Consider the following 57,671-nt stretch of genomic DNA (forward strand, 5'->3'; position numbering starts at 1 on the left):
AGTAAGGCAAACTTCAAATACGAGAGAAATGATTTTTTCAGTAGAAGAAATTATTTCAACTATAAGTAAAGGCATGACATTAGAGCCAGGAGATATCATTGCAACAGGGACACCAGCTGGTGTTGGTAAAGGTTTTACACCACCGAAGTTTTTACATGCTGGTGATGAAGTTGTTATTACAGTAGAGGGAATTGGTACGTTAAGAAATATTGTGAAATGAAAAAAGAGCTATCTTGTGAAAAGATAGCTCTTTTCTAGGGGCGTGGATTAACGGAGTAATCTATAATGGCGAAAATATACAATCCGATTAATGCTAAAGTACAAATTCCAATTAGCATAACTGCAAGTGCGCTTCTCTCACGGCCAAAACCGATAATTGTAAGGAAAACAGCAGCCCAAAATGATGTTTTAAGTAGTGTGAATGTATTAGGAGTTGAATAATGACTGAGTAAAGTTGTAGATAATATGAAGCCGATGAATGTCATAGAAATAAAAATTGTAGCTAAATTGTTAATATGTTTACCGTATTTCAATAGCATACAGTTACCCCCCTTTTTAACAAAAACAGAATATTCAATTTTATTTTACGATAAACTACTAAAAAAAGAAAGAGGTTGTCCTATATTTAGGACAACCTCACTATGATTAAGATAGTACAGCTTTAATTTTTTGGAACGCCCACTCTAAATCTTCTTCAGAGATTACTAGAGGTGGTGCAATACGAATTACGTTTTCGTGTGTTTCTTTACATAATAGACCAGCTGCTTTTAGTTGTTCACAGTAAGGACGAGCTGGCTCGTTTAATTCGATACCGATGAATAAACCTTTACCGCGAATGTCAGTAATCATTGGGTTATCAATTTCTTTTAATTGCCCAACTAGTTTTTCTCCTAATTGAAGAGAACGCTCTGTTAATTTTTCTTCTTCTAATACTTCAAGAGCTGCAATAGAAACAGCACATGCAAGTGGGTTACCACCGAATGTAGAACCGTGAGAACCTGGCTCGAATACACCTAAAATGTCGCTGTTTGCTGCAACACAAGAGATTGGGAATACGCCGCCGCCAAGTGCTTTACCAAGTATGTACATGTCAGGAGTTACATTGTCCCAGTCGCAAGCAAATACTTTACCAGTACGGCCTAAGCCTGTTTGGATTTCATCTGCTACGAATAAAACGTTTTCTTTTTTACATACTTCAAAAGCTTCTGTTAAGAAACCAGCTGGTGGAATGTTAATTCCTGCTTCACCTTGGATTGGCTCTAAAATGAATGCAGCTGTATTTGGTGTAATCGCAGCTTTTAACGCTTCTAAATCGCCGTAAGGAATTACAATAATGCCAGGAAGCATTGGACCGAAGCCGCGCTTGTACTCTTCGTTTGATGACATAGAAACAGCACCCATTGTACGTCCGTGGAAGTTATCTTCACAAACGATGATTTCTGCACGGTTTGCCTCTACTTTTTTCACATCGTAAGCCCAGCGACGAGCTGTTTTAATTGCAGTTTCAACAGCCTCTGCGCCTGTATTCATAGGAAGTACCATATTTTTATTTGTTAGTTTCGCAACTTTTTCGTACCAAGGACCTAATTGATCGCTATGGAAAGCACGAGAAGTTAACGTCACTCGATTAGCTTGGTCAATTAAAGCGTTAATGATTTTTGGATGACGATGACCTTGGTTTACTGCAGAATATGCACTTAATAAGTCCATATAGCGGTTTCCTTCAGGATCTTCTACCCAAACGCCTTCTGCTTTAGAAATAACGATTGGAAGTGGATGGTAGTTATTTGCCCCGTATGTGTCTGTAAGTTCGATAATATCCTTAGTTTGAATCATGATTGTTCCCCCTTTTGTTATTACAAGAAGTTTGTAAATACTCTAAATATTATAGCATTTAAATATAAAAAAGCGAAACATTTCCTGAAAATAAATGAACATGTTATCATATAGAGTGAAAAAGTGTGAAAAAGAGGAGGCAGGGATACGATGGTACATATGCATATTACAGCATGGGCGTTAGGATTAATTTTATTCTTCGTTGCGTATTCACTTTATTCAGCAGGAAGAAAAGGTAAAGGTGTACATATGGGGCTTCGCCTTATGTATATCATCATTATTGTGACAGGTTTCATGTTGTACATGAGTATTGTGAAGACGGCAACAGGTAGCATGCACATGTGGTACGGCATGAAAATGCTAGCTGGTATATTAGTAATCGCTGGAATGGAAATGGTTCTTGTGAAAATGAGCAAGAACAAAGCAACAGGGGCATTTTGGGGATTATTTATTGTTGCACTAGTAGCGGTATTTTACTTAGGACTAAAATTACCGCTTGGCTGGTACGTATTCAAATAAAAATAAAACCACCTTATAATCTCACATGTTTGGGAGATTATAAGGTGGTTTTTTACTTTATGTCGCATCGATATGTAACTCTTCTCCGTTTACTTTCGTAAATCGCAAAATATTTTTATTAGAGGAAGAGTGGCGTACAAAATGATGCTGCAATGTACAAATCATTTCGTCGTTATCGAATAAAAGAATATTTACTCCTTCACCTGCTTCATCTTTCGGCAAGAATGATAAATAATTATGACAATACATGCAATCATATAAAGAGTAATGAAGTGATTGCAATGATTCGGTTAATAATGTAAAGACAGAGTCAGGTAATTCCTCAAGCCATTCATTATAGCTAAGAAGTAATTTTTTTCGGATTCGTATCATTTCCCCGTTTTGGAGAGAATGTTGTTCATTTGCAATTTGTAATATGTCTTGTTCATAAAAACGAGCTGGTAGCCAATTGTTGTTATATAAAATTTCAAAACCATCTTCAGCAATATCTTCTAATAGAAAAGCCTCATCATTTTCATCATCAAAGAATACCCATTCTTTGTTTATATATTCTACATTACCGACTGTATGAGCGCGCGGTTGGTTATACAAAATATGTTTGCGTTGTATCATAGTTCATTTCTCCTTTTATAGAAATAGTTATTCTTGTTATGGACAGTTCGTACGTTCTTTATAACTAGACACACCTAAAGATAGATGGGCATACAATAAAACACGCTTTACACTGTGAAACTGCTATTCCATATATGGATAGTTAGTTATCGTCAAGTTTGTTGTTTTTATGTATCCGCACTCATAGGGTGGGGATTACTGCACGTTCAGAAACAGATATTAGATTAGGAAGGATGATTCTTATGTGCGGGATTACAGGATGGGTGGATTATAAACGCTCATTAGAAGGGGAAAGGGACATCGTGACGAAGATGGCGGAAACGCTAGCGAAACGCGGTCCAGATGATAATAAAGTTTGGATTAAAGGGAACGTCGCATTTGGGCATAAACGGTTAATCGTTGTAGATCCTGAAGGTGGTAAACAACCCATGACTTGTTTAAAAGACGAAACGAGTTATGCGATTTGCTATAACGGAGAGCTCTACAATACAGAAGATATTCGCAAAGAGTTATTAAGAAGAGGTTATACATTTAAAGGGCATTCCGATACAGAAGTACTATTGGCATCTTATATTGAATGGAAAGAAGAATGTGTCGATCATTTAAACGGTATATATGCGTTTGCAGTATGGGATGAGAAAAATGAACGAGTCTTTATTGCCAGAGATCGATTAGGTGTAAAACCGCTTTTTTATAAATATGATAGCGGACGATTATTATTTGGTTCAGAGTTAAAAGCGATACTAGCGCATCCAGATGTGAAGGCGGAAGTAACGTTAGAAGGGTTGTCAGAAATATTTGGCCTCGGACCATCTAGAACGCCTGGTCACGGTATATATGCTGGTATTCAAGAACTGCGTCCGGGTCATGCAATGACGTTCTCAAAAGACGGTTTATGCATATGGAGATATTGGAATGTAGAAAGTAAAAAACATGAAGATTCATTTGAAGAAACAGTAGAGAAAACTCGTTTTTTATTACAAGATGCGATTACGAGACAATTAGTTTCTGACGTACCACTATGCACTTTTTTATCAGGCGGTGTAGATTCAAGTGCTATCACAGCAATAGCTGCAAAAGAGTATGAAAGATCAGGAAAAGGGCAATTACACACGTATTCTGTTGACTATGAAGATAACGAAAAATACTTTAAAGCGAATGCGTTTCAGCCAAATTCAGATGCACCATTTATTAATTTAATGACAGAGACATTTCAAACAATTCATCATCGCTGCGTCATTTCTAATGAACAACTAGCACAGTATTTAACAGAAGCAGTACTCGTTCGCGATTTGCCTGGTATGGCAGATATTGATTCTTCATTATTATGGTTTTGCCGTGAAATAAAACAAGATTTTGTCGTCGGTTTATCTGGAGAATGTGCAGATGAAATATTCGGAGGTTATCCGTGGTTTTATAGAGAAGATGATTTACAATCAAGTGCATTTCCGTGGATGCGATCTACAGAAGCACGTGAACAACTGCTAAAGAAAGAATGGAGAAATAAATTAAATTTACAACAATATGTACAGCAGCGTTATGAAGAATCCATTCAAGAAGTTCCTATTTTAGAGGGAGAAAGCCCAATTGAAGCGAAGAGACGACAACTATTTTACTTGAACATGGTATGGTTTATGACAACATTATTAGACAGAAAAGACCGTATGAGTATGGGGGCAAGCTTAGAAGTACGCGTTCCGTTTGCAGACCACCGACTTGTCGAATATGCGTGGAATATTCCTTGGGAAATGAAAATGTATAAAAACCGCGAAAAAGGTCTATTGCGTAAGGCGTTAGAAGGATTACTTCCAAATGATATATTATATAGAAAGAAAAGTCCGTATCCGAAAACGCATAATCCGCACTATACGAAAGCAGTAACAGTATGGCTCCAAGATTTATTAACGGATAAAGGCTCAATTTTGCATGAATTGTTCGATAAGGAGCAATTGAGCGGATTGATCCAGTCTGGCGGCAGTGCATTTCAAAAACCGTGGTTTGGACAATTAATGACTGGGCCGCAACTTTTAGCTCATTTAGCGCAAATTCATGTTTGGTTTAAAGAGTATGGGGTAAATATTAAAGAATAGGGGAAAGGGCGGCTTACAAAATATATGTAAGTCGCTTTTTTATTAAATGAATTGTCATATAAAATTCGAAATTATATTAGAAATAATACTTATTTAGAATTATTATTTTGACGTATTTATTATTGCTTGTTATACTTGGAAACAAATGTTCTTGAAAAAGATTCTCATTTCCAAAATTGAGGTGTTATATAGATGACGAAGAAGAAACTAGGTTTGCTTGTGATGGCGTATGGAACGCCGGAGTCATTAGATGATGTACACTCACATTCGTCACGGGCGTAAGCCGTCGGAAGAAGCGCTCCAAAATTTAATCGGACGGTATAAAGCAATTGGTGGAATTTCACCGCTTGTGAAAATAACGAAAGAGCAGGCGCATAAATTAACAGATTCAATGAATAAAATGTTTACAGAGTATGAATTTGTTTGTTACTTAGGTTTAAAACACATTGCTCGATTTAGAAGTTTTATATGACAACGATTATGAATGTAAAGTTGTAACTGATGAATTAAATACCGCATATTTTAGACTAAATATGCCCAATTCACAATCTGTATTTATTGATTGTTTAGCTGAAATTGTTTCCAAAAAAATGAAGGGAATAGTTGACAAGGATTTAATTTTGAATAATAATTAGTTTATAATAATTTTAAATAAATAATAATTACTATGAAAGAAAGAGGAGGATCCCCCTGATGAATCCAAATAATCGCTTAACAACAAACCAAGGTGCTCCAGTTGGAGATAACCAAAACTCTCGTACAGCTGGTCGCCGTGGACCGGTATTGTTAGAAGACTATCATTTAGTAGAAAAACTTGCTCACTTTGATCGTGAACGTATTCCGGAGCGTGTTGTGCATGCACGTGGTGCAGGTGCTCACGGTGTATTCGTAACGAAAAACAGCATGAAGCAATATACGAAAGCAGCGTTTTTACAAAATGAAGGAACTGAAACACCTGTATTCGTTCGTTTCTCAACGGTTATTCATGGTCAAGGCTCCCCAGAGACAGCTCGTGACCCTCGTGGTTTCGCGGTTAAATTCTACACAGAAGAAGGAAACTACGATATCGTAGGTAACCATTTACCAGTTTTCTTCATTCGTGACGCAATTAAATTCCCTGACATGGTGCATTCTTTAAAGCCAGCACCTGATACAAATGTTCAAACGCCAGATCGTTACTGGGATTTCATGACGTTAACTCCAGAATCTACACATATGATGACATGGGTATTTTCTGATTATGGTACACCAGCAAACTACCGTGAAATGGAAGGTTTCGGCGTACATTCATTTAAATGGATTAATGCAGAAGGTAAAATTGTTTACATTAAATATCATTGGAAGCCACAGCAAGGTGTGCGTAACTTAAGTGCAAAAGAAGTCGAGCAAGTACAAGGAAAAGACTTCAACCATGCAACTCGTGATTTATTCGATGCAATCGAAAAAGGAAATTATCCAAAGTGGGATTTACACGTACAAGTAATGCAACTAGATGAAACGGACTCTTTAGACTTCGATCCACTAGATCCAACGAAAGTATGGCCAGAAGATCGTTTCCCATTAATTGAAGTAGGGACGATGACGTTAAATCGTAACCCGAAAAACTTCTTCGCAGAAGTAGAGCAAGTGGCGTTCTCTCCAAGTGCAACTGTAAATGGCATCGAACCATCTGAAGATAAATTATTACAAGGGCGTTTATTCTCTTACCCAGATACACAGCGTTATCGCCTTGGTGCAAACTACTTACAAATTCCTGTAAACTGCCCATACGCAGCTGTTCATAACCAACAACGTGATGGTGCAATGCAAGTAAATCAAAACCCATCTACAGTAAACTACGAACCGAGCCGTCATACAGAAAATCCGGTTGAGGACCCAACTTACCGCGATTCAACTATGAAAGTAGAAGGCTACGTATCTCGTGAAAAAATTGAGAAACCAAATGACTTTAAACAAGCAGGTGAGCGTTACCGTTCATTCTCTAAAGAAGAACAAGACAACTTAATTGCAAACTTAACAAACGACTTAAAAGACGTAAATGAGCGCACGAAATTATTAGCTGTTTGTAACTTCTTCCGTGCAGATCAAGAGTACGGCATGCGTTTAGCTGGGGCGTTAAATGTTGATATTACGCAGTATGTAGGTAATGTTCCGAAGTAAATAGGAAAAGACGACTGGAAGAATTTTCGGTCGTCTTTTTTGTGTGAAAGATGTTATACTTTTGTCGAAAAAATTTTACATATAAGAGGTTTATTTAAGGAAACGATCGGTATATTTAAAAAATCGTTGATATATTTTCTATAATACTAGATGGGGTATACATGAGCGCAAATGCGAATAAATTATATGTATAAATTTCACTATATAGCAAAAACGATAAGTGTAATAATTTCCTTTTACTTAGTAAAACTAAGTGGCCTGAGTTCTACATCAATAGGAACTCAGGCTTTTTTATGCGAAAAATTTATGAAGTCTTTTTGGAATAAAACTTAGGACAAGAAAGAGTGCGATTTCACCTAAAATAGCGACAGTAATATTGAATAAGAAGGTGCGGAAATTTACAGTGATGTGATTGAGGATAGCGTATTTCCAGTAGGATAAGCTCATGAAAATCACTCCTTATAGTGTTTTTTATAGTATATAAAAGTTGTTTCGTAAAAGTGCATGTCCTTGTTTATAATTTGTAAAAATACAAAATGAATTCTCAACAAAATCTCAACAATTGAGTAAGAAAAGTTTATGGAATATATTACTTATCCCATTACGTAGAAATAGAAGTATTTACAAAAAAATCTTCAGAATTAACATAAAATTTACAAAAAACTAATAAATTGTTGAAATAACACAAACAAAAATATATACTCTTTATATACTTTTTACAAAATAAGGGATGTGATGAAATGGTTTACAAGGTTACTTAATTGTATATGAATTGTTCGTTTTAAAGATTCGAAATAACTTTAAGTGAGGAGAAATGAATATGTTTCGATTTATGAAATCTCCAATTGGTATAGCGATTGGGGTAGCAGCGGTTATATTGGCATCACCAAAAGCAAGGAAAGGATTACGAAAACTAGCAGTAAAAACAGTATCAGCTTTTCTTGGTGCGAAAGAACAAATTCAAAGTGCTGGTTCAGAAATGGAAGAAGCTTTACCAAAAGTGAAAGAAGCGGCACGTAAAGTGGCTGTGAGAACAGTATCGCCAATTTTAGGAGCGGTAGAAGCTGTTCCAAATACAATTTCTAAATTCCAGGAAAAATGGGTTTCTCGTGTAAATGCGTATCATTCTGAGCAAAATATAGATTATGAAAATTTGCCCGTTAGTCCTTAAGTACCACATGAGCAATAACCCTTTTTACTTCCTTCAAGACGATAAGGAGGATGATGATGCAAAGTAAATCATTAAAAACGAGATTTATACGATCGTTACCTGGAAGGATTCGAATTGAAATTTACAAGCTAAAATACAACAAGAACATGGCGAACTTGATATTAGACCGATTTAGTCAAGCGGAAGGTATTTATCAAGTAAGTCCCTCAATTTCTACAGGAAGAGCCCTTATTACTTACGATATCAACAAGACCTCTCTACATAACATTTGCAAAATAATTCAACTTATAGAAGAACAAGTGACCAAGCGAAAGAAAACTAGTACAAATAGCAGTGAAGAAAAGAAGGAATTAATAGATTATTCATCTAGTGTAGTTTCTCGTAATAATGACACGGTTCATAGCAAAAAGGATGAAGGTGTGCCGTTACCGTTAGCACTTTCAGTTGTTGGGTTAGGTGCTTTCGGCATAAAACAATTATTTATGGGGAGATCTGCCTTAGCTAGAAGTCCTGGTCTTTTTTATGTATCCGGAGCTTTATCTGTTGTGACGGGTTATCCGTTCTTGAAGCGAGGATTCAAAAAAATGGTTGCTAGCAAAAAGGTGAATTCTGATCTTGTGCTTGGTGTAGGAACACTTGCACTTGCGCTCGCACGGGAGAATATTGTCGTGCTTGCCGGTCTTAGTCTATTAAACTACTTAAACTGGAAGCGTAGTCAAGCAAACATAAACGAAGAAAATGAGGCGTATAAAGAAAATCTCCTTTCCCCGGAGATTAAAGCCTATAGTGAAAAACAATCAAAATGGGGAATGATTTTTGGTGGAGCAACTTGGGCTTTCACTAGAAATCCTTTGCGCGGAATGGCAGTTTTATTAGCGGCTAATCCCAAACCAGCTGTCTCATCGGCAGAATATGCGTGGCGACAAGGTGATCTTGTTGCAAGAGAAAGAGGATATGTCATTCCGAGTGGTGGGTCGTTATCGCAATTATCTCGGACAAAAACGATAGTATTGGATGATACATCTCGTATATTCCAGGTCTCAGCAGAGGGAATGAGTTGTATTTCACAAGATGAAAATGACGGGCAAGTTTGGTGCACAGCCGCTTCTCTTATTGAAAAAAGTGAGCATGTTTGGAAAGAAGAAGTCGTGCAACAGGCGGCGAAAACTGGAAGAACGTTAAGAAAGGCGTTTGAAGTTCAAGTAGAGAATGAAGGGATAAAAGGTGAAATTCAAGGGATAACTTCCTTTTTCGGAAGTAAAGATTTTGCCGAGCGAAATGGTGTAGATATAAGTGCGTATGAGCTGGAAGCGAAGAGACTTGAAAAAGAAGGTTTTCAAGTTCAGTTCGTCGCTAAAAATAAAAAATGCTGCGGTCTATTAGTTGGATCGAAGGTTACCATTATTCCTGAACTCAAAGAAGTAGTCAATGGGTTACGTAAAAATAAGTGGAGTATAGGCGTTTTGCAAAATAGTTTACATGTAAATCGTAACATTCTTTCTCAATATGGTGTGGATGATAGCTGGCAGCAGGGTGATGCTACCAAACGGGTGGAATTGCTTCGTTCAAATGGAGAAGAGGTATTATTTGCAACTGATAAAAATACCGATTTTTCGTCTATATCATTTGAAGAAATAAAAAATATCTCTCAATCTACAGCGTATGCAAACCGAATCAATATGTTGGTGAATGAGCATTTCCGCGCAGCGAAAGTGTGGAATGTGGTGGGAGAGATGTTAGCAGTTTGGTCTATATTCACAGCACCTGTAATCGCCTTATTTGCAAATGCTTTATCGTTAACGCTCTTATCTAGGGCGAAAAGAATGAGCGAGAAGATATTTTCTTATGGAGAATTGTCGAAAATGGTTTCTTCTCAGCAAAAAGTGATTCCTGCTAAACAAGATCAAATTCCGTGGTATACATTTAATCAAGAAAAAGTGATGAATAGATTACAAGTTGAGAAACAATATGGATTAAGTGATGCACAAGTGAATATGCGAAAAGAAGAATACGGAATGAATCAAATTGAACCGAAACCGTCAGTTCCTTGGATTGCATCATTTATGGGCCAATTTAAAGAATTTACATCGCTTATTTTACTTGGAGCAGCCGGGTTATCTGTTATATCTGGTGGGTGGTTTGATGGATTAGCAATGGGGACAATTCTCGTTGTAAATGCAATAATTGGGACGCTTCAAGAACGGAAGGCGGAAAAGGTAGTTGAGGCTTTAAATCAATTCCGAGCTCCTGTTTGTAAAGTAATACGAGAAGAAGCAGAAATAGAAATATCAAGTAGTGAACTCGTTCCTGGGGATATCGTCTGCCTGGAAGCGGGAGACCGTGTACCTGCTGATCTTCGCGTTGTTAACTCTTGGAACTTAGAAATTAATGAAGCGATGTTAACGGGAGAATCACTTCCAGTTGAAAAGAAAGCTGACACTATGCTAGAAGAATGTTCGTTAGCAGAGCGAAACAATATGCTCTTTATGGGGACGTCCGTAACACGCGGTAAAGTGGTGGCAATCGTAGTGGAAACAGGTATGCGTACAGAGATGGGCTATATGATCTCCTTAATGAAAGGGGAGGAAACAGAGCCTACGCCATTACAGCAAAAGGTGACATCTATTAGTAAAACATTTATTAAAGGGGCATTTGTAGCTGGTGGTCTTGTGCTTGTAGCGGGTCTAATTAGGGGACTGCCAATTGCGCAAATGATTACAACGTCGGTTGCTCTTACTGCTTCTGCTGTTCCAGAAGGCTTGCCAATTATGATTACGATTGCTTTAAGTGCGGGTATATTCCGTATGCAAAAGCAAAATGCGCTCGTTCGGAAGCTTTCAAGTTTAGAAACGCTTGGTAGAACAACGGTTATTTGTTCTGATAAAACGGGAACTCTTACGAAAAATGAAATGACTGTTAAAGTAATTGCTACGCCAAATCGTTTATGGAGTGTAACGGGTAATGGGTATGAACCAGTAGGGACGATTGCGGATGTAACTTCATCTAAAGTTGCTGCTTCTGTAGATATGGATGTAGAAGATGCTATTTATCATGAAACGGAAAGTATGCCGCTAGAAAATCCTGATTTAGCTCGCATTCTTCAAATTGGTGTCCTTTGTAACAATAGTAAATTAGAGCAGGAAGATGACCTATGGGTTGTGAAAGGTGATCCGACTGAAGGAGCTTTATTAAGTTTAGCTTCTAAAGCGGGTGTGCTGCATGAAGATATGGCGTCATTTGAACGCCATCATGAAGAACCGTTTGATTCTGAGACGAAAATTATGAGTGTTGTTTGTAAAGAGAGTAACGACGAAGAGTTGTATAAGTTCTCGAAAGGTTCTGTAGAGGCAATTCTTCCTCGTTGTAAATGGTATCAAGATAACGGTCAAATATATCCGTTATGTGATAAGGAAAAAGAAGTCGTTTTACAACAAAATGAAAAATTTGCGGAACAGGCATTACGAGTATTAGGTTTTGCGTACAGTGCTAACGAAAATGATGATCTTATTTTTGTTGGGTTAGTCGGTATGGTTGATCCGCCGAAACCTGAAGTGGAGGAGAGTATTCATGAAGCGATTGAGTTAGGTGTGAAGCCAGTAATGATTACGGGAGATCATCCGACTACAGCGATTTCTATTGCGAAACAAACTGGAATTTGGAATCGTGAAGATCGTGTTTTAACGGGATTAGAAATTGATAACATGACAGATGAGGAATTAAAAGAAGTTGTAAAAAGTACATCTGTTTTTGCTCGTGTGACCCCGGCTCACAAATTACGAATTGTAACTGCATTCCAAGCTGACGGTCAAATCGTCGCTATGACTGGAGATGGTGTAAATGATACACCGGCTATAAAAAAAGCGAATGTTGGTATTGCGATGGGGCAAACCGGAACAGAAGTAACGAAAGAAGTTGCTGATTTAATTTTGAAAAAGGATCATTTCGGTTCAATCGTTGAAGGGGTAAAAGAAGGTAGAACGATCATCGGAAACATTCGCAAAGCAGTTGGTTGTTTATTAACGGGGAATTTAGCGGAAGTATTAGTGACGAGTGCGGCTGTTATTGTAGGAATGCCGATTCCGTTAGTACCAATTCAAATTTTATTAATGAATCTTATTACCGATGCTTTACCAGCGATGATTTTAGCTGTAAACCCTGGAAACAAAACGAAGCAAACGAAACGCCAAGATATTGTTGATAAAGAATTGTATAAAAAAGTTGTGACAAGAGGAGTATTGCTTGGGGTAGGTTCGCTCGCTGTATTTGGTATTAGTTTAGCGGCTGGAGTACCTCTTCCAGTAGCGCAAACATCAGCGTTTGCGGCTTTAGTTGCCGGACAGCTCATTCAAACTTTCTCCTGGAGACAAGAGGGATCAGAAGAAACAATTCGCGATTGGTCAAAAGACCGTTTCTTTATTGCAGCGTTAGGAACGTCTTGGCTCGTATTGTTATCAGCTATATATGTACCGCCGTTAGCTCGTATATTCCATACCGTTCCGTTAACACTGACGCAATGGATACCTGTTCTTCTTGTAGCGGGTACAGTATCTAAAATTTCGAATCCTATTATTAATTTAGTTTCATATAAGAATAATAATCTAGTAAAGCCGATAGTTTCTGAATCTGCATTATTAAAAACAGTGTAAAGGAGCAATGAAAATGATACGAAAAGTTGTTATTGGATCTACTTTAGCGTTAGCGAGTGCGGCTTTATTACCTGTCGTAAGAAATACACTTCGTCCGCTTGTTGAATCAGGAGCAAGAGGTGTGAAGTCTACTTTTGAAACAATTAAAGAAGAAGTAGAAGATATTATTGTGGAAGCAAAAATGGATAGGATGCAAAAGCAATTTGAAAAAGAACTTTCTTATGTGGAAGATGACACAACTGATGAACAAGAAATTATAGAAGCGGCAGCTGAACAAGCGCAAGATGAAGAGGAGGAGATTAAGCATGATGCATAAAGCTGTAGAAAAAGATGTAGATTATCATTTGGAAAAAGCGTTAGAGCATTTTGAGCAGGCGTTAGATTTAAGTGTAAAAGCCGCATCAGAAAATAAAGCGATGCAAAAAGAGGTTGCTACGAAAATGGGATCTTTCACTGGTGAAATTTTTCACTCTGTTCGTGAAAAAGGAAAAGCAAATCGTATGAATGTAATGAAATGGTTCACTCTTCCTCGCTTTTAAGCGAGGAGGGGGATTAAGTGGAAGGAATATAGGGAGTTTGTATCTCCCTTATTCATATTCCATACTATGCATGTCGCGTTAATTATCTTAATATTCAGAATTATATTTCGCGCGGAGGAGTGAATGAATTAAATGACAGCATGGATGATGGTATTAGCACTGACATTTTCATCAAGCATTGATAACTTAGGAGTGGGAATTTCTTACGGCATTCGCAACATACGAATTAGTCATTTTTCCAATCTTATCATTTCGGTTATTTGCTTTTTGTTTAGTGTGGCCGGGATTTATTTTGGGTTATGGCTTTCGAAAATTTTGCCTGGGATTATGCCAGTAGTCATTGGTTCTTTCTTATTAGTTGTCATTGGTCTTCGAATTGTATTATTAGCAATTCCTCGTAAGGTGGTAGCTGAAGATGCGGAAGGTGAAGTAGCATCTACAGAAATAAATGGTTTAACGAAAAATATAGGTGAATCTGGAGGAATCGGATTTGTAGAATCCATCTTTCTTGGCATTGGTCTGTCTGCTAATGCATTAACGAACGGATTAGGTGCTGGTTTATTCGGTTTGAATCCGATAGCGATATGTGTTGCTGCGGCAATTGGTAGTTTCATAACAGTTTGGGGCGGAGTTGCATTAGGGAGAAAGATAGCTCACGTTCGTATTGGGAAATTTACTTTAGGGCAATTTGGAACATTGATTAGCGGAACTTTACTATTAATTATTGCGTTTGCTGCGTTTTTTGATTGAGTTATCCAGCTATTTGCGGGTTCATAATCAGCGGGGATGATCAAAACCTCCACTGATTAAAGTTTCACTTTATAGAAAGAGAAAGGAATGATATTTTTAACATCAGATGAATAGAAGGTGAACGAAGTGAGATTACTTTATAAAAGGTTGAAGTACTCTGAACTTGAGGCTGAATTACAATTAGTAGAAAGTGTTTTAAGTTCAGGGTATTTTATTTTATTAGATATATTCTTTTTGTCTTCGTTATTAACAGTGCTAACTTTTTCCTTGCACCATTCATTTCTAGTTGCATTTTTCACTTTTATTAGTTCTTATATTGTTTGTAGTAGCATATTTTTTTTATTGAGAAAGTGGTTGCAATAAGTTGCTCTATTAAACTACGCAGAAAAAGCCGTCTTAAAAAATTTCGATTTTTTAAGATGGCTTTATTTTATGATTCGTAATATATGTTTACAAAATGTAAACATATATTACGAATCCCCATCTTGTAACTTGGCAAAAAAATTTGTTAATATAATTGTATAGAAGTTGTAGTTATTTTGCATGTGACAACTATGATTATTCTCATGAATAGAGGGGAATGGAATATGTCTGAAGGAACTGAAAGAAGTAATCTTGGGTTGTTATTAAAAGAATTACTGAAGGAAAAATCTTTATCGATGCGAAAACTGAGCGCGCTTACTGGAATTGATACTGCTACTATTTCAATGATTATAAATGGTAAGCGAAAAGCAAATCCAAAGCATTTGCAAAAGTTTGCAGATTGCCTCGGTATTCCGATCGCAGATTTGTTTGTGGCGGCAGGTTATTCTATTGGAACAAAGCAGGAAGAACAATCTGATATTCATGTATCTATTAATAACATTGAGCATTTACTTGAATCTTCACAGTTATATGATCAAAAGTTTAGTATCGCGAATGTAGAGCAACAATTGGCTAATTACGAACAATATTCGCAAACAGAAGAAGGACAAGAAACGATTGAAAAGGGGTTTACCGAGAAGATTCAGAAGGTAAGCAGTATTGGACCATTCATTAATGATCTGAAAGAATTGTATGAGAGATTTACGAAAAAGAAGGGGACACCTGTAGAACTAGCTTTAATGGGAAGTGCTCTCATCTATTTTATTCTATCAGTCGATGTGATTCCAGATTACATTTTTCCTATCGGTTATTTAGATGACGCTGTTGCTGTGCAACTTGTTTTAAATTCGCTATTGAAAAGATAAGATGCTTATATGAATAGATAGATAAAGATATTTATATACCGATAGTTTGGAATATTTGTGTTGTTATGAATATACGAAAAAGGTGTACCCCGTGTTAGAACGGAGTACACCTTTTTCGTATGTTTGTAAGTTTTAGTTCACAGATCTCTCTGTATACTCATAAGCTTTCTCCCCGTGCATCGAAATATCAAGCCCCATTTGTTCTTCGTGCTCATCGACGCGAACAGGGAGGAAGAAGTTAATCGCTTTAATGATGGCGTACGTCATTATGATTGTGAATGCATATGTTGCGCCGATTGCTACAAGTTGTTTGAAAAGGAGAGATGCGTTTCCGTAAAATAATCCGTTAGCGCCATCACCATTTACAGTAGTAGTTGCAAATAGTCCAGTTGCAATACCGCCCCAAGTTCCTCCGATGCCGTGGCATCCAAATGCATCAAGTGTATCGTCGTACCCGAATTTGTTTTTTAAGAAGAAGACAGCACCGAAACATAATATACCGCCAATTGCTCCGATAAGAAGAGCGGAGAAAGGTGTAACGAATCCGCAAGCTGGCGTAATTGCGACTAAACCAGAAACAACCCCGCAAGCAGCTCCCATCGCAGTCGGCTTCGATTGGAAGAACCATTCAGAAAGCATCCAAGTTAAAGCAGCGGCAGCGGCGGCTATATTTGTATTAATAAATGCAGTTAAAGCTACGTCATTTAAAGATAATGCACTACCGACGTTAAAACCGAACCAGCCGAACCAGAGTAAGCCTGCGCCTAACATTGTAAATGGTAAATGATGAGGAGAGGTACCGCTTATGTTTTTTCGTTTTCCTAGGAAAATAGCTAATACGAGACCAGCAACTCCAGATGTGATGTGAACGACGTTACCGCCAGCAAAGTCTAGCGCACCAAGTTCTCTCAGCCATCCGCCAACGCCCCACACCCAATGAGCGACAGGATTGTAAACGATTGTTGTCCAAAGCAGGATAAAAATAAGAAAGGCAGAAAATCGCATTCTTTCGGCGAATGCACCTGAAATTAAAGCGGGAGTTAAAATAGCGAACATGAGTTGGAACATCATAAATAAATTGTGAGGAATAGTAGATGAGTAGTCTGGGTTTGGTGCGTAGGTAACTCCGTTTAGACCGAACCAATCGAGATTGCCGATAAGTCCGTGCCAATCTGGTCCGAATGATAAAGAATAACCGATAACAATCCATTGAATCGAAACGATAGCCATTGCGCTATAACTGTGCATTGTCGTGCTGAGTACGTTTTTACTGCGAACCATACCCCCGTAAAAAAGTGCCAATCCTGGTGTCATCAACATGACCATTACTGTCGTTACAAAAATAAAAACTGTATCCCCCGTATTCATTCTCTCTCCTCCTATGATGTTAGAAAAAATAACATCTATATGTTATGTTTCATATCATATTCGAAATAAAAAGAAAAATCAACTAAAAATTTAGAAAACTTTTTAGGTAATGTTAGAAAATCTAACATGATGTATTTTGAAGGGATAAAATCAACGTATGCGATTTGCTCTAAAAATTGGTATAATATTCTTACAATTGGAAGTTTGGGGGATGCGTGTGAAAAAAATATGGACTAAGGAACTATTCATTTGTTTTTGTTTAGCTGTTATTTTGTTTGTACCAGTACATACTTTTGCGGAAGAAAAAAGGGAATGGCGAGATGAAGTTATATATTCCATTATGATTGATCGCTTTAATAACGGAGAATCGAAAAATGACAAACAGTTAGACGTTGGTAATTTAGAAGGGTATCAGGGCGGAGATATACGTGGGATTATAAAAAGATTGGACTACATAAAAGAAATGGGATTTACTACTATTATGCTTTCGCCGCTTTTTGAAAGTGAAAAGTATGATGGATTAAGCGTTCGAAACTTTCAAAAAGTAAATGAACATTTCGGAACAGAAAATGATGTGAAAGAACTTGTAAATGAGGCTCACAAAAAAGGAATGAAAGTTGTCTTTCAATTTCCGTATGAAGAAAATGAACAACAATTAATTGACTCGATGAAATGGTGGATAAAAGAAGTCGATTTAGACGGAAGTTATGTGATACATAGTGAAAAAAAGCCGCGTGCTTTTTGGGATGAAGTACAAAAGGATTTGCAGAAGGTAAAGAAAGATTTTCACATTATGACAAAGGAAGATAATGAGTACTATAAAAAAATAGTAGAGTCATTTTCAAAAGCAGATATGTCTGTGAAACCTTTATATGATGTGAGTGGAAAAGAAGAGGAATTCGCTACGTTTTTAGATAATCAAGAAACAAAGCGATTTGCACGTATTGCAAAAGAAAATATGTATTACCCACCGTCTCGTTTAAAACTAGCGATCACTTACTTATTAACATCCCCGGGGATACCGAATTTTTATTACGGAACTGAAATCGCATTAGATGGGGGAGATGCTCCAGATAATAGACGATTAATGGATTTCAAATCTGATGAAAAGTTTATGCAGCACATAACGAAGCTAGGTGAACTTAGACAAGCGAGACCATCTTTACGACGTGGTACGTTTGAACTTCTATATGATAAAGATGGAATGAGTATACTAAAAAGAAAGTATAAAGATGAAGTAACACTAGTAGCGATTAATAATACGAAAAAAACGCAAAAGGTCTCCTTACCTGTAAGTGCAATTGGTGAAAAACAAGAGTTAAGAGGATTGTTAGAAGACGAAATTATAAGAGAAGAAAACGGAAAGTTTTATCTTGTTTTAAAGCGTGAAGAGTCGAATGTGTATAAAGTTAGCGAAGAAACAGGTGTGAACTGGTTATTTATCTCCTTAATAGTTGGTGTGAATGTATTATTTATTGCTTTTTTAATTGCGGTTAAAAAGAAAAGATCCTCTGTATAGATAGAGGATCTTTTTTTCTTAGCGGTAGTTAATGAACTGTACGTCGATTGGTAAGTCGACGCTGCGAACGGCTGCGATTACTGCTTGTAAGTCATCACGGCTTTTCGCTGTTACGCGTACTTGGTCATCTTGTACTTGCGTTTTTACTTTTAATTTCATTTCTTTAATGATGTTGTTAATTTTTTTCGCGTTATCTTTATCGATACCTTGTTGCAGAGTTGCACGTTGGCGAACAGTATTACCAGATGCAGTTTCAACTTTTCCGTAGTCCAAGTTTTTAATTGGAACGTTACGTTTTACAAGTTTAGAAATTAGAACGTCTTTTACTTGGTCTAATTTGAACTCGTCATCAGAAGTTAAAACAAGTACTTCTTTTTCTAATTTAATATCACTTTTACTACCTTTAAAGTCATATCGGTTTTGGATTTCCTTTAATGCGATGTTAATTGCGTTTGTTACTTCAGGTAATTCTACTTTCGAAACGATGTCAAAAGAACTCTCTTTTGCCATAGTTAGCACCTCCAAATAAATTTCTATCTTTTCATGCACCTAAATAGGCTATGTAATATACATATTAAAGTATAGCGGAAAATACATCGATTAGATAGAGTGTTGCAACTTAAGTGTTTTGACGGATCATCCGTAGAGGAATATAGTCCTATAGATACAGTCTTTATTTAATTATAGTGAATTTTGGGCAGTTGGACAAATAAAGGAAAAATCGTGTTATAATTAACTTTTGTTTGGAATGATAAAAAAGATAATTTTATATATATAGAAGGGAATTAAAAAATATGTATTTGCAATTAGGATCGATTGAACAGGTAACTGTTTTACGCGAAACGGAAATCGGATATATGGTTGGAAACGAAGAGGAAGAAATCTTCCTACATAAAAACGAATTAGCTGGAGAAATTGCAGAAGGCGATACGATTGATGTATTCTTATACCTTGATCACCAAAATCGTATTTCAGCAACAATGAAGGAACCAATTATTACAACGCATGATTGGAATTGGGTAAAGGTTGTAGAAGTTATTCCTAGTTTAGGTGTGTTTGTTGATATTGGTGTATCGAAAGATATACTAATTCCACTTGATGAGTTTCCAATTTATATGCCAGTATGGCCTCAGGAAGGCGACGAATTATATTGTACGTTAAAATTAACGAATCGTGATCGTTTAATTGCTCTTCCGGCAAGAGACAGTGATATGCAAGAAATTATCGTAGATGCAACGCCATCTATGCGCAATAAAAACGTAAATGGACGTGTGTATCGCTCACTTCAAGTTGGTTCATTCATACTAACTGACGAGCATTTCCGTGCTTTCTTACACCATACAGAAAGAAAAGAACAAGTCCGCATCGGTGAGCGCGTAACAGGCCGTATCATTGACGTGAAAGATGACGGTACAATCAACATTTCACTTCTTCCTCGTAAAGAAGAAGGAATGGAAGATGATGCAGCAGTACTTTATGCATATATGGAAGAACGAGGCGGAGCGATGCCGTTTTGGGATAAGAGCAACCCAGAAGACATTAAAGAACGTTTCAATATGAGTAAGGCTGCCTTTAAGCGTGCACTTGGTAAACTGATGAAAGAAGAAAAGATTTACCAAGAAGAAGGTTGGACTTACTTTAAGAAATAAAGTGAATGAAAAAGATCTATTTTTCTCTAGTTTGTTAGGGAATGGGTCTTTTTTGTTTTGCCATTTTCTAAAAAATACGATAAATTAATTGAATATTCATGTTATTATTGATATTTAAAATGTTAGGGGATTATTTTTTTAAGGAAATACAACAGAGAAATCTGTCATGTTTGGTGGGAAAACACAAACACACAAATATGAATATGATGTAGATAATAAAAATACAGTCTACATTGATGCGTTAAACCGTCGTATTGAACATACGTATAATGAGAATGCAAACAAAATTCAGACAAAAATGCCAAACGGCTCGATTTTAGAATCTGTTTATGATTCAGCAGACCGCGTCATTGGCGAAAAGAGAAATGGAAAAGATTCATTTACATTCGAACGTGATGAGAATGGACAAGTTACGAAAGTCAAAGACCATGTTAATGGTGTAGAACGTACGAAAACATACGATAAGGCAGATCGCGCCACAAGTGCAACGGATAGCCGAGGCGGAAAAATTGACTGGGCATACCATGATAAAGCAAATAGTAAGACAGAAAAATTAAAAGAACAAACAGTAACGCAAGGCGGATACACAAATAAAGTATCGTATGACTACAACACGTTAGATCAAAACATACGTGTGACAGACGGTTCTCAAACGTATCGATTTGATTACGACGATCAAGGAAATGTTCGTACGTATACAGCCGGAAATGGTTCAGGTTCTACCTTCAACTATGATCACCCGAACAAAATTAAAGATTTAGTAGTAGGTACGTCAAACAGTATTCTACTTTCTGAACGATATGAATATGATCAAGTGGGGAACCGTACGAAGATTAAACATGAAGGTGCAGGCGGAAAAGTAACAGAAACAAACTTTATATATGACCCAATTAACCAACTACTAAACGAGACATTACCAAACGGAACAAGTAAATCTTACACATATGATGGATTTAGAAACCGTACAAGTGTGAAAGTTGTAGAGAATGGAAAAGAAACAAAATCTATAGCGGCAACATTTAATGAAGGAAATCAGCTTGTAAAATTCGGAAACGAATCGTTAACGTATGATGCGAATGGCAACCGTACATCTGATGGAAAGTATAAGTATGCATGGAATGAAGATGACCAGATTGTAGCGATTACGAAACAAGGTGAAAGCAATGCATTCGCAACATATAAGTATGATGAAGATAATCGTCGTATTGAAAAGAATGTAGGTGGAACAGTAACACGCTACTTCTATGATGGAGACAGTATCAATCCATTGTATGAAACAGATGGAAGTGGAACTGTACTTCGTCAATATGTATATTCTACAAGTGGTACACGTCTAGCAATGAAATCGCAAGGACAAACAGTATACTACCACTATAACCCTCGCGGTGACGTAGTCACGATGACAGATCAAAATAGAGAAGTTGTCGCAACGTATGAATATGATTCGTGGGGTAACGTATTAAAGAGTGAAGTAAAAGGTATCGCAGCAGACAATCCATTTGGATATGCGGGATACATGTATGATAAAGAAATTGGCACGTATTATCTGATGGCACGTTATTATAATCCAGATCATGGTGTGTTCTTATCGGTGGATCCTGATCCGGGTGATGAGGATGATCCAGTAACGCAGAATGGGTATACGTATGCAGATAATAATCCGGTGATGATGGTGGATCCGGATGGGCATTGGGCTAAATTCAATAAGTATAAGTGGTATAAAAATAAAAGAGTCCAGTATTCAATAAAATCTGGCGTAAAAGAAGTAATTAATTCATATGGAAGTGATGTGGGGTATCTTATGGCAGGTTCTAAAGTCTTGCAACCTATATGGGATGGTGGTAAAGCATATGTCCAAAGCAAAAGTAAATCAAAATGGCTAATTCAACAAAGTGCGAATGTAATTGCAGCTAAGGGTGGGAATTTGTCGAGAGTCCAAAGCGCAGCAGCTAGTAAACAAGCTAGGATGGCAGGGTATAGATTAGGAGGAAAGGCAGTAGGAAAGACGATTTTAGGGCCGATTGGTTGGATACCAGATGGCTATGTATTCTATAAAGGGTTTAAAAAAGGGTGGAAATCTTATAAAAAGGGGTGATATGGTGACTGAATTCGATGAACGACTAATATGGATGTATGGAATCATAGTAATGGCCTTTTTCGGAGTAAAGTTTATTAGGCTTATTATTAAGAGTAAGGTATATTCATTAGCTATGTTTTTAATCCCATTTGTTGTTCTCTATGCATTGTATTTTACGCCTCTATCATCAATTTCTATACCGGTTCGTCTATTGATATTTGGATTATCTTTTTTAATAGTGTCCGTTATACTTTATTTCATTGAGGTCAAATGATGGGTATTAATAGATTCGGGGTTAAATGAAAGGAAGTAGGAAGTTAAAGTATTACGAATATGATGTATATAGGATAATATATTAAAATAGGAAAGCTTTAGTTAGAAACTATGCTGGCCTGTAATAAAGGGATGATTATGTAAATATTGAAAGTAATAATACTTCATACATGTCGCTCTTGGATTACAAAATGAATGTATTGATAATATTCTTGAAAAAAGAAAAATAAAGTTTTATAGATTCAGTGCATCTCAAAAATTAAGGAAGTTATATTAAGTGCCGATGAAGAGGAAATGGAGCTTAAAGTGAAGCTCAAAAGAAATCGATTTTTCGTATACTTTACTTTTTCTAAAAATGATTTAAGGAGTGAAAAATGGGAGTATGAAGTATCATTTGAAGCGGATGTAAAAAGTATAGAAGAGGTATGTTATAACATCAAAAAGTTATAGGATTAACTATTCTATACTTTTTAGAAGGTAGGAAAGTTTTAGTATTAAAACTAAAAATGGTGAAAAATTAGGGGAGCCAATCAAATAATCGAAATGAACCTTCCTTCTTTAGGAAATATGAAGTAATGAGGCTGATAATATGCATATTTGGACGCTGACGAATTGGGAAGAATATTATAATTTAGAAGAGGAGAGTCACCGTACTGGATTACGATTGAAATTTGATACAGATGTTGATCCTGAAGTAAGAAGAGCCATTAAGGAATTTTGTAAATGGCTGCGCCAAGAATACTTTTTCCCAATTAGAGTACCTATTTATGTGAAAACTTCATATAAAATAAAGGCAATGGATGGAGAGCTAGTCTATGGTACTTTCTTTGGGCCGTTTGATCGAAATGTTGAGCCGTATATTCGTATTTCGACAGGGGATTATTATGATACGGTGCAGAAAAATGGAAAAGATAACGCTTTAGGGTGCTATCTGGTTACTATTGCGCATGAGCTAACGCATTATTTCCAATGGATTAATGATATAAAACTAACGAGAATTGGATATGAGAGGCAGGCTACTGCTTATTCAGGATATATTATTGATGAGTATAAAGAAACTAGAGAGCATCCGTAAAGTAGAAACTGTATAGCTAACCGGAAGTATGAGGATTCCACATTTGTAATGAATGTTTAGCAACCCTTTGAAAAGGAGATATGCATATGAAATTTTATAACGCCGGATACCTCATAATTTCCTACGATAGGGAACTTATCTATAAAGAATGCAATATTGAGGGACTATCACAAACGATTTTAACGATATGTAATGGGATTCGACCTACATTTCCGGATTATTGGTTTTTCACTTGGTGTAATTCAAATAAAAATGATCCTATTGCTCAGATGATAAATGGAAGGTTGAAGATTAGTAAAGAGGAACATGAAAGCGGACAATCTTTTTTAGATACACTAATGGAAGAAGAAAAGTTCTCGTGGCCGAATGCTTTTAAAAATTTAGAAGATGCGAGATTCTTTAAGCGAAATTATTTAAAAGGGATAGAAAATTTAGAGATTATTAGTTTGCATCTTTCAGAAGAGTATCGGACGGATTTTTTAATAAATGAGCGAGAAGAAAATGACTTTAAAGTTTCTATATATAACTTTCTCGAAAATTCATTACCTGTTGATGTTGAAAACGATGAAATATTAGGATTTGATATATGTGGCTACGAGCCCGATTGGTTTTACTCATTTATTTATAATAATTTGCAAGTGGACTTTAAAGCGTTTGGCAAGAAATTAAATGAATTATCACTTGTTGATAAGTATGAAGATGCAAAGCAGATTATCCATTTAATTGATGATGGGGAAATTGAGGCAGAAGAGGTATTGTGGTATCCGTGGTTAATTGTAAAATGCATATAATCTTTTAAAGAAAGAGGTATAAGCACCGGATTAAAATGGAGATAGAACTAGATCACATCAATTGGCATTATAAAAGTCTGAAGAAAAAGTTGAAAGTATTAATGAAAGAATAAAAAGCACGACCTTATTTGAAAAAATAAGATCGTGCTTTATTTTAGTTCCCTTTCCCAAAAAGATGAGAAAATGTATCTTTCAAGTCACTATCATTTATTTTAATATCCGCCTTTTTTAATTTATCTTGTAATAATTTTTGACCGAAGGAAGGGTCGGCAAGACGTTCTTCTTCTAAGTCTTTACGTATAGAGTCTTTCACTTTATCGTAAGGTTGTAAATCTTTTTTATCAGTTAGTTTAATAATGTGATAGCCGTTTGGTGACTTTACGGGATTGCTAATTTGGCCGGGCTTTAATTTGTAGGCAGCTTTTTCAAATTCAGGTGTCATTTTTCCTGCCCCGAAGTATCCGAGGTCTCCGCCATTATCTTTTGATGCTAAATCTTGAGATTCTTGTTTTGCTAATTCTTCAAATGAAGTGCCGGTATCTAATTTCTTCTTTATCTCTTTCGCTTCATTTTCGTTACTTACTAAAATGTGACTAGCTTTAATTTCTGGTTTATAGTGGTCTTTCACATCTTTTTCTGTAACGCTTTGTTTAATCGCTTCATTCAATGCAAGTTTGAATTTAATTTGATTTTTGAAATCTTCTTCATCTTTTAAACGATTATTTTCTAGTGTTGCTTTGAATTGTTCTCCGTATTGATCTTTTGCTTTTTCTACTTCTTTATCTACTGCATCATCAGATACTTTATATTTTTTAGTAATAACATCTTGTGCTACCATTTCGTATAGCGTGTCTTTTCCGTATCGATCTTTCAATTGTTTTTCGAAATCGCTCTTCGTAATGGTTGAGTTTGTTGTTGTAGCGATTGTGGCCGAGTCATTTTTTTGTCCGCAAGCAGATAGTATTAATATACTTATTAGTGCAGTGATAATGAATGTACTTTTTCCTTTCATGCTAACACCTCATCCGAATATGTTATCGCTATTGTAGAATATAGAAGTGAACATGAAGTGAATTTTTAATGTTTTTTCCCTGTAAAATGTAAAAAAAGTACATCAACATTAAAGTTGATGTACGATGTAATCAAAGGTGATCGGTTTTCTTAGAATATGCACGTTTGCCTTGCTGAATATTTTTTTGCTCTTGTTCATTTTTTTGAGTGCGCTTTGCATTATTGTCGCGTGCTTTTTTGTCGTTATCGCTAGTATGTGGCATATGTATCAACTCCATTTCTAAACGTTGTATGTTTATCATTTCCTTTTTCGTAAAGACTATGTATAGCGGTGCATTCATGAATACTAAAGGTGGATTAGAAATGGATTTGAAGCTGAATTATACTGAACTTATTAAGAAGTTAGTCGTTGTAATTATTGCGGGTTTATTAAATGCGATTGGGATGAATTTATTTTTAACACCAGCGAAAGTGTATGCGAGTGGTTTTGCTGGATTGTCTCAATTATTGTCACAAATATTAGGTGACTTTTTATCTATTCATATATCTACGGGGGTATTGTTTAGTTTGTTTAATATTCCTGTCGTTATTTTAGCGTGGAAAAAGGTTGGGAAGGCCTTTACATTTTTTAGTTTTCTTTGCGTTGTATTTATGACTTTGTTTTTAGAAATTATCCCAGTTAGAGCGGTTTCGCACGATATTATATTGAATGCGATTTTTGGTGGTATTATTTCAGCGATTGGGGTAGGGGTTGCTTTAAAGTGGGGGGCTTCTACAGGTGGTCTAGATATTATTGCTATGATTTTATCAAAAATAAAAGATAAGCCTGTCGGCACGTATTTTTTCTTCTTTAATGCACTTATCATTATCGCTGCTGGCTACGTATATGGATGGGAAAAGGCATTATATACTTTAGTCACTTTGTATGTATCAACGAGAATTATTGATGCGATTCATACCCGTCATGTGAAAATTACGGCATTAATTGTTACAAAGAACGGGGCAGATGTGCGAAAAGCGATTCACTCTCGCGTAGTGAGAGGGATTACAACTATACCAGCAACAGGTGCTTATACAAATGAAAATAAAGAAATGTTAATGATTGTTATTACTCGTTACGAGTTGTACGAATTAGAGAGGGTTATTAAACAAGTGGACCCAGGTGCATTTACAAATATACTGCAAACGGTCGGTGTGTTTGGATTGTTTAGAAAAGATTAAAGAGGACCAAAGCTGGTCCTCCTTTTTTAATGCGAATTCGTAATGTTTTGCAATTGCTCCTGCATTTCACGTAGCTGAACTTTTTCAGCAGTTGAAGAGTTTGCATAAGCAGAGTGCAAAGAGTTTTTTGCTCTATAAACGAGTTCCTGTTGTTCAGCACCACTTGAACAAGAAACGGCACTTGAAACAGCGTCTCTAGCTTGTTGGAATAGTAAGTTCCCCATTTAAACCCCTCCAAACGAAGAGTTACTTCTCGCTTTTTCTGCCTCAGCTAATGTACCTCTGTACGGGAATCTTGCATCATGCTTCATAACAGCATCGGCTCCTTGCTGGATAAAACGTTTTGATTTGTTCTTTTTACCCATTCGAAAAACCCCCTTTATTTAGCTGAAAACAATTGACGCGCTGACTTTTGCGTCTAATAATAGTATGAGCGTTTGGCGAGAAACTATAAGCAGGGAATTTTTAGATTACAATCCAAGAACCTCTTCTAAATATAGAGCGATACCATCTTCTTCATTCGTTAATGTCGTATGATTTGCGAGTGATTTTAATTCAGGAATTGCATTACCCATTGCGATTCCATGACCAGCAAATTCGATCATTTCAAAGTCGTTATCCTCATCACCAAAAGCGATAATTCGCTCTTTAGGAATATTATAATGGCCTGAAATTTTTTGTAATCCGACAGCTTTATTTAATCCGCTTTTTACAATTTCAATAATTGGCCAAGGCGCACCCCATTTTCTATGGTCGATGACTTCAGCATGCATATCTGTTAAATGTTGGCGAATTGCAGCAGAATGCTCGTCATGTGCATCGATTAATAAGCAAGTTGGATGGTCGTTTAAAATATTTAATAAATCTCCTGTGAAAATCCTTGGAGAACCGAATTCAAAAATATGTTTTTTATCTTCATCAATTTCACGGACATACACATCATCGATGACTTCAGCGTAGACATTTTTCACGCCGAAATCAAAGCAAGCTCGGACGATTTCTTGCGCTGTTGAAAGTTCAAGAGGAGAGTGATGTGTTCCCCAACTTGAATCAAGAGGGTGATGCACGTAAGCTCCATTAAAGTTTACGATTGGTGTGTTAAGGCTAAGTTCTTTATAATAATCGTAACTAGCGCGGAATGGACGTCCTGTTGAAATAACGACAATATGTCCTTGTTCTTTTGCTTTTGCAATTGTGTTTTTCGTTCTTGGAGAAATTATTTTGTTGTCTGTTAATAAAGTTCCGTCTAAGTCTAATGCGATTAAATGTTGTTTGTTCATAATTTCACCTCTTATAATAAATTTTTTGATTCTATCTGTATTTCCGTTTTTAATATGCAGAAATAAGAGGTTAGACTGGGTGAAACTACTGTAGATGAAAGTTTCACTATATATCCATCTTACGTCGCGAAGCGCTGTGGTGTCTACTATTTCTCGTTGGAAATTAGGAAAAGTCAATGTCTTTTTAGAAAGTTCAAACAATGTTTCTTTCATTATGTACAATTTGTGAAAAGGGTTACATTGTTTGAATGATGCGACTTATAATGAACATGTAATCTTCTCGTATATGTTTGACTCTCCTTTGAAACTGGCCTAAAGTAGGTTGGTTTCTTTTTTTTCAACAAATATGCCAATAATTCCTGCTTAAGCTTGTGTAATTATATATATGTACATGGGTAAACGGTAGTACTTGTTTCCTAAACATGACAGAAAGGCTTTCTTTTAAAATGGATATACTAATGAGGCAAGACGTCATGGAAGGAGAATGAAAATGGGACAAAATCGCAGGTTTCGTTCAGGGCAAAAAGCGCCAAATGATGGCATTTACGTAGAAATTGGTGAAACGGGAAGTATGGTGAAAAATCCGCAAATGGTACAATTAACTGCCGGTGAAAAGTTTCCAGAGAACGCAAATCATAACCGTCAGTGGACATATAAAAGAAAACCGTAACAGAAGCCGCAATCGTTATTGCGGCTTTTTTGATTAGGAAAATGAATGTTACTTTTTTCTTTTTCCAATAATAAGTTTGAACTACATAAGCAAAATTATTGTATAAAAAAGTCAGTTGGCGTATAATCAAATCAAAGGTCAAAGAAAGTCAAACATTTGGAGGGCTGTAAAGATGGACTTAAATCAAATGACAACGAAAACACAGGAAGCGATTATGAGTGCTCAATCTTTAGCGGTATCTCATCATCATCAAGAAGTAGATACTGTTCATCTATTGCTTACGTTATTAGAGCAACAAGACGGATTAACGGTACGTATTTTTCAAAAAATGAATGTCGATATAGAAGCGTTAAAGCAAGGCGCCGAAAGTTTAATTAAGAAAAAGCCTTCTGTAACTGGAAGCGGGGCAGAGGCAGGGAAATTATATGTAACAGGTGCTTTGCAACAACTGCTTGTAAGAGCAGGAAAAGAAGCGGAGAAATTGCAAGATGACTACATTTCAATCGAACATGTATTACTTGCTTTTTCTGAAGAAAAAGGCGATATAAATCAATTATTTACAAAATTTCATATTACGAAAGATAACTTATTACAGTCTTTAATGACAGTTCGGGGGAATCAAAGAGTGACTAGTCAAAATCCAGAAGCAACTTATGAAGCGTTAGAAAAATATGGCCGTGATTTAGTGGCTGAAGTAAGAGCGGGGAAAATTGATCCTGTAATTGGCAGAGATAGTGAAATTCGCCGCGTGATCCGCATTCTTTCACGCAAAACGAAAAATAACCCCGTTTTAATCGGAGAGCCAGGTGTTGGTAAAACAGCAATCGTTGAAGGATTAGCGCAGCGTATTGTGAAAAAAGATGTCCCAGAAGGATTAAAAGATAGAACAATTTTCGCTTTAGATATGAGTGCACTTGTGGCCGGAGCAAAATTCCGCGGTGAGTTTGAAGAACGTCTGCAAGCTGTATTAAATGAAATTAAAAAGAGTGAAGGCCGTATTTTATTATTCATTGATGAACTTCATACAATCGTCGGCGCTGGTAAAACAGAAGGAGCGATGGATGCGGGAAATATGTTAAAACCAATGCTAGCGCGTGGTGAACTGCATTGTATCGGGGCAACGACATTAGATGAATACCGTAAATATATTGAGAAAGATCCAGCGTTAGAAAGACGTTTCCAACAAGTGTTAGCAGAAGAGCCAACTGTTGAGGATACAATTTCCATTTTGCGTGGTTTAAAAGAGCGTTTTGAAATTTATCACGGTGTAAATATTCATGACCGCGCGATTGTAGCGGCATCTGTTTTATCAGATCGATATATTTCGGATCGTTTCTTGCCCGATAAAGCAATTGATCTTGTTGATGAAGCTTGTGCAACAATTCGAACAGAAATTGATTCTATGCCAACAGAATTAGATGAAGTAACGCGCCGCATTATGCAGCTGGAAATTGAAGAAGCTGCTCTTGGGAAAGAAAAGGATTTAGGTAGTCAAGAGCGCCTAAAAACATTGCAACGTGAATTATCGGATTTAAAAGAAGTTGCAAGTAGTATGAGAGCGAAATGGGAGAAAGAAAAAGAAGACATTCACAAAGTGCGTGACTTACGTGAGCATTTAGAGCGCTTGCGCCGTGAGTTAGAAGAAGCAGAAGGAAATTACGATTTAAATAAAGCAGCTGAGCTTCGCCACGGGAAAATTCCAGCTATCGAAAAAGAGTTAAAAGAAGCGGAAGAGATGGGTGCACATAATAAACAAGAGAATCGTTTATTACGCGAGGAAGTAAGCGAAGAAGAAATTGCAGACATTGTTTCAAGATGGACTGGTATTCCTGTCGCAAAACTCGTTGAAGGTGAACGTGAGAAATTATTACGTCTTGAACAAATTTTATCAGAGCGTGTTATCGGTCAAGAGGAAGCGGTAAGCCTTGTATCAGACGCAGTTCTTCGTGCGCGCGCTGGCATTAAAGATCCGAATCGTCCAATTGGTTCATTCATTTTCTTAGGCCCTACAGGTGTTGGTAAAACTGAGCTTGCAAAAACGCTAGCACAAACGTTATTTGACAGTGAAGAGCAAATGATTCGTATCGATATGTCTGAGTATATGGAGAAACACGCAGTGTCACGCTTAATTGGTGCGCCTCCTGGATATGTTGGATATGAAGAAGGGGGACAATTAACAGAAGCAGTAAGACGTAAACCGTATTCTGTTATTTTGTTAGATGAAATCGAAAAAGCACATCCAGAAGTATTCAACATTTTATTACAAATGTTAGACGATGGCCGCATTACAGATTCACAAGGACGTACAGTAGACTTTAAAAATACGGTTATTATTATGACTTCAAATATTGGATCTGCTCATTTATTAGAAGGGCTAGAAGAAGATGGTTCTATTAAAGAAGAGTCAAGAGAACTTGTAATGGGACAATTAAGAGGACATTTCCGACCGGAATTCTTAAACCGTGTCGATGAAATTATTTTATTCAAACCTCTTACAAGGAATGAAATTAAAGATATTGTTGATAAGATTGTACAAGAATTACAAGGGCGTTTAGCAGATCGCCACATATCATTAGAATTGACGGAATCTGCAAAAGAATTTGTTGTAGAAGCTGGATTCGATCCGATGTACGGAGCTCGTCCGTTAAAACGATACGTACAGCGTCAAGTTGAGACGAAATTAGCGAGAGAATTAATTGCAGGAACGATTACTGACAATAGTCACGTAGTGGTTGATGTAGAAAATAACGAATTAGTCGTTCATGTAAAGTAAAAAAAGAGTTCGGATAAAATCCGGACTCTTTTTAGTGTTGTTCTACTGGCTCGTTTGGAATCGCAGCTGCAATCGCTAATACTAATACCGCAAGAACAACTGAGAAAATAGACGCTTGGTTAAAATCGTATGTACCGCCAGTCATAGAGCCGATTACGTAGCTCATCATATGTACAAGCGCGAACGACCAAATTAATGCCCAAATGAAACGCATATTTTACACCTCTATTCGTTCAATCTGTCCTTATTGTAACACAATTGAAAAAAGAATATAGAAAAATATTTGTAGATTTTTCAACGCAAATTTGCATTCTGTTCATACATTATAAAAGAGTACTTTTATACGTTTAGAAAATAAGGCGGGAGAAAAATGAGTATTACGGAACGTTTTTTTTACTTAGAAAAAGAACCATGTGTAATTTATTTACCGGAAAAGCCAAATGGATTTTCTGTTATGCTCCTAGGAGATTATAACTATTTTATTGAGAATGGTACAAGTTTATGGACACAGCATGCAGGGAGAGCTTATTTTTTACAGGGCCTTATTGAAAAAGGCTATACGGTCTTTTCATCTAACTTATATGGAAGGCATTGGGGGAACGACCGAGCTGTTCGTCTTGCAAAACGTTTGTATGATGTCGTTCTAAGAAAAGAGACATTGAATGCGAAAATGCACATTATGGCAGATGGTATGGGAGCGCTTGTAGCGCTGGAGATGATGAACAAATACCCTGAATGTATACGTTCTGTCGTTATGTTAAATCCGTGTTTAGATTTACCAGAATATGTAGATTTTGAGAAAGAGCATAAGTTTTTTTACAAAAGATTAGTGAAGGAATTAAGTTTGGCGTATGATTCCAAAGAAGAAGAATTAGAATCAAAAATAAATCAGAAATCATTTGCGCTTCTGCCGTCTTGCGTACCTGTTAAAATTTTTGTCTCAACACAGGAAAAAAGAGGAAGAAAACAATTGTTACGTAAATACGAGAAAATGAGGCAATTCAATCAATGCGATACTTCTGTTTTATTCCATCTGCAAGATGTGAAATATAAAATGGTTAGACAAACGACTGATTTCTTTAAAAAATATGAAGAAGAATTGTGAAGCTCCCATATACATAAATGAGGAGCTATTTGTTTCAAGGGGAAAGGGTTGGTGGTATGAAACGCGTGCTGATTATAGGTGCACTTACGTTTGTAGGTTATCACCTTGTGAATAAAATGATTGCAGAAGAAGTAGAAGTATATGGTCTTGATTTTGATGAATTTGATAGTATGACAAAAATTAATGAAGAGAAATTATTGTTGATTGGGCGGAATGCGTTATTTACGTACTATTCTATAAGGGATGAAGACGGATGGCGATCGGTAGAGGAAGAGAGCTTCGATACAGTTTATTTTTGCTTGTATGAGCCGAATCAGCAAAGTGGATTTCGGAATGAAAGGGTCATATTACAATATTTAAAACGAATCGTAAGGATGTGTGAAAAAAATAAAGTAAAGTTAAATCTAATTTCTTCTATTGAAATAGGAAGCACTGAAGAATCCGAAAACAAACATCTATTTTCGAAAGTGGAAGAAGGGTTGAAAAAAGGCGAATTACAATATAGTGCATATCGAGTTCCTACATTATATGGGCCGTGGCAACCGTCGTTTATGATGTATCATCAGCTTATTTTATCAGAACTTGATGAAAAAGAGTGCCGTTGTATAAATGGAGAAAAAGGAAGGGATTTACTTTACGTTGAAGATGTATGTGAATATTTATGGGAAAATGGAATGAATGTAAAACACCTCGGTATATATAATTTACTTAGTGGAAAAGAAGAGTTATGGGAAAAAGGTATGAGTCTTTTACATGCAGATGATAAAGTAAATAACAAAAATGTGGAAGTAAGAGATGAAGCTGTAGAGGTTATTTCTATTCAAAAAAATACACCAGTAGAATTCGGTTTAAATAAACAATTGGCACATATGAAAAAATATAAAGAGTTATACGAAGGGTAGCACGCGTGTTACACTATTGTATGGATAATTGATTGAAAAGCTTTAATGGAGAGGAAGAGATTACATGAACGAAAAAAGTATGCAATTTTTACAAATCGCAATGAAGCATTTACCAGAAGCAAAGGCAATTTTAGATTCTAATGGAATTGCACTTGATATGGAGAAAGCACAGCCGGTGTTAGAGCTATTGATGAAAGTAATGGGCGAAGCATATGAGCTTGGGAAAGCGGATAAAGAATAAAAAACCTTCTTTTTGAGGGGGAGAGAGGCTCGAACCGTGGATAGAAGCGGTTGGGGCCTTTTTTGTTTCGAGCGGAGTGAAACCAGAGAGATGATGAGGCTAAAGGGGAAGGTTATGAGGAGAAGGTCTTAGTTTTGAAGGGAAAGCAGATAAAGAATAAAACCAACCCCTTCTTTTTTGATGGAAGAGAGGCTCGAGCCGTGGATAGAAGCGGTTGGGGCCTTTTTTTGTTTCGAGCGGAGTGAAACCAGAGAGATGCTCGAGCTGTGGATAGAAGCAGTAAGGTTTTTTTTGTTTCGAGCGGAGTAAGGTCAAAAGTATTGGGAAGTTTATCTTTTGAAAGGATAGGAATTTTTCTGTTTCTTTTAATGAAAAATAAAGTTCGTAATACGCTGTCTTATTTTTTTAGCTGAAATATATTCTAGACAAAAGTACATTTATGTTTTAAAATTAGTACCAAGTCATAATAATTGATATAAAACGGAGGGCTGCGATGTGAACGTGGGCATTTTAGGGATCGGAAGGTATGTGCCAGAAAAAGTAGTCACAAATCACGATTTAGAGAAAATCGTAGATACATCTGATGAATGGATTCGTACGAGAACGGGAATTGCAGAAAGACGCATTGCCGATGATACAATAGATACTTCATATATGGCGGTAGAGGCTTCTAAAAAAGCACTTGAAGATGCCGGGATTAGCGGAGAGGATATCGATCTTATTCTAGTGGCAACAGTAACGCCAGATCGCGCATTCCCAGCAGTAGCTTGTGTAATCCAAGAAGCAATTGGCGCAAAACACGCAGCCGCAATGGATTTAAGTGCAGCGTGTGCTGGCTTTATGTACGGAATGATTACAGCGCAGCAATTTATTCAAACGGGAACTTATAAAAATGTATTAGTAGTTGGTAGTGACAAACTATCTAAAATTGTAGACTGGAACGATCGAAATACAGCAGTACTATTTGGGGACGGAGCAGGTGCTATCGTAATGGGAGCTGTTTCGGAAGGGAAAGGTGTACTTTCCTTTGAATTAGGAGCGGACGGAAGTGGCGGTAAGCATCTTTATCAAGACGAGTATGTTATGATGAACGGCAGAGAAGTCTTTAAATTTGCTGTTCGCCAACTTGGTGATTCCTGTCTTCGCGTGTTAGAAAAAGCGGGACTTACGAAAGAGGATGTGGACTTCTTAGTACCACATCAAGCGAATATTCGTATTATGGAATCTGCAAGAGAAAGATTAAATTTACCGAAAGAAAAAATGAGTATGACAATTGAAAAGTTCGGTAATACATCGGCTTCTTCAATTCCAATTGCAATGGTAGAGGAATTGCAAAATGGACGTATTCAAGATGGTGATTTAATTATACTAGTCGGTTTTGGCGGCGGGTTAACATGGGGAGCAGTAGCTCTTCGTTGGGGTAAATAAGGACTGAGAGAAAAAAAGGAGTGTATTTTGTATGGAAAAAAAGAGGGTCGTAATTACAGGGCTAGGAGCTGTTACACCGATCGGAACAGATGTTGAAACAGCTTGGGAAAACATTAAAAACGGTGTATCCGGAATCGGACGACTTACAAGAATAGATTCAGAACAAATTCCTGCAAAAGTAGCAGCAGAAATTAACGACTTTGAAGTCGAAAAATATATAGATAAAAAAGAAGCGCGCCGTATGGACCGCTTTACGCAATATGCAGTAGCAGCAGCGAAAATGGCAGTTGCGGATGCGAAGCTTGAAATTACAGAAGAAAATGCACCACGCATTGGTGTATGGGTTGGTTCTGGTATTGGTGGTATGGAAACATACGAAGAACAATTTAAGATTTTTACTGAAAAAGGTCCGCGCCGCGTGAGTCCATTCTTCGTACCAATGATGATTCCAGATATGGCAGCAGGTCAAGTGTCAATCGCTACAGGAGCGAAAGGAATTAATACTTGCTCTGTAACAGCTTGTGCATCTGGAGCAAACTCAATTGGTGATGCGTTTAAAGTAATCCAGCGCGGTGATGCTGATGCGATGATAACAGGTGGAGCAGAAGCACCATTAACAAGTATGGCATTCGCTGGGTTTAGCTCAGCGAAAGCATTAACATTCAATGAAGATCCAGCAACGGCTTGCCGCCCATTCGATAAAAATCGTAGCGGTTTCGTAATGGGTGAAGGATCAGGAATTCTTATTCTTGAAGAATTAGAGCATGCGTTAGCGCGTGGTGCTCATATTTACGCGGAAATTGTCGGATATGGTGCAACTGGTGATGCATTCCATATTACAATGCCTGCTCCTGGTGGTGAAGGTGGAGTTCGTGCGATGCGTCAAGCTTTAGCTGATGCAGGTCTAGAGCCAGCAGATATTGATTACATTAATGCGCATGGTACAAGTACAGATGCAAATGAAAAGTATGAAACGATGGCAATTAAAGAAACGTTTGGTGAGCATGCATATAAAGTAGCAATTAGCTCGACGAAATCAATGACAGGTCACTTATTAGGAGCAGCTGGTGCTGTTGAAGCGATCTTCTCTATTAAATCAATCACAGACGGAGTAATTCCTCCGACGATTAACTATGAAACACCAGATCCAGAATGTGATTTAGATTACGTACCAAATACAGCGAGACATCAAGAAGTGCGAGCTGTATTAAGTAATTCATTAGGATTCGGTGGTCATAACGCAGTATTAGTATTTAAAGCATATAAATAATATGTACAATAAGGTGTCTTTTCGTAAAGTACTACGAAAAGACACCTTATTTATTTTTTATCACCTTTACGTTCCATTCTTTTTTGCATATACATAAGAAAAGGAGGGATGAAGGTGGGGGTTATTGAAACGGCAGAATGGTTACATCTGTATTATGGACGTCCAGAGAAGCTTTGTGAGAAATTTACAAAGTATATTCCATTGCCAAAAGAGAGACTGTATCGCTTTTTAATCTCTAAAGGTATGTATCGCCCAGTAATGCGGGGGGAGCAGGAAATTAAAGAGTTAGAGAAGAAAGAAATTTGGAAAGAACTTAGCATGGAGTATGAAAAATTGAAAGGTTGGCTAAAAGGTCCAGATGTCCCTATCTTTATTTTATTATCAGATTCATACAATCGAACTGTACAAGAGGAATATAACGGGAAGGCTGGCTTATCTATGCGTCACGTTATTTTCTTATTCGTATGTGGACGTAATTCAGTAGAGGAACTAAAAGCTTTATTAACACATGAATACCATCATATATGTAGGCTACATCAAATTGAGACGAAAGAAACAGAGTATACATTACTTGATACGATGATTATGGAAGGGTTAGCTGAGCAAGCTGTGTATGAAAGGTATACAGAAAAAAGATGTGCACCGTGGACTACTTACATTTCAAAAGAAGATGCTATTTATTATTGGAGGAATTCAATACAAGAACGAATAGGCGTAAAGAGAGGTACGAGGGAGCATGATGTTTTATTAAATGGACTGCACTCGTATCCGAAAATGCTTGGCTATGCACTTGGATTTCATATTGTGAAAGATTGTGTAGCATTTGAAGGAGAAAATACACTTTCTTTATTATCTATAGATGCGAAAGAAATATTGAATAAAGCAAATACATTTCATGTTTCATGAAAAACAGGGGAGCTATCTCCTGTTTTTTTAATATTATAGAAGAAAAAATAATAATTAGAATATATTTCCTCAAGTGGAATAAAGTTAAGCAAAACTGAACATAATGATTGGTACAAACAGTAGTGAAGTGAGGGGTAGTGAATGTTATATCTACATGATGTATGGGTAAATTGGTTTGAAGGTGAAGAGAATGGGTATAACGTTTGTCATTTTTACGAATGGCGGAAAGATGATACGATTGAGCTATTAGATCAAGTGCCATTATTAAAAGTAGATGCCACATTATATCATTACATCGAGAACGAATTATTAGAGCTTCCGCAAAAATTATTGGAAGACGTATATCATAAGGCTTATATTCGTAAAAATCACGAACGTTTGCAACAAGAATATTGTTTTGTAGTTACAGATGGAAAAGGAATTATTGCGATTGATTCAATCGGCTATAATGTGCCAATTAGAAAAAGTAGGCTTATACCGCGTCAAGAACAGATGGTATATGAGATGGTAGAGAATGTGCAAGCAGAAAAGTATGAGTTCCAAGTGGAAGAGATTGAAAAAGAACATCATATTTTATCGCCGTCGCCTTTCATTATGAACGGCCTAACTCGTAAAGAAAGACAGTTAAAACAATTATTATTTATGGCATTAGATCAATTACATACAACGAAAAATCCAGCTGAAATTCGCTATTGGTTCACAGAGTGGGATCCATCAGCGTACGGAATGGTCCAACATATGGAGTTTGAAGATGTTTGGGCTAAACTTTATGATGAAGCGAAAACTGGATGGTCTGAGAAGCACGAGCAATTATGTGAGCGCCTTGTAAAAGGACAGCCGTTTTTTGAAAAGTTATGGGAAATGGAAAATGAGCAGAAGGTAAATTAAAAAAACCGCCAATTGGCGGTTTTTTTTTATGGAGGTGACAAGAATGTTCGGTGGCTTCGCGCCTTCCTGCGAGGCAAAACCCGCCTCTACGTCAGGAGCTCCATCCCCCTCACATTCTAAGCGAGCCGCTTCCGCTTTATATGAAATCCAGCTCCAGCGGCAAGCTCTTCGTGTCTAAGAACCTTCCGCATAAGAAGGCAAAAAGCGCCTTTTATGCGAAAGAACCTTAGCCAGTCAGAGCTGAACGAGCCGCTTCCGCTTTTTGTGTTACCTACGTTTTCTACTTAATCCCATTGCGTTTTCTACTTTGCGTAGTTGTTTGAATGCAACGTGGTTCGCTTTTTCGGCACCTTTGTCTAGAATTTCGTCTAGTTCTGGGGAGTTGATTAGTTCGTTATATTTGTCTTGGATTGGACGAATTGCTTCTACGACTACTTGTGCTAGGTCGCCTTTGAAGTCTCCGTATCCTTTTCCTTCGTACATTGCTTCTATTTCTTCAACTGTTTTTCCAGAGAATGAAGAGTAGATTGTTAATAAGTTAGAGATTCCAGGTTTGTTTTCTTTATCAAATTTCACGATACCTTCAGAATCAGTTACAGCACTTTTAATTTTCTTTTCAATTGTTTTTGGTTCATCAAGCATACTGATCATTGCTTTTGGATTCGGATCAGATTTACTCATTTTTTTCGTAGGTTCTGTTAATGACATAACGCGAGCTCCTACTTTTGGAATACGAATTTCAGGAACAGTGAACACTTCACGGAAGCGTTTGTTGAAACGCTCTGCTAGGTCGCGTGTTAATTCCATATGTTGTTTTTGATCATCACCAACAGGTACGATTTCAGTGTTGTAAAGTAAAATATCAGCAGCCATTAATGGTGGATACGTTAGTAATCCAGCTGGAACTGAATCTCTACCAGAAGATTTATCTTTATATTGCGTCATACGCTCTAATTCTCCAACGTAAGCAACTGATTGCATAATCCATCCTAGTTGAGCGTGTGCTGGTACTTCTGATTGTACAAATAAAGTAGCTTTTTCAGGATCGATGCCACATGCTACATAAAGTGCAGCAAGACTGCGAATGTTTTTACGAAGTTGTACGGGATCTTGAGGTACTGTAATCGCATGTTGGTTTACAATACAGAAATAACAGTCGTGTTCATTTTGAAGCTCTGTAAATTGCTTCATAGCTCCTAAATAGTTTCCAAGTGTAATTGTTCCGCTTGGCTGAATACCAGAAAAGATAACTGACATAAGTAATTCCTCCTAAAATTGAATGTGCGATGGGGAAGAGAAGGCATACAAAAAAGCCCATTCATCCCAAATTACATAGGGACGAATGGACCGCGGTACCACCCTAATTATTTCACAGCTGTGAAATCTCTCAAGATCCATAATAACGTCTGGATATAACGCCAAAGCCTACTACTTTCGGTTCGGTTTGGTGCTCAAAAGCCCATTCCATACTGCGCAATTACTTGTTCACACCAGCCACAAGCTCTCTGAAATTGCCTCAATATGTACTCTTCTTTATCATCGCATACATATAAATTTATTTATTGTTACCTAAGCTCTTTTAATATGAAAGAACTAAAGTTTTATAACAAAATGTTTTGCTGATTATTATATCATATGGGATAGTGTTTGCAAACTACATCAAAATAGTAAAGCTAATGAGGATCGAGAACAACCCAAGTACGATACCGGTAATACAAATCGGATACGTCCATTTGAATGAATATGTTTTATAAATACGTTCTTTCTTATCGATAGGTTCCTCTGCTTCTTCAATTAAAGAGTCAATTTTTTTATTCGTACCAAATACTCTTTGGAATGCGTAAATTGTTACGTTAAAAAATCCGTTTTGAAATATGAATAAAAAACCACCTATAAGAATAAAAAACAATGCAATATAGAATGAGATGTTGACAAAATTCAACAAAAAATGAGATGAAACGAGGAATGCGCCCACACTAGAAGCGATTATCGCAGCCAAAAATAGTATACAAGTATGAAAAAAAACTTTATTCAAAATATTCCCCTCCGTCAAAATATTACTAGAATTATTATACTATAAAAGTTATAATAAGTAATATAAATAATTTTTTGAAAATTATACGCAATTGAGGTTCTAATTTCAAGATGATGGTAGCAATGTTAACGTATCCCTTTACAAAAAATTAAAAATATAAACATTTTATTAAAAATTTTAACAAAAAAACAAAAAACTATATTCACAATCGTCATATTATATGTATAATGAAAATTGTAGAAACTTGGAGATTATTCTTTCAATTCTGTTTTTCTACAAGTGAGGGTACAGGAAGTGCAATTAGGGGAGGCAACACAGCATGAAGAAAAAGATACCGCTATTGCTTGCATCGACGTTGACAGTAAGTGTGCTAGGAGCCTGTAGTTATCAAAAAGATGATAATAAGGCAAGCGCGAAAGGATCCAGTACTTCAAATAAGCAAGTATTGAATCTAACAGAAACTGCTGAAATACCAACAATGGATACGACGCTATCAACGGATGCAGCATCTTCTAACATCATGAATAACACAATGGAAGGATTGTATCGTCTGGGGAAAGACGATAAACTCGTTCCAGGAGTCGCTAAATCTTATGAGAAATCAGAAGATGGTAAAAAGTATGTATTTAAATTACGTGAAGATGCGAAATGGTCGAATGGTGAACCTGTAACAGCGAAAGACTTCGTTTATTCTTGGAGAAGAGCTGTTGATTCAAATACGGGTGCCAAATTTGCTTACATACTATTTGATGTGAAAAATGCAGAGAAAATTAATAAAAAAGAATTACCAGTTGAGGAACTTGGTGTAAAAGCAATTGATGATCACACACTTGAAGTGGAATTAGATAATCCTGTTCCTTATTTTGTAAGTCTAACAGTCTATCCAACATTTTATCCTTTGAATGAGAAGTTTGTAAAAGAACAAGGAACAAAATTTGGATTAGAATCCAATACGACACTTTATAATGGCCCATTCGTTTTAAATGAATGGAAACATGAACAAAGTTTCCACCTTAAGAAAAATCCAACGTATTGGGAAAATAAAGAAGTGAAGCTTGAGGAGATAAACTTCAATATTGTTAAGGATCGTTCAACTGCTATAAACTTATATGAAACGAAAGCGATTGATCGTGTAGTATTAACATCAGAATTTGTAGATAAATACAAATCAGATGCTGATTTTAAAACAATTAAGAGACCATCTACACAATTCATTCGTTTAAATGAAAAAAATAAATTTTTAGCAAATAAAAATATCCGAAAAGCAATTGCGATGTCCTTTGAACGTGAAAATATCGGGAAAGTTATCTTAAACGATGGTTCAGAAGGAATGTATGGTTTTGTTCCGAAGGGTTTGGCAAAAGGACCTAACGGAAAAGACTTCCGTGAAGAGAACGGAAAGCTTATAAAAGAGGATGTTAAAGAAGCTCAAAAATATTGGGAAGCTGGTAAAAAAGAACTTGGTGTAGACAAAGTAGAGTTAGAGTTATTAAACTTTGATACTGATGATGCCAAAAAAATCGGAGAGTATTTAAAAGGACAATTCGAAAAGAACTTACCAGGTTTAACAGTTTCAACAAAAATGCAGCCATTTGCACAAAAATTAAAACTTGAAGCAAGTGGAGATTATGCGATGTCATATGCGGGATGGAGTCCAGATTATATGGATCCAATGTCATTCCTTGAAATGTATACAACAGGTAATTCACAAAATAAAGTGAATTACGCAAATCCAGCTTATGATGAACTAATTAAGAAAGCCAAAACAGAAGTAGATGTACAAGCTCGTTGGGATGCTCTATTAAAAGCAGAACAACAACTGCTTGAAGATGCAGCGATTGCTCCAGTATATCAACCTGGAAAGGCATATTTACAACGTAGTTCAATTACAGGCCTATTAGAACATAAATATGGCGGAGAATTTAGCTATAAGTGGGTTGAACTCAAAAACTAAAAATGGTTTCCATCATGAATAAGGGTATATGCCTATGATGGGCATGTGCTCTTATTTTAAAAAAATAAAAGTAAGAATATTTCAAACTATCTTATTGCTTTTGAGAAAAACGGGGAGGTGCTTGACTATGGGACGTTATGTATTAAAACGTTTCGTGTACATGGCTTTGACATTATTTTTAATTACTACACTGACTTTCTTTTTGATGAAATTACTACCGGGTTCTCCGCTTAAAAACCAGGAGAAACTATCACCGGCACAAAAAGAAATCATTCTTGAAAAATATGGTTTAAATGATCCGGTACCAGTTCAATATGCGCGTTACTTAGGTAACTTAGCAAAAGGTGATTTAGGGGTATCATTCCAATATGATAACCGCCCAGTAACAGATATGATTGTGGATCGCATTGGACCATCAGCACAACTTGGTTTACAAGCGATTATATTAGGAACATTTATCGGTTTAATTTTAGGAATCGTTGCGGCGCTTCGTAACAATACGTGGGTCGATTATGGGGCGACAATTATTTCCGTACTCGGGATGTCGGTACCCTCATTCGTATTCGCCGCATTACTACAATATTTTGTAGGGGTAAAACTTGGTTGGTTCCCAGTAGCATTCTGGAAAGGACCGGAGTTTACAGTAATGCCTACAATTGCCTTATCGATGGCAGTTATCGCAACAATTGCACGTTTCGCTCGTGCAGAGTTAATTGAGGTTATGCAAGCAGACTACATTTTAACAGCGAAAGCGAAAGGAATTAGCCAAGGCGTTATCATTATCAAGCACGCACTGCGTAACGCATTAATTCCAGTTGTAACAATTTTAGGACCAATGGTTGCAGGATTAATTACAGGGACACTAGTTATTGAGCAAATTTACGCTGTACCTGGACTTGGGGAACAATTCGTTAAATCGATTACAGTGAATGACTATACAGTTATTATGGGAACTACAATTTTCTATAGTGCGATCTTCATCTTAGTAATTTTCATTGTCGATATTTTATACGGAATTATTGATCCTCGTATTCGTTTAGCGGGAGGGAAAAAATGATGAAAGATGTACAAAAATTATCTCCAGATTTATTTCAACAAGCCAATCAAAATAATGTTGATAATGAAGTCATTGCCCGTCCAAGCTTAACGTTTTGGCAAGATGTAAGAAGACGATTGTTCCAACATAAAGGAGCAATGTTTGGTTTCATTTTATTAGCGCTTATTATATTACTAGCAATTTTAGGACCGATGGTAAGTAAGCATTCTTATAAAGAGCAGGATTTAGGTCGTGCGAAAATGCCACCGAAAATTCCAGTGATTGAAAATGTTCATTGGCTACCATTTGACGGTACAGATCAATATGGTGTTGACCAATATGAAAAACGTGATATTAAAGAGTACTTCTGGTTTGGTACAGATGATCTTGGCCGTGATTTATGGACAAGAACATGGGAAGGTACACGAGTATCATTATATATCGCTCTTTTAGCAGCAGCGATTGACTTAGTAATTGGGGTTGCATACGGAGGTATTTCAGCCTTCTATGGCGGCAGAGTAGATAATATTATGCAACGTATTATGGAGATCATTAACGGTATTCCATACTTAATCATCGTTATTTTAATGGTAATCATTATGGGATCAGGTATTTGGTCAATTACACTTGCGATGGCAATTACAGGTTGGATAGGGATGTCGCGTATCGTTCGTGGACAGATCCTAAAATTAAAAAACCAAGAATATGTATTAGCATCTCGTACATTAGGGGCAACGAATACACAGTTAATTGTGAAGCACTTAATTCCGAACGTAATGGGACCAATTATCGTAATGACAATGTTTACAATTCCAACAGCGGTATTTGGTGAAGCATTCTTAAGCTTCATCGGACTAGGTATTCAGCCACCATTCGCATCACTTGGTTCTCTTGTAAATGATGGTTATAAATCAATTCAAACGTATCCACATATGATGTTCATCCCAGCGGTTGTCATCAGTATGTTAATCTTAGCATTCAACTTAATTGCAGACGGATTACGCGACGCGTTAGATCCAAAAATGCGTAAGTAAAAGAGGGGAGAAGTAAAAATGAAAACATTGCTAGAGGTAAAAGATTTGCAAGTCTCCTTTGATACACATGCAGGTGAAGTACAAGCTGTACGCGGTGTTACTTTTGATTTGAAAAAAGGAGAAACATTAGCGATTGTAGGAGAATCTGGTTCTGGTAAATCAGTTACTTCTAAAGCGTTAATGGGATTAATTCCGAATCCTCCAGGACGTATTAAAAACGGTGAGATCATATTTGAAGGTCGTGACTTAACGAAACTAACAGAAAAAGAAATGCAGCAAGTACGCGGTAAAGATATTGCGATGATTTTCCAAGATCCAATGACATCATTAAATCCAACGATGACTATTGGTAATCAGATTATGGAAGGTCTTATTAAACACCAAGGGATGAGTAAAGCAGATGCACGTAAAGTTGCTTTAGAATTAATCGACCTTGTAGGTATTCCGAATCCAGAAGCACGCTTAAAACAATATCCTCACCAATTCTCAGGTGGTATGAGACAACGTGTAGTTATTGCGATGGCGTTAGCTTGTAATCCGAAATTATTAATTGCCGATGAGCCGACAACAGCGCTAGACGTTACAATTCAGGCGCAAATTTTAGAACTTATGAAGGACATTCAGCAAAAAACAGAAGCAGCAATCATTTTCATTACGCATGACTTAGGTGTAGTGGCAAACGTTGCAGACCGAGTTGCGGTTATGTACGCTGGTAAAGTTGTTGAAATTGGAACTGTTGATGAAATTTTCTACAATCCAAAACATCCATACACATGGGGCTTAATCGCATCTATGCCAAGCTTAGATGGTGCAGAGGACGAGCTATATGCGATTCCAGGAACGCCTCCAGACTTATTAAAACCGCCAAAGGGTGATGCTTTTGCACCACGTAACCCGCAGGCGTTGAAAATTGATTTTGAAATGGACCCACCTTTATTTAAAGTAAGTGATACACATTATGCGGCAACTTGGTTACTTCACGAGCAAGCTCCAGAAGTAAAACCACCGGCAGTCGTTGAAAAACGCATTCTTCAAATGAAAGCAGGTGAACAACATGACTAAACAACGTGAGAAATTAATTGAAGTAAAAAATGTAAAGCAGCACTTCGACGTGAGTGGTGGTGTTGTCAAAGCGGTTAATGATATTTCATTTGATATTTACCGCGGAGAAACATTTGGTCTTGTAGGAGAATCAGGTTGTGGTAAATCGACAACTGGAAGAACGATTATTCGTTTATATGATGCAACTGCTGGTGAAGTGTTGTTCGATGGTGAAAATGTACATGGTAAAAAATCACGTGCAGAGCTGAAGAAGTTCAACCGTAAAATGCAAATGATTTTCCAAGATCCATATGCATCATTAAATCCTCGTATGACAGTAGGGGATATTATCGCAGAAGGTATTGATATTCACGGACTAGCAAAAGGCAAAAAAGAGCGTATGGACCGTGTTCATGAATTATTAAATACAGTTGGTTTAAATAAAGAGCACGCAAACCGTTTCCCGCATGAATTCTCAGGCGGACAACGTCAACGTATCGGTATCGCTCGTGCGCTAGCTGTAGAACCTGAATTTATCATTGCTGATGAACCAATCTCAGCACTTGACGTATCGATTCAGGCGCAAGTTGTAAACTTACTGAAACAGTTACAAAGAGAAAAAGGTTTAACATACTTATTCATCGCCCATGATTTATCAATGGTAAAATACATTAGTGATCGCATTGGTGTAATGTACCGTGGTCAAATCGTTGAGTTGACAACAAGTGAAGAGTTATATGCGAATCCAATGCATCCATATACAAAATCACTACTATCTGCAATTCCGCTTCCAGATCCAGATTATGAGCGCAATCGTAAACGTATCGTATACGATCCATCTCAACATCAATATGGTGAGGAAGCACCAACAATGCGTGAAATTCGCCCAGGACATTTTGTATTATGTTCTGAAGCAGAGTATAAGAAATATAAAGAAATCTATCAATAATAAAGTAGAGCCATTCTTCTATTAAAGAAGGATGGCTCTATTTTTTTATACTAATTAAACTTAATTTAGTATAAAGAGATTTTATCCAAGTTCTTTTTCTGTTTAAAGACAGCAAATTAAGAGTTTCCAAGAATGAAGAAAAGGCGACTGAAATCCAGCCGCCTTTTTCTTCATTTAGAAACACTTTTATTTTACTGCGCCTGAACAGAAACACTCTCATCTTGCTCATTTGGTTTAACAAGTGCATAATTTTCCCACGATCTACTTCTCCAGCGGAAGAACATAATAATTGCTCGCGTCCATTCGTCGATAGCAATCGCTAGCCAAATACCAACGAGCCCCATGTCTAAATGGAAGGCGAAAAAGTAACCGAGTGGTAAGCTCATTAACACCATGGAGAATGCGCCGATTAAAACAGGATATTTTGCATCGCCAGCTGCACGAAGTGAATTAATGATGACGATGTTCATCGTCCGTCCTGTTTCAAGTAGTACACTTAGTAAAAGAACGCTTGCCCCTAGAGCGATAATATGAGGATTATCCGTAAATAGTCCCATTAATTGTGTGCGGAATGTAACAACGAGCATGACCATAAATAAAGTTACACCAATCGCCCATTGTACACTTTTCCATACGCGTGTGTAAGCTTCATCCTTTTCATTTCCGCCAACTAGGCGTCCAACGATAATAGCTGTTCCCATACCGATAGCAATGGCGAATAAATAAGTGAACATGGAAATGTTAGTAGCGTATTGTCTTGCAGCTAACGATTCCGTACCTAAGTATGTTGCGTAATATAAGAAGACAATTTGACAAGCTTGATACATGACCTGTTCGAATGCAGATGGAATGCCAATCTTCAAAATTTTGCCAACGTATTCTTTTGATAAAGTGAAGTAATATTGTAATTTCACACGGTATTCCATAACGCGGTACAGTAACCAGAAGAAAACGATAAGTGCGATTAACCGGCTGACAGCGGAAGAAATCGCGGCTCCTTGCACACCAAGTTCAGGGAAACCGAATTTCCCGAAAATAAGTACGTAGTTTCCGGCGATATGAATGATATTCATTCCAAGCGAAACAAACATTGCTTGCTTTGTAAAGCCGTGAACGCGGATAATTGCGGCTAATGAGTTAATAATAGCTTGAAGGAAAATAGCTCCTCCGACGATGGATAGATAGCTTTGTGCATACGTTAGTACATCGCCTTGTAAATTCATTGCCATCATCATATGTTTTGAAAATAAAAGAAAACCAGCGCTTATAATGAGTCCGACCACTAAATTTAATGTGACGGCTAATGCTGATATTTTTGATGCTTCCATAAAGCGTTTAGAACCGAGGTATTGGGATACAACGATAGCTGCACCATTCCCTATGACTTCTAGTACTAAAATCGCGATATGAAGGTATTGATTCGCTGCACCAACCCCAGATACAGCATCGTCTGATAATGCACTTAACATGAAAGTATCAGCGATCCCCATCAGCATAAAAAGAAAAACTTCTAGAAAAATAGGCCATGTTAATAAGAATAAACTTAATTTCTCTGTTGGCCCGTTTTTTGAGCGAATTGCTGTCATGTCCGTCCCCTCTTTACCGATATCTATTTTTAGCAAAGTGTATCGTAACACACTTTCATATCCTTTGCACTTATTTTAGCCTACATATTTTCAATATGAATAAACCTTCATTTTATGACAAAAAAGGAGGAATAATTATGCGTAAGATATTATAGAATATAAAATTTATTTTTCTCTGATAATTTAGAAAAGTATAAAAATGGTCATTTTTAACACTTTAGTTCAATAAAAACGCAGTGTGAAACGTTTACAAAGGCACGTGGTGTTAACAGAAAATTTTAATAAAATAGAAATATAAATATACAAAGAATATATTTATGTGTATAATATGAATTATTAGAACATATATATATTTCTTTCTGTTTGAAAATGAAAGGGCTAACATTTTTTTTGGAGGGTGGAAGTATGAAAAAAAAGATACCAGTTTTTGTAGCATCAACAGTAGCAATGAGCATGATTTTAGGGGCATGTGGCTACCAAAAAGATGAACCGCAAGCGAACGCAAAAGGGGATAGCGGGAAAAGCGGTGCGAAGCAAGTTATTAACTTAATTGAAACACAAGAAATTCCAACGATGGACCCAGCGTTATCAGCTGATGCAGTTTCTTCAAAAGTAATGAACAATACGATGGAAGGCCTATACCGCCTTGGGAAAGACGATAAATTAGTTCCAGGTGTAGCGAAGGAATTCCAAAAGTCAGAAGATGGTAAAAAGTATACATTTAAATTACGTGAAGATGCAAAATGGTCAAATGGTGAACCTGTAACGGCGAAAGATTTCGTGTATGCATGGCAAAGAGCAATTAATCCAGATACAGCTGCGAAATCGGCGTACATTATGTACGATATAAAAAATGCTGAGAAAATTAATAAAAAAGAGATGAGTCCAGACCAATTAGGTGTAAAAGCGATTGATGATCATACGCTAGAAGTAGAATTAGATAATTCTATTCCATATCTTGTTGATTTAATGGTCTATCCGATCTTCTATCCTGTTAATGAAAAGTATGTGAAAGAGCAAGGGACGAAGTTTGGTTTAGAAGCAAATACAACACTTTATAACGGACCATTTACATTAAGTGATTGGCAACATGAACGTAGCTTCAAAATGACAAAGAGCTCATCATATTGGGACAATAAAGAAGTGAAGCTTGAGGAAGTGAACTTTAATATTGTAAAAGATACGTCTACGCCAATTAATTTATATGAAACAAACGCAGTCGATCGAGCGACGTTATTAGCAGAGTTCATCGATAAATATAAAGGAAAACCAGATTTCAAAACGGTAGAAGATACATCTGTATTCTTCCTTCGCTTAAATCAAAAAGACCCAGCTTTAGCAAATAAAAATATTCGTAAAGCAATTTCTCTTGGTTTTGACCGTAAACCATTCGTTGATACATTATTAAATAACGGTTCTAAGCCAGCGACGGGATTAATTCCTGACAATTTCATTAAAGGACCGGATAAAAAAGATTTCCGTGTTGAAAATGGAGATATTGTAAAACCAAATGTAAAAGAAGCGAAAAAGTATTGGGAAGCTGGTAAAAAAGAGCTTGGTAAAAACGAAATTGAATTAGAGCTATTAAATGAAGACGTTGAATTATCGAAGAAAACTGGTGAATATTTAAAAGGTGAGTTAGAAAAGAATTTACCAGGTTTAACAGTGAAAATTAAACAACAACCATTCGCGCAAAAACTAAAATTAGAAGATGCGGGCGACTTTGTAATGTCATTCTCTGGATGGAGTGCAGACTTCCCAGATCCAGTTACATATCTTGATATGTTCGTAACTGATGGGGCACAAAATAAAATGAAGTATTCTAATCCGAAGTACGATGAGATTATTATGAAAGCGAAGAAAGATGGAAGCGACGTAAATACTCGTTGGAAAAACTTACTTGAAGCAGAAAAAATGTTACTTGATGACGCTGCGATTGTTCCAGTATATCAACGTGGTAGAGCATATTTACAAAGAGAAACAATTAAAGATATGTACAACCATAAGTATGGCGGGGAAGTAAGCTTCAAATGGGCATCAGTAGGAAAATAACAAAAAAAAGCAGGTGATTACCTGCTTTTTTTAGTACGTACGTTTTTTATAAATGCCTTTTCCGCCAACTTGGTTCCAGCCAGATTGTACATCTAAACTTTTGTTAACAAACTTCATTTTTTCTTTCCCACCAAAGAGTTTTTCACCGATGCTATTTGTAATGACACCAATCAATGCTGTTATTCCGATGATGAGGGTAGCAACAATGATAAAATCAGTAAAAAAAGCGATCATATGCAAATTCCCCCTTTGTCTGTCTGTATTTTTATTGTATGAGATAAATGGTAAAAAAGAAAGAAATGTCAGAAAAATATTCGATTTACTTTAGAAAGCATATAGACATGAGCGGAGAGATTTGTTGAAATAAGAACAAATGTTCCTTTTGTTTCTAACCTTTAGAGTCTTACATTTCTCAATTGTTTTGTCGGGAAAAGGTAAGAAAACGCTCTCTTTTTAATGGGGAAGATTATGAAACTGTAATTGTATATCAAGTGAAGATTATTGTAGAAAGTAAGTATCAAAAGGGTTGAAGACCGTTGTTAAAGGACAGTTTTACTCAGTATAATCATGTTGCATAGCAGTGGAGTACACGGAGAAATTTTCTCAACTAGCAGTAAATTCACTGTATATTTCTTGCAAAAACTATTGTATAATGATTATAGAAGTTACTTATTAAAAGTAATTATTGTTGCTTACATGAATTGCGATTTTTTACTTTGCTATAAGACAAGTTATCGCGAAAAATTGCGGAAGTTAGAAATTTAAACTGTAATTAGTACAGAATTTGTACTCTTTAAGGAGAGTGAGCTTTGTATGGTAACATTATATAGTTCTCCAAGCTGTACGTCTTGTAGAAAGGCGAAATTATGGCTAGAGGAAAATCATATTCCTTATACAGAACGTAATATTTTCTCAGATCCATTAACGATTGATGAGATTAAAGAGATTTTACGTATGACAGAAAGCGGAACGGATGAGATTATTTCTACTCGTTCAAAAGTTTTCCAAGAATTGAATGTGAACTTAGAGTCTTTACCACTTCAAGATTTATATAAGATGATTCGTGATTATCCAGGTATTTTACGTCGTCCAATTATGATTGACGAAAAACGCCTTCAAGTAGGTTACAACGAAGATGAAATCCGTCGTTTCTTACCACGTACAGTAAGAACGTTCCAATTACGTGAAGCACAGCGTCTTGTAAATTAATTATAATAATATGAAAACCTTCTACCTATTATAGAGTAGAAGGTTTTTTTTTACTGTTTAACATTACGTAATCGCACTTGTTGAACGATAAAGCCTATGCATAAAATGGTGAAAATGAACAAATAAGGGATACTTGTGGCAAAACTAGGATTATGATGAAAAAACGTTGCAAGTCTGTCTTCGTGTGTAATCATTTTTCCTGCTGTATAGGCGAGAACTGCTGCTCCGCAATAAATGAGAAATGGAAAGCGTTCCATGAGTATTAAAATAAGTTTGCTTCCCCAAATGATAATCGGGATAGAAATGAATAAACCGATAATTACGAGTGAAAGTCTTCCGTGAGCTGCTCCTGCAATGGCAATAACATTGTCAAACCCCATAACGAGATCCGCGAATACAATTGTACGCACAGCTTGGAATAAAGTCGTTTTTCCTTTGATAGAAGAAAGGTCGTTGTTATTATCAGTGAGTAAATTGACCGCAATTAATGTGAGTAAAATTCCGCCGGTGAGTTGTAAAAATGGGATATCAAGTAAATAGACAGCTAGTATCGTGAGGAGAATTCGTAGCACAATTGCTAACATAGTACCAATCAAAATGGCTTTATTTCGTTTTGCTTCAGGTAAATTTCGGCTAGCTAGTGCGATGACAATTGCGTTATCGCCACCTAGTACAACATCGATACCGACAATCATTAGTACAGATGTTAAAAACTCTAAGTCCATTCGTCTGCCTCCATTTATGATGTTTTAATAAGCGAAATATATGTATGTGGTGAAGAAAGTTTGTCTAGTTTTGATCCCGCGCGCCTGGGGAAAAAATAATCACCTCTAATAGAAGTTTCACTTTATTACAGTGTACGAGGGAATATGGGAATGTATGTCCAAATTTTTTGCGAGCAGTGAATTGGTATAATGGTATATTTATTCCGATTAGTGCGAGCTAATAATCAGTGGAGGATGAAAAAAATACTGATTATTGTTTCACTTTATGTAAAAAGTCGAATACAGATAGGTATATAACTATTTTTGTAAAATAAATCGATTTTATTTCCCTTCTGGAGAATCTTATCATAAAATGAGAGTACAAGAATCTATTGTTTTGTCATATGAGTGGGGAATCCCTTCATAACAATTCTAAGCAGGAAGGGAGCGTTGTATTTTGGAGATTGAAAGAATTAATGACCATACGATGAAATTTTTTATTACGTACATTGATATAGAGGACAGAGGGTTTAATCGTGAAGAAATTTGGTATGATCGCGAACGAAGTGAAGAGCTCTTTTGGGAGATGATGGACGAAGCTCGTGATCATGATGATTTCTTTATCGATGGGCCGTTATGGATCCAAGTGCAAGCAGTCGATAAAGGGATTGAAGTACTTGTAACGAAAGCCGAGCTTTCAAAGGATGGACAAAAGCTGGAATTACCAATAGGTGTAGACAAAATTATAGACATTCCTCTAGATGAAGGCATCGAATCATTATTCCAGCAAGAATTAGTGGAAGAGGTAGAAGAACAAGTAGGAACAAACTTTAATGAAGATGGTACGTTTGGCTTTTTAATTAAGTTTAATGATTTTGAAGATGTTATTTCATTAAGTCATCGTCTTATCTTTGAAGATATAAAAGATGAATTACATTCATTTGAGGACCGCTATTATGTATATGTGGAATTCGATGAAGTGCTACATGATGAAGAAGAGATTGATCGTATTTTAAGTATTGTTTTAGAATATGGAGAAGAATCTACTTTAACGATTCACCGTGTAAGTGAGTATGGGAAACAGGTTGTGAAAGAGCGTGCGCTTGAGACAATTCGCAACAATTTCCCTCCTAAAACGTAGGCCGATTTCTATAGTATGAAATCGGCTTTTTTTATGAAGAATAGGAAGGCTTTCTTATTAGGGGGGAAGAGATGAAAAATACACTAAAACTACTTTTCTTTTTTCTACTACTGTTCGCATTATTTGTTTCATTACGCATGTTTATTGATGTAGCATTTTATTCGGATGTCATGGGGATAAAGGATGTTTCGATTTTAGGTATTATTAGTATTTTATTTACGGTTTCCGCATTTTTAATTGGATGTGTTATTTTCTTAGAAAATCGCCATCCGTCAAAAACACTTACGTGGTTAATCGTACTAGGTATTTTTCCAGTGTTCGGTTTCTTTGCTTATCTTTTATTTGGACAAAACTTTCGCAGAAAAAGAATGTTCCAAAAGAAGGCATTACTCGATGAACAGGCGTTTTTACAATATAAGGGACACGAAGATTACGAAGAACGGATTTTACGAAATCATAAGCATCAAGAATTGTTATTTCGTTTAGCAGATCGATTGGGTGCTTTAAATATTTCATTTCAAACTGAAACGAGGACATTAACAAATGGAGACGAAACGTTTCAGGCAATTTTAGATGGGTTAAATCGAGCGAAACACCACATTCATATGGAGTATTACATTGTACGTGATGACAAGCTCGGTACAGAAATTAAAGATATTTTAATAAAAAAATCAAAAGAAGGCGTTGTCGTTCGTTTTTTATACGACGCGGTTGGAAGCTTTAAATTATCAAATTCGTATATTGCAGAATTGAATGATGCAGGAGTAGAAATGATTCCATTTTTCCCTGTGCGCTTTCCAATTTTAAACGATAAAATTAATTATCGAAACCACCGAAAAATCGTTATTATAGATGGAAATGAGGGGTTTGTAGGTGGATTAAATATTGGTGATGAGTATTTAGGGAAGGATAAATATTTCGGTTTTTGGCGAGACACGCATTTATATTTACGCGGTGAAGCAGTTCAAAGTTTACAGCTAATTTTCCTTCAAGACTGGTTTTATATGACTGGTGAGGCGGTATTAGCACCTGAATATTTACAAGCGGAAGCAGTTGAGGGTGATCATTGGGGCGGAGTCCAACTTGTTGGAGGTGGACCGGATAATAAATGGGAAACAATTAAACATTTATATTTTGCAATGATTGCTTCAGCTAGGAAATCGATTTGGATTGCAACACCATACTTTATTCCAGATGATGATATTTTATCTGCATTAAAAGTAGCTGCACTTGCTGGTATCGATGTTCGTTTGTTAATGCCAAGTAAGCCAGATAAGCGGACTGTCTTTTATGCATCAAGATCGTACTTTCCGGAGTTATTAGATGCAGGAGTAAAAATATATGAATATGAAAAAGGGTTTCTTCATAGTAAAGTTGTCATCGTGGATTCTGATCTCGCATCAATTGGGACAGCTAATATGGATATGAGAAGTTTTCATTTAAACTTTGAAGTAAATGCCTTTTTATATGATACAGGTAGCATTAGAAAGCTCGTTCAAGATTTTAAAGACGATTTAGAAGAATCCAGTGAAATTCATGTTGACCGATTTCATAAGAGACGTCTTCATAGGCGGATTGTTGAATCGACGTACCGGTTATTATCACCTTTATTATAGAAAGAGATGTCCTAATTTAGGACATCTCTTTTTTTGAGAGGAATTTGTAGTAAATTGTAGAATACAAGAAGTTGAAAGGGTGTGATGGTGATGTTTATTGCAAGGAGAGAAAACGGAGAGAAAATTCATCTATTATATAATCGGGATGAAGAACGTTTACGCGAAATGCGTAAACGAGAAAAATTCTTTTGTACAGCTTGCGGAAAAGAAGTGCAAATGAAATTAGGAAAACAAAAGAGCTGGCATTTTGCTCATAAGAAAGTGGATTCATGTCTTACCTTTTATGAAGCAGAATCTATGTATCATATGCACGGTAAAGAATTGTTATATAGATGGTTGAAACGTCAAAATTTTCATGTGGATATAGAGCATTACCTTCCAAAAATCCAGCAAAGACCAGATGTTTTCGTAGAGAGAGCAGGTAGGGAAATTGCGATTGAATATCAATGCGCCAATCTCTCCATAGAACAGCTTTCTAAACGAACATACTCGTATTGGCAAGCTGGTATACAGGTCATCTGGATCATTGGTGGAAATCAATTAAAAAAGCAATCTGCATATTGGATGAAATTTTCCTCACTTCTGGCTTTCTCCTTACAATCTTATCCCCAGCCATTTCTTATTTTCTTCTGTCCGAAACAAAAATCATTTATGAAATGCGCCTTTATCACTCCGTTTTCTACAAACGTCTCTTTCTCACATACTATTTATTTACCAACTGATACGACTACTGTTGACATGCTCTTTTCCCCCGTTCCTTTCCAAAAAGAGGTATTAGGACAAGAATGGAAGAGAAAAAAGAACCATTTTCGGCAAAACGCTCTATCTATCTGGAATTATAATCATAAGTCACTACTCCGCCTCTTATATCAATATAAATGTACCCCAGCGAGTTTTCCTTCTGAAATCGGTGTTCCGCTCCCATCCGCGTTTGCTTTTCAAACAAATCCATTTATATGGCAAGCTTCTCTTTATATGAAGTGTATAGGTATGCTTAAGGTAGGGGAGTATATTTCTCTGCAATACGCATGTAACTATGTAGCAAAATATACGAAGAGGCGTCTACTTCCGTATTTTGCACAACATATATGGAAGGTAGCAGTTGCGGAGTATATGACATTTTTATGTTATACAGGTGTATTAATAAAAATAGGTAGTAATAAGTATCGAAAAATAAGAGATGTTGTGTTGGTAAAAACAGAGGGAGAAATTATGAAATATGATGAAATTGGCTTAGCGCACGCACTATCTCTATTTGAGACAAAGTTCAACATGAGAGAAGAAAAAGGGGATATAATAAAGAATGAACGTGAAGGAATTACATAAGAAAAACAGAATTGTACTTAAGTAGAGATATTTAAAGGAGGGCTTACAGAATGTCTGAACAAAATAAAGCAAAAACATTACCAGATCGCAATGAGATTGAAGAAGCAAGCACATGGCGATTAGAAGATATTTTCCAAACAGATGCAGAATGGGAAAAAGAATTCCAAGCTATTAAAGAGCTATTGCCAAAGTTAACTGAATTTAAAGGGAAGCTTGGCGACTCTGCAGACAATTTGCTTGAGGCATTGCAATATGAAGATGAAATTTCAATGCGATTAGGTAAGCTATATACATATGCACATATGCGTTACGATCAAGATACAACAAACTCTGTGTATCAAGCACTGAATGATCGCGCAACAAATTTATACTCACAAGTATCTAGTAGCACAGCGTATATCGTACCTGAAATTTTATCTATTTCAGAAGATACATTGCAAACATTCTTACAAGAAAATCGAGAACTAAGTGTATATGAGCATGCATTAGAAGAAATTACACGTCAACGCCCGCACGTATTATCTGAGGCAGAGGAAGCGTTATTAGCAGAAGCATCTGAAGTGATGAGTGCATCAAGTAATACATTCGGTATGTTGAATAATGCGGATTTGAAATTCCCATCTATTAAAGGTGAGGATGGAGAAGAGGTAGAAATAACACATGGCCGTTACATTCAGTTTTTAGAAAGTGATGATCGTCGTGTTCGCGAAGATGCATTCAAAGCTGTATTTGAAACGTATGGGAAATTTAAGAACACATTTGCAAGTACGTTAAGCGGGGCAGTGAAACGTAATAATTTCAATGCACGTATTCGTAAATATGACTCTGCTCGCCAAGCAGCATTAAGCAATAATAATATTCCTGAAGCAGTATACGATCAACTCGTTGAAACGGTAAATGACAACTTACATTTATTACACCGTTACATTGATATTCGTAAGCGTGCACTAGGACTTGATGAGCTTCATATGTACGATTTATATACACCACTTGTACAAGAAGTGAAAATGAATGTGAAGTATGAAGAAGCGCAAGAAATGTTATTGAAGTCTTTAAATGTACTTGGTGATGAATATGTTGAAATTTTAAAAGAAGCATATGAAAATCGCTGGGTAGATGTGTACGAGAATAAAGGCAAACGAAGCGGAGCGTATTCATCTGGTGCATACGGAACAAATCCGTATATTTTAATGAACTGGCATGATAATGTAAATAATTTATATACACTTGCTCATGAGTTTGGTCATTCGGTGCATAGTTATTACACAAGAAAGACACAGCCACACGTATACGGTGATTATTCAATCTTCGTTGCAGAAGTGGCATCAACTTGTAATGAAGCACTTCTAAATGATTATTTATTAAAAACGACAGAAGATAAGAAAGAGCGTCTATATTTATTAAATCACTATTTAGAAGGATTCCGTGGTACTGTATTCCGTCAAACAATGTTTGCAGAGTTCGAGCATATCATTCATAAGAAAGTACAAGAAGGACATGCTGTTACGCCAGATATGTTAACGGAGATCTACTACGATTTAAATAAGAAATATTTCGGGGACGCTTTAGTAATCGATAAAGAAATCGGTTTAGAATGGTCTCGTATTCCGCACTTCTATTACAACTATTACGTATATCAATACGCAACAGGATTTAGTGCAGCGACAGCTTTGTCAAAACAAATTTTAGAAGAGGGACAACCAGCAGTAGAACGTTACATTAACGAATTCTTAAAAGCTGGAAGCTCTGATTACCCAATTGAAGTGTTGAAAAAAGCAGGAGTAGATATGGCATCACCAGAACCTGTAAAAGAAGCATTACAAGTATTTGAAGAGAAGTTAAATGAATTAGAAGCGCTATTGTTTGAAGAGAAGTAATGAGAAAAGACGAGGGATTTTATCCTCGTCTTTTTTGTTTGAAACATTTTCTCAAAAGTACATAATGTCGATATTTGTCGAATTATTAAGGTGATTTTCTTTACTTTTTCTA

Annotated in this window: 53 protein-coding genes, 1 pseudogene and 1 other annotated feature (1 of these 55 cut by a window edge); of the genes and pseudogenes, 38 read left to right on the forward strand and 16 right to left on the reverse strand. The window is 36.5% G+C overall.

Features of this window, described 5'->3' with window-relative positions; translation table 11 throughout:
• Positions 1-220, forward strand: the 3' end of a protein-coding gene (locus MR155_RS11420; RefSeq protein WP_219301622.1) for a fumarylacetoacetate hydrolase family protein. The gene continues 683 nt to the left of window position 1, outside the view; the window shows 220 of its 903 coding nt (coding positions 684-903); the start codon falls outside the window, past its left edge; it ends in the stop codon at positions 218-220.
• Positions 221-254: 34 nt separating this feature from the next.
• Here MR155_RS11420 and MR155_RS11425 read toward each other — a convergent pair whose 3' ends face one another.
• A complete protein-coding gene (locus MR155_RS11425) occupies positions 255-539 on the reverse strand; it encodes a hypothetical protein (RefSeq protein ID WP_000925332.1) in 285 nt (94 codons plus the stop codon).
• A 106-nt stretch (positions 540-645) separates the two neighbouring features.
• The gene (rocD, locus tag MR155_RS11430; RefSeq protein WP_219301624.1) at positions 646-1,836 is read right to left on the reverse strand and encodes an ornithine aminotransferase; all 1,191 of its coding nucleotides are present in this window, start codon (positions 1,834-1,836) and stop codon (positions 646-648) included.
• Positions 1,837-1,986: 150 nt separating this feature from the next.
• Here rocD and MR155_RS11435 point away from each other — a divergent pair, with 150 nt between their 5' ends.
• Entirely contained in the window at positions 1,987-2,355 is a 369-nt protein-coding gene (locus tag MR155_RS11435; RefSeq protein WP_002134930.1) for a YisL family protein, read from the forward strand.
• A 57-nt stretch (positions 2,356-2,412) separates the two neighbouring features.
• On the opposite strand, the gene MR155_RS11440 is transcribed toward MR155_RS11435, so the two are convergent.
• Positions 2,413-2,967, reverse strand: a complete 555-nt coding sequence (locus tag MR155_RS11440) for a DUF2777 domain-containing protein (RefSeq protein ID WP_242309824.1) — start codon at positions 2,965-2,967, stop codon at positions 2,413-2,415.
• Positions 2,968-3,209: 242 nt separating this feature from the next.
• On the opposite strand from MR155_RS11440, the gene asnB reads away from it, so the two are divergent.
• The 10 genes and pseudogenes from asnB (at position 3,210) to MR155_RS11485 (ending at position 15,552) form a co-directional block, all read left to right on the forward strand.
• Entirely contained in the window at positions 3,210-5,057 is a 1,848-nt protein-coding gene (gene asnB, locus MR155_RS11445; RefSeq protein WP_242310042.1) for an asparagine synthase (glutamine-hydrolyzing), read from the forward strand.
• A 192-nt stretch (positions 5,058-5,249) separates the two neighbouring features.
• Positions 5,250-5,692 (forward strand): annotated as a pseudogene (locus tag MR155_RS11450) (ferrochelatase).
• Positions 5,693-5,750: 58 nt separating this feature from the next.
• Entirely contained in the window at positions 5,751-7,217 is a 1,467-nt protein-coding gene (katB, locus tag MR155_RS11455; RefSeq protein WP_242309826.1) for a catalase KatB, read from the forward strand.
• An 820-nt stretch (positions 7,218-8,037) separates the two neighbouring features.
• Positions 8,038-8,388, forward strand: coding sequence for a YtxH domain-containing protein (locus tag MR155_RS11460; protein WP_002087015.1), 351 nt, complete (start codon positions 8,038-8,040; stop codon positions 8,386-8,388).
• Between the two features lie 56 nt (positions 8,389-8,444).
• Positions 8,445-13,034 (forward strand): cation-translocating P-type ATPase, encoded by a 4,590-nt coding sequence (locus MR155_RS11465; RefSeq protein ID WP_242309827.1) that lies wholly within the window; start codon positions 8,445-8,447, stop codon positions 13,032-13,034.
• Positions 13,035-13,047: 13 nt separating this feature from the next.
• Positions 13,048-13,350, forward strand: coding sequence for a hypothetical protein (locus MR155_RS11470; protein ID WP_002087012.1), 303 nt, complete (start codon positions 13,048-13,050; stop codon positions 13,348-13,350).
• Positions 13,340-13,573 carry a hypothetical protein gene (locus tag MR155_RS11475; protein WP_002087011.1) on the forward strand — a complete coding sequence of 78 codons (234 nt, stop codon included), beginning with the start codon at positions 13,340-13,342 and terminating at the stop codon, positions 13,571-13,573. The genes MR155_RS11470 and MR155_RS11475 overlap by 11 nt, the downstream gene beginning before the upstream one ends.
• Before the next feature lie 132 nt (positions 13,574-13,705).
• Positions 13,706-14,323 carry a sporulation membrane protein YtaF gene (gene ytaF / locus MR155_RS11480; RefSeq protein ID WP_242309828.1) on the forward strand — a complete coding sequence of 206 codons (618 nt, stop codon included), beginning with the start codon at positions 13,706-13,708 and terminating at the stop codon, positions 14,321-14,323.
• Between the two features lie 126 nt (positions 14,324-14,449).
• A complete protein-coding gene (locus MR155_RS32025; protein ID WP_002134945.1) occupies positions 14,450-14,686 on the forward strand; it encodes a hypothetical protein in 237 nt (78 codons plus the stop codon).
• Between the two features lie 224 nt (positions 14,687-14,910).
• Positions 14,911-15,552, forward strand: coding sequence for a helix-turn-helix domain-containing protein (locus MR155_RS11485; RefSeq protein WP_002087007.1), 642 nt, complete (start codon positions 14,911-14,913; stop codon positions 15,550-15,552).
• 132 nt (positions 15,553-15,684) lie between these two features.
• Here the strand turns inward: MR155_RS11485 and MR155_RS11490 are convergent, their stop codons facing one another.
• Positions 15,685-16,920, reverse strand: coding sequence for an ammonium transporter (locus tag MR155_RS11490; protein WP_002087005.1), 1,236 nt, complete (start codon positions 16,918-16,920; stop codon positions 15,685-15,687).
• Positions 16,921-17,077: 157 nt separating this feature from the next.
• Between MR155_RS11490 and MR155_RS11495 the strand changes: the two genes are divergently transcribed.
• Positions 17,078-18,439, forward strand: coding sequence for an alpha-amylase family glycosyl hydrolase (locus tag MR155_RS11495; protein ID WP_242309829.1), 1,362 nt, complete (start codon positions 17,078-17,080; stop codon positions 18,437-18,439).
• A gap of 18 nt (positions 18,440-18,457) precedes the next feature.
• Here MR155_RS11495 and MR155_RS11500 read toward each other — a convergent pair whose 3' ends face one another.
• Positions 18,458-18,949 carry a YajQ family cyclic di-GMP-binding protein gene (locus MR155_RS11500; protein WP_002030284.1) on the reverse strand — a complete coding sequence of 164 codons (492 nt, stop codon included), beginning with the start codon at positions 18,947-18,949 and terminating at the stop codon, positions 18,458-18,460.
• 284 nt (positions 18,950-19,233) lie between these two features.
• Between MR155_RS11500 and MR155_RS11505 the strand changes: the two genes are divergently transcribed.
• From MR155_RS11505 to MR155_RS11520, 4 genes are all read left to right on the forward strand, one after another.
• The gene (locus MR155_RS11505) at positions 19,234-20,088 is read left to right on the forward strand and encodes a CvfB family protein (protein WP_002011240.1); all 855 of its coding nucleotides are present in this window, start codon (positions 19,234-19,236) and stop codon (positions 20,086-20,088) included.
• Between the two features lie 634 nt (positions 20,089-20,722).
• Positions 20,723-22,183 carry an RHS repeat domain-containing protein gene (locus tag MR155_RS11510; RefSeq protein ID WP_313897554.1) on the forward strand — a complete coding sequence of 487 codons (1,461 nt, stop codon included), beginning with the start codon at positions 20,723-20,725 and terminating at the stop codon, positions 22,181-22,183.
• Between the two features lie 844 nt (positions 22,184-23,027).
• A complete protein-coding gene (locus tag MR155_RS11515) occupies positions 23,028-23,513 on the forward strand; it encodes a hypothetical protein (RefSeq protein WP_113937666.1) in 486 nt (161 codons plus the stop codon).
• Between the two features lie 86 nt (positions 23,514-23,599).
• Entirely contained in the window at positions 23,600-24,304 is a 705-nt protein-coding gene (locus tag MR155_RS11520; RefSeq protein WP_242309830.1) for a hypothetical protein, read from the forward strand.
• Positions 24,305-24,458: 154 nt separating this feature from the next.
• On the opposite strand, the gene prsA is transcribed toward MR155_RS11520, so the two are convergent.
• Together prsA and MR155_RS11530 are read right to left on the reverse strand one after the other, a co-directional pair.
• Positions 24,459-25,316, reverse strand: a complete 858-nt coding sequence (prsA, locus tag MR155_RS11525) for a peptidylprolyl isomerase PrsA (RefSeq protein ID WP_242309831.1) — start codon at positions 25,314-25,316, stop codon at positions 24,459-24,461.
• A 130-nt stretch (positions 25,317-25,446) separates the two neighbouring features.
• On the reverse strand, positions 25,447-25,578 hold the full coding sequence (locus MR155_RS11530) for a DUF3941 domain-containing protein (RefSeq protein ID WP_001120851.1): 132 nt from the start codon (positions 25,576-25,578) through the stop codon (positions 25,447-25,449).
• Between the two features lie 100 nt (positions 25,579-25,678).
• Here MR155_RS11530 and MR155_RS11535 point away from each other — a divergent pair, with 100 nt between their 5' ends.
• Complete coding sequence (locus MR155_RS11535) at positions 25,679-26,536, forward strand: YitT family protein (RefSeq protein WP_242310044.1); 858 nt, start codon at positions 25,679-25,681, stop codon at positions 26,534-26,536.
• A 26-nt stretch (positions 26,537-26,562) separates the two neighbouring features.
• Here MR155_RS11535 and MR155_RS11540 read toward each other — a convergent pair whose 3' ends face one another.
• The 3 genes from MR155_RS11540 to MR155_RS11550 all read right to left on the reverse strand — a co-directional run bounded on the left by MR155_RS11540 (position 26,563) and on the right by MR155_RS11550 (position 27,816).
• Positions 26,563-26,760 (reverse strand): DUF3813 domain-containing protein, encoded by a 198-nt coding sequence (locus MR155_RS11540; protein ID WP_002011309.1) that lies wholly within the window; start codon positions 26,758-26,760, stop codon positions 26,563-26,565.
• Positions 26,761-26,901: a hypothetical protein gene (locus MR155_RS11545; RefSeq protein ID WP_000516816.1), complete on the reverse strand. Its 141-nt coding sequence runs from the start codon at positions 26,899-26,901 to the stop codon at positions 26,761-26,763. It lies immediately after the preceding gene.
• Positions 26,902-27,006: 105 nt separating this feature from the next.
• A complete protein-coding gene (locus tag MR155_RS11550) occupies positions 27,007-27,816 on the reverse strand; it encodes a Cof-type HAD-IIB family hydrolase (RefSeq protein ID WP_002011310.1) in 810 nt (269 codons plus the stop codon).
• Between the two features lie 490 nt (positions 27,817-28,306).
• Here MR155_RS11550 and MR155_RS11555 point away from each other — a divergent pair, with 490 nt between their 5' ends.
• Together MR155_RS11555 and clpB are read left to right on the forward strand one after the other, a co-directional pair.
• Positions 28,307-28,486 (forward strand): YjzC family protein, encoded by a 180-nt coding sequence (locus MR155_RS11555; protein WP_002086997.1) that lies wholly within the window; start codon positions 28,307-28,309, stop codon positions 28,484-28,486.
• 172 nt (positions 28,487-28,658) lie between these two features.
• Positions 28,659-31,259: an ATP-dependent chaperone ClpB gene (clpB, locus tag MR155_RS11560; RefSeq protein WP_242309832.1), complete on the forward strand. Its 2,601-nt coding sequence runs from the start codon at positions 28,659-28,661 to the stop codon at positions 31,257-31,259.
• 31 nt (positions 31,260-31,290) lie between these two features.
• Here clpB and MR155_RS11565 read toward each other — a convergent pair whose 3' ends face one another.
• Positions 31,291-31,473, reverse strand: a complete 183-nt coding sequence (locus tag MR155_RS11565; protein WP_001211111.1) for a YjzD family protein — start codon at positions 31,471-31,473, stop codon at positions 31,291-31,293.
• Positions 31,474-31,629: 156 nt separating this feature from the next.
• On the opposite strand from MR155_RS11565, the gene MR155_RS11570 reads away from it, so the two are divergent.
• From MR155_RS11570 to MR155_RS11600, 7 genes are all read left to right on the forward strand, one after another.
• On the forward strand, positions 31,630-32,364 hold the full coding sequence (locus MR155_RS11570; protein WP_113937671.1) for a lipase family protein: 735 nt from the start codon (positions 31,630-31,632) through the stop codon (positions 32,362-32,364).
• Between the two features lie 29 nt (positions 32,365-32,393).
• Positions 32,394-33,266, forward strand: a complete 873-nt coding sequence (locus MR155_RS11575; protein WP_242309833.1) for an NAD-dependent epimerase/dehydratase family protein — start codon at positions 32,394-32,396, stop codon at positions 33,264-33,266.
• Between the two features lie 64 nt (positions 33,267-33,330).
• Entirely contained in the window at positions 33,331-33,507 is a 177-nt protein-coding gene (locus tag MR155_RS11580; RefSeq protein WP_002011319.1) for a ComZ family protein, read from the forward strand.
• Between the two features lie 495 nt (positions 33,508-34,002).
• Positions 34,003-34,935: a beta-ketoacyl-ACP synthase III gene (gene fabH / locus MR155_RS11585; RefSeq protein ID WP_001100550.1), complete on the forward strand. Its 933-nt coding sequence runs from the start codon at positions 34,003-34,005 to the stop codon at positions 34,933-34,935.
• A gap of 31 nt (positions 34,936-34,966) precedes the next feature.
• Complete coding sequence (gene fabF, locus MR155_RS11590; RefSeq protein WP_242309834.1) at positions 34,967-36,205, forward strand: beta-ketoacyl-ACP synthase II; 1,239 nt, start codon at positions 34,967-34,969, stop codon at positions 36,203-36,205.
• A 114-nt stretch (positions 36,206-36,319) separates the two neighbouring features.
• Positions 36,320-37,111 (forward strand): DUF2268 domain-containing putative Zn-dependent protease, encoded by a 792-nt coding sequence (locus MR155_RS11595; RefSeq protein ID WP_113937674.1) that lies wholly within the window; start codon positions 36,320-36,322, stop codon positions 37,109-37,111.
• Positions 37,112-37,252: 141 nt separating this feature from the next.
• On the forward strand, positions 37,253-37,999 hold the full coding sequence (locus MR155_RS11600) for a YjbA family protein (protein ID WP_002030367.1): 747 nt from the start codon (positions 37,253-37,255) through the stop codon (positions 37,997-37,999).
• A gap of 267 nt (positions 38,000-38,266) precedes the next feature.
• On the opposite strand, the gene trpS is transcribed toward MR155_RS11600, so the two are convergent.
• Both trpS and MR155_RS11610 read right to left on the reverse strand, forming a co-directional pair.
• Complete coding sequence (gene trpS / locus MR155_RS11605; RefSeq protein ID WP_002011330.1) at positions 38,267-39,256, reverse strand: tryptophan--tRNA ligase; 990 nt, start codon at positions 39,254-39,256, stop codon at positions 38,267-38,269.
• A 74-nt stretch (positions 39,257-39,330) separates the two neighbouring features.
• Positions 39,331-39,548: a binding site (T-box leader), on the reverse strand.
• A gap of 105 nt (positions 39,549-39,653) precedes the next feature.
• Complete coding sequence (locus MR155_RS11610; protein ID WP_242309835.1) at positions 39,654-40,034, reverse strand: DUF3899 domain-containing protein; 381 nt, start codon at positions 40,032-40,034, stop codon at positions 39,654-39,656.
• A gap of 319 nt (positions 40,035-40,353) precedes the next feature.
• On the opposite strand from MR155_RS11610, the gene MR155_RS11615 reads away from it, so the two are divergent.
• From MR155_RS11615 to MR155_RS11635, 5 genes are all read left to right on the forward strand, one after another.
• Positions 40,354-41,988, forward strand: a complete 1,635-nt coding sequence (locus MR155_RS11615; RefSeq protein ID WP_070141279.1) for a peptide ABC transporter substrate-binding protein — start codon at positions 40,354-40,356, stop codon at positions 41,986-41,988.
• A gap of 127 nt (positions 41,989-42,115) precedes the next feature.
• Positions 42,116-43,045 (forward strand): oligopeptide ABC transporter permease, encoded by a 930-nt coding sequence (gene opp3b / locus MR155_RS11620; RefSeq protein ID WP_000534165.1) that lies wholly within the window; start codon positions 42,116-42,118, stop codon positions 43,043-43,045.
• Positions 43,042-44,058 carry an oligopeptide ABC transporter permease gene (opp3C, locus tag MR155_RS11625; RefSeq protein ID WP_098635452.1) on the forward strand — a complete coding sequence of 339 codons (1,017 nt, stop codon included), beginning with the start codon at positions 43,042-43,044 and terminating at the stop codon, positions 44,056-44,058. Before opp3b ends, opp3C begins: the two co-directional genes overlap by 4 nt.
• Before the next feature lie 18 nt (positions 44,059-44,076).
• Entirely contained in the window at positions 44,077-45,120 is a 1,044-nt protein-coding gene (locus MR155_RS11630; RefSeq protein ID WP_012260547.1) for an ABC transporter ATP-binding protein, read from the forward strand.
• Positions 45,113-46,048, forward strand: a complete 936-nt coding sequence (locus MR155_RS11635; protein ID WP_002086978.1) for an ABC transporter ATP-binding protein — start codon at positions 45,113-45,115, stop codon at positions 46,046-46,048. Before MR155_RS11630 ends, MR155_RS11635 begins: the two co-directional genes overlap by 8 nt.
• 191 nt (positions 46,049-46,239) lie before the next feature.
• On the opposite strand, the gene MR155_RS11640 is transcribed toward MR155_RS11635, so the two are convergent.
• A complete protein-coding gene (locus MR155_RS11640; RefSeq protein WP_002166144.1) occupies positions 46,240-47,685 on the reverse strand; it encodes an MATE family efflux transporter in 1,446 nt (481 codons plus the stop codon).
• Between the two features lie 354 nt (positions 47,686-48,039).
• Between MR155_RS11640 and MR155_RS11645 the strand changes: the two genes are divergently transcribed.
• Positions 48,040-49,686, forward strand: coding sequence for a peptide ABC transporter substrate-binding protein (locus MR155_RS11645; RefSeq protein ID WP_242309838.1), 1,647 nt, complete (start codon positions 48,040-48,042; stop codon positions 49,684-49,686).
• A 30-nt stretch (positions 49,687-49,716) separates the two neighbouring features.
• Here MR155_RS11645 and MR155_RS11650 read toward each other — a convergent pair whose 3' ends face one another.
• Positions 49,717-49,920 (reverse strand): hypothetical protein, encoded by a 204-nt coding sequence (locus tag MR155_RS11650; protein WP_000559981.1) that lies wholly within the window; start codon positions 49,918-49,920, stop codon positions 49,717-49,719.
• A gap of 579 nt (positions 49,921-50,499) precedes the next feature.
• Between MR155_RS11650 and spx the strand changes: the two genes are divergently transcribed.
• Positions 50,500-50,895: a transcriptional regulator Spx gene (gene spx / locus MR155_RS11655; RefSeq protein ID WP_002011348.1), complete on the forward strand. Its 396-nt coding sequence runs from the start codon at positions 50,500-50,502 to the stop codon at positions 50,893-50,895.
• A 50-nt stretch (positions 50,896-50,945) separates the two neighbouring features.
• On the opposite strand, the gene MR155_RS11660 is transcribed toward spx, so the two are convergent.
• Positions 50,946-51,620 carry a TerC family protein gene (locus tag MR155_RS11660; protein ID WP_002011349.1) on the reverse strand — a complete coding sequence of 225 codons (675 nt, stop codon included), beginning with the start codon at positions 51,618-51,620 and terminating at the stop codon, positions 50,946-50,948.
• Positions 51,621-52,056: 436 nt separating this feature from the next.
• Between MR155_RS11660 and mecA the strand changes: the two genes are divergently transcribed.
• The 4 genes from mecA to pepF all read left to right on the forward strand — a co-directional run bounded on the left by mecA (position 52,057) and on the right by pepF (position 57,559).
• Entirely contained in the window at positions 52,057-52,740 is a 684-nt protein-coding gene (gene mecA / locus MR155_RS11665; RefSeq protein WP_242309839.1) for an adaptor protein MecA, read from the forward strand.
• Between the two features lie 71 nt (positions 52,741-52,811).
• On the forward strand, positions 52,812-54,356 hold the full coding sequence (locus tag MR155_RS11670) for a cardiolipin synthase (RefSeq protein WP_113937681.1): 1,545 nt from the start codon (positions 52,812-52,814) through the stop codon (positions 54,354-54,356).
• A gap of 90 nt (positions 54,357-54,446) precedes the next feature.
• Positions 54,447-55,682, forward strand: coding sequence for a competence protein CoiA (locus MR155_RS11675; RefSeq protein ID WP_242309841.1), 1,236 nt, complete (start codon positions 54,447-54,449; stop codon positions 55,680-55,682).
• A 50-nt stretch (positions 55,683-55,732) separates the two neighbouring features.
• Positions 55,733-57,559: an oligoendopeptidase F gene (gene pepF / locus MR155_RS11680; protein WP_002064257.1), complete on the forward strand. Its 1,827-nt coding sequence runs from the start codon at positions 55,733-55,735 to the stop codon at positions 57,557-57,559.
• Positions 57,560-57,671: the final 112 nt, after the last annotated feature.

It is taken from the genome of Bacillus cereus group sp. BfR-BA-01331 (genome assembly GCF_022663915.1).
GTDB classification, from domain to species: domain Bacteria; phylum Bacillota; class Bacilli; order Bacillales; family Bacillaceae_G; genus Bacillus_A; species Bacillus_A mycoides.

Excerpts from the sequence above, each read along its gene's own strand:
- MR155_RS11425 (WP_000925332.1), bottom strand. The coding sequence starts at position 539 with ATGCTATTGAAATACGGTAAACATATTAACAATTTAGCTACAATTTTT.
- rocD (WP_219301624.1), bottom strand. The coding sequence starts at position 1,836 with ATGATTCAAACTAAGGATATTATCGAACTTACAGACACATACGGGGCA.
- MR155_RS11435 (WP_002134930.1), top strand. The coding sequence starts at position 1,987 with ATGGTACATATGCATATTACAGCATGGGCGTTAGGATTAATTTTATTC.
- MR155_RS11440 (WP_242309824.1), bottom strand. The coding sequence starts at position 2,967 with ATGATACAACGCAAACATATTTTGTATAACCAACCGCGCGCTCATACA.
- asnB (WP_242310042.1), top strand. The coding sequence starts at position 3,210 with ATGTGCGGGATTACAGGATGGGTGGATTATAAACGCTCATTAGAAGGG.
- katB (WP_242309826.1), top strand. The coding sequence starts at position 5,751 with ATGAATCCAAATAATCGCTTAACAACAAACCAAGGTGCTCCAGTTGGA.
- MR155_RS11460 (WP_002087015.1), top strand. The coding sequence starts at position 8,038 with ATGTTTCGATTTATGAAATCTCCAATTGGTATAGCGATTGGGGTAGCA.
- MR155_RS11465 (WP_242309827.1), top strand. The coding sequence starts at position 8,445 with ATGCAAAGTAAATCATTAAAAACGAGATTTATACGATCGTTACCTGGA.
- MR155_RS11470 (WP_002087012.1), top strand. The coding sequence starts at position 13,048 with ATGATACGAAAAGTTGTTATTGGATCTACTTTAGCGTTAGCGAGTGCG.
- MR155_RS11475 (WP_002087011.1), top strand. The coding sequence starts at position 13,340 with ATGATGCATAAAGCTGTAGAAAAAGATGTAGATTATCATTTGGAAAAA.
- ytaF (WP_242309828.1), top strand. The coding sequence starts at position 13,706 with ATGACAGCATGGATGATGGTATTAGCACTGACATTTTCATCAAGCATT.
- MR155_RS11485 (WP_002087007.1), top strand. The coding sequence starts at position 14,911 with ATGTCTGAAGGAACTGAAAGAAGTAATCTTGGGTTGTTATTAAAAGAA.
- MR155_RS11490 (WP_002087005.1), bottom strand. The coding sequence starts at position 16,920 with ATGAATACGGGGGATACAGTTTTTATTTTTGTAACGACAGTAATGGTC.
- MR155_RS11495 (WP_242309829.1), top strand. The coding sequence starts at position 17,078 with ATGCGATTTGCTCTAAAAATTGGTATAATATTCTTACAATTGGAAGTT.
- MR155_RS11500 (WP_002030284.1), bottom strand. The coding sequence starts at position 18,949 with ATGGCAAAAGAGAGTTCTTTTGACATCGTTTCGAAAGTAGAATTACCT.
- MR155_RS11505 (WP_002011240.1), top strand. The coding sequence starts at position 19,234 with ATGTATTTGCAATTAGGATCGATTGAACAGGTAACTGTTTTACGCGAA.
- MR155_RS11515 (WP_113937666.1), top strand. The coding sequence starts at position 23,028 with ATGCATATTTGGACGCTGACGAATTGGGAAGAATATTATAATTTAGAA.
- MR155_RS11520 (WP_242309830.1), top strand. The coding sequence starts at position 23,600 with ATGAAATTTTATAACGCCGGATACCTCATAATTTCCTACGATAGGGAA.
- prsA (WP_242309831.1), bottom strand. The coding sequence starts at position 25,316 with ATGAAAGGAAAAAGTACATTCATTATCACTGCACTAATAAGTATATTA.
- MR155_RS11530 (WP_001120851.1), bottom strand. The coding sequence starts at position 25,578 with ATGCCACATACTAGCGATAACGACAAAAAAGCACGCGACAATAATGCA.
- MR155_RS11535 (WP_242310044.1), top strand. The coding sequence starts at position 25,679 with ATGGATTTGAAGCTGAATTATACTGAACTTATTAAGAAGTTAGTCGTT.
- MR155_RS11540 (WP_002011309.1), bottom strand. The coding sequence starts at position 26,760 with ATGGGGAACTTACTATTCCAACAAGCTAGAGACGCTGTTTCAAGTGCC.
- MR155_RS11545 (WP_000516816.1), bottom strand. The coding sequence starts at position 26,901 with ATGGGTAAAAAGAACAAATCAAAACGTTTTATCCAGCAAGGAGCCGAT.
- MR155_RS11550 (WP_002011310.1), bottom strand. The coding sequence starts at position 27,816 with ATGAACAAACAACATTTAATCGCATTAGACTTAGACGGAACTTTATTA.
- MR155_RS11555 (WP_002086997.1), top strand. The coding sequence starts at position 28,307 with ATGGGACAAAATCGCAGGTTTCGTTCAGGGCAAAAAGCGCCAAATGAT.
- clpB (WP_242309832.1), top strand. The coding sequence starts at position 28,659 with ATGGACTTAAATCAAATGACAACGAAAACACAGGAAGCGATTATGAGT.
- MR155_RS11565 (WP_001211111.1), bottom strand. The coding sequence starts at position 31,473 with ATGCGTTTCATTTGGGCATTAATTTGGTCGTTCGCGCTTGTACATATG.
- MR155_RS11570 (WP_113937671.1), top strand. The coding sequence starts at position 31,630 with ATGAGTATTACGGAACGTTTTTTTTACTTAGAAAAAGAACCATGTGTA.
- MR155_RS11580 (WP_002011319.1), top strand. The coding sequence starts at position 33,331 with ATGAACGAAAAAAGTATGCAATTTTTACAAATCGCAATGAAGCATTTA.
- fabF (WP_242309834.1), top strand. The coding sequence starts at position 34,967 with ATGGAAAAAAAGAGGGTCGTAATTACAGGGCTAGGAGCTGTTACACCG.
- MR155_RS11600 (WP_002030367.1), top strand. The coding sequence starts at position 37,253 with ATGTTATATCTACATGATGTATGGGTAAATTGGTTTGAAGGTGAAGAG.
- trpS (WP_002011330.1), bottom strand. The coding sequence starts at position 39,256 with ATGTCAGTTATCTTTTCTGGTATTCAGCCAAGCGGAACAATTACACTT.
- MR155_RS11615 (WP_070141279.1), top strand. The coding sequence starts at position 40,354 with ATGAAGAAAAAGATACCGCTATTGCTTGCATCGACGTTGACAGTAAGT.
- opp3b (WP_000534165.1), top strand. The coding sequence starts at position 42,116 with ATGGGACGTTATGTATTAAAACGTTTCGTGTACATGGCTTTGACATTA.
- opp3C (WP_098635452.1), top strand. The coding sequence starts at position 43,042 with ATGATGAAAGATGTACAAAAATTATCTCCAGATTTATTTCAACAAGCC.
- MR155_RS11630 (WP_012260547.1), top strand. The coding sequence starts at position 44,077 with ATGAAAACATTGCTAGAGGTAAAAGATTTGCAAGTCTCCTTTGATACA.
- MR155_RS11635 (WP_002086978.1), top strand. The coding sequence starts at position 45,113 with ATGACTAAACAACGTGAGAAATTAATTGAAGTAAAAAATGTAAAGCAG.
- MR155_RS11645 (WP_242309838.1), top strand. The coding sequence starts at position 48,040 with ATGAAAAAAAAGATACCAGTTTTTGTAGCATCAACAGTAGCAATGAGC.
- MR155_RS11650 (WP_000559981.1), bottom strand. The coding sequence starts at position 49,920 with ATGATCGCTTTTTTTACTGATTTTATCATTGTTGCTACCCTCATCATC.
- spx (WP_002011348.1), top strand. The coding sequence starts at position 50,500 with ATGGTAACATTATATAGTTCTCCAAGCTGTACGTCTTGTAGAAAGGCG.
- MR155_RS11660 (WP_002011349.1), bottom strand. The coding sequence starts at position 51,620 with ATGGACTTAGAGTTTTTAACATCTGTACTAATGATTGTCGGTATCGAT.
- MR155_RS11670 (WP_113937681.1), top strand. The coding sequence starts at position 52,812 with ATGAAAAATACACTAAAACTACTTTTCTTTTTTCTACTACTGTTCGCA.
- MR155_RS11675 (WP_242309841.1), top strand. The coding sequence starts at position 54,447 with ATGTTTATTGCAAGGAGAGAAAACGGAGAGAAAATTCATCTATTATAT.
- pepF (WP_002064257.1), top strand. The coding sequence starts at position 55,733 with ATGTCTGAACAAAATAAAGCAAAAACATTACCAGATCGCAATGAGATT.